Source organism: Streptacidiphilus jiangxiensis (assembly GCF_900109465.1).
Classification (GTDB): Bacteria; Actinomycetota; Actinomycetes; order Streptomycetales; family Streptomycetaceae; genus Streptacidiphilus; species Streptacidiphilus jiangxiensis.
The window spans coordinates 55,889-110,257 of the sequence record NZ_FOAZ01000009.1; the positions used below are offsets into that span (position 1 = coordinate 55,889).

59 protein-coding genes and 1 pseudogene (2 of these 60 only partly in view) are annotated in these 54,369 nt (G+C 72.6%); 22 read left to right on the forward strand and 38 right to left on the reverse strand.

Annotated elements, in window-relative coordinates:
* Both BMY61_RS18435 and BMY61_RS18440 read right to left on the reverse strand, forming a co-directional pair.
* A protein-coding gene (locus BMY61_RS18435) for an acetyl-CoA C-acyltransferase (RefSeq protein WP_042457033.1) crosses the window boundary here: on the reverse strand, window positions 1–885 show its 5' portion. The gene continues 303 nt to the left of window position 1, outside the view; only the first 885 of its 1,188 coding nucleotides appear in the window; it begins with the start codon at window positions 883–885; its stop codon lies beyond the left edge, outside the window.
* Between the two features lie 37 nt (window positions 886–922).
* Window positions 923–2,071: an acyl-CoA dehydrogenase family protein gene (locus BMY61_RS18440; RefSeq protein WP_042457036.1), complete on the reverse strand. Its 1,149-nt coding sequence runs from the start codon at window positions 2,069–2,071 to the stop codon at window positions 923–925.
* Between the two features lie 143 nt (window positions 2,072–2,214).
* Here BMY61_RS18440 and BMY61_RS18445 point away from each other — a divergent pair, with 143 nt between their 5' ends.
* The 5 genes from BMY61_RS18445 (at window position 2,215) to BMY61_RS18465 (ending at window position 6,758) form a co-directional block, all read left to right on the forward strand.
* Window positions 2,215–2,889 (forward strand): TetR/AcrR family transcriptional regulator, encoded by a 675-nt coding sequence (locus tag BMY61_RS18445; RefSeq protein ID WP_042457039.1) that lies wholly within the window; start codon window positions 2,215–2,217, stop codon window positions 2,887–2,889.
* Window positions 2,890–3,114: 225 nt separating this feature from the next.
* Window positions 3,115–4,428 carry an ABC transporter substrate-binding protein gene (locus BMY61_RS18450; protein WP_042457042.1) on the forward strand — a complete coding sequence of 438 codons (1,314 nt, stop codon included), beginning with the start codon at window positions 3,115–3,117 and terminating at the stop codon, window positions 4,426–4,428.
* On the forward strand, window positions 4,412–5,407 hold the full coding sequence (locus tag BMY61_RS18455) for a carbohydrate ABC transporter permease (protein WP_082015520.1): 996 nt from the start codon (window positions 4,412–4,414) through the stop codon (window positions 5,405–5,407). The genes BMY61_RS18450 and BMY61_RS18455 overlap by 17 nt, the downstream gene beginning before the upstream one ends.
* Window positions 5,404–6,321: a carbohydrate ABC transporter permease gene (locus BMY61_RS18460; RefSeq protein WP_042457045.1), complete on the forward strand. Its 918-nt coding sequence runs from the start codon at window positions 5,404–5,406 to the stop codon at window positions 6,319–6,321. Before BMY61_RS18455 ends, BMY61_RS18460 begins: the two co-directional genes overlap by 4 nt.
* A gap of 77 nt (window positions 6,322–6,398) precedes the next feature.
* Complete coding sequence (locus BMY61_RS18465; RefSeq protein ID WP_052439317.1) at window positions 6,399–6,758, forward strand: class I SAM-dependent methyltransferase; 360 nt, start codon at window positions 6,399–6,401, stop codon at window positions 6,756–6,758.
* 101 nt (window positions 6,759–6,859) lie between these two features.
* Here the strand turns inward: BMY61_RS18465 and BMY61_RS46285 are convergent, their stop codons facing one another.
* Window positions 6,860–7,084 carry a hypothetical protein gene (locus tag BMY61_RS46285; RefSeq protein WP_052439319.1) on the reverse strand — a complete coding sequence of 75 codons (225 nt, stop codon included), beginning with the start codon at window positions 7,082–7,084 and terminating at the stop codon, window positions 6,860–6,862.
* A 7-nt stretch (window positions 7,085–7,091) separates the two neighbouring features.
* Between BMY61_RS46285 and BMY61_RS46290 the strand changes: the two genes are divergently transcribed.
* Complete coding sequence (locus BMY61_RS46290; protein ID WP_169791888.1) at window positions 7,092–7,235, forward strand: hypothetical protein; 144 nt, start codon at window positions 7,092–7,094, stop codon at window positions 7,233–7,235.
* 22 nt (window positions 7,236–7,257) lie between these two features.
* Here BMY61_RS46290 and BMY61_RS18475 read toward each other — a convergent pair whose 3' ends face one another.
* Window positions 7,258–8,529: a nitric oxide synthase oxygenase gene (locus BMY61_RS18475; protein ID WP_082015521.1), complete on the reverse strand. Its 1,272-nt coding sequence runs from the start codon at window positions 8,527–8,529 to the stop codon at window positions 7,258–7,260.
* Between the two features lie 180 nt (window positions 8,530–8,709).
* Here BMY61_RS18475 and BMY61_RS18480 point away from each other — a divergent pair, with 180 nt between their 5' ends.
* Both BMY61_RS18480 and BMY61_RS18485 read left to right on the forward strand, forming a co-directional pair.
* Window positions 8,710–9,495 (forward strand): DeoR/GlpR family DNA-binding transcription regulator, encoded by a 786-nt coding sequence (locus BMY61_RS18480; RefSeq protein WP_042457048.1) that lies wholly within the window; start codon window positions 8,710–8,712, stop codon window positions 9,493–9,495.
* An 87-nt stretch (window positions 9,496–9,582) separates the two neighbouring features.
* Window positions 9,583–10,347: a hypothetical protein gene (locus tag BMY61_RS18485; RefSeq protein ID WP_042457051.1), complete on the forward strand. Its 765-nt coding sequence runs from the start codon at window positions 9,583–9,585 to the stop codon at window positions 10,345–10,347.
* A gap of 72 nt (window positions 10,348–10,419) precedes the next feature.
* On the opposite strand, the gene BMY61_RS18490 is transcribed toward BMY61_RS18485, so the two are convergent.
* The 4 genes from BMY61_RS18490 to BMY61_RS18505 all read right to left on the reverse strand — a co-directional run bounded on the left by BMY61_RS18490 (window position 10,420) and on the right by BMY61_RS18505 (window position 14,528).
* Complete coding sequence (locus tag BMY61_RS18490) at window positions 10,420–11,241, reverse strand: class II fructose-bisphosphate aldolase (RefSeq protein WP_042457054.1); 822 nt, start codon at window positions 11,239–11,241, stop codon at window positions 10,420–10,422.
* Between the two features lie 42 nt (window positions 11,242–11,283).
* A complete protein-coding gene (locus tag BMY61_RS18495; protein ID WP_042457057.1) occupies window positions 11,284–12,522 on the reverse strand; it encodes a 1-phosphofructokinase family hexose kinase in 1,239 nt (412 codons plus the stop codon).
* A complete protein-coding gene (locus BMY61_RS18500) occupies window positions 12,519–13,457 on the reverse strand; it encodes an SIS domain-containing protein (protein WP_042457172.1) in 939 nt (312 codons plus the stop codon). The genes BMY61_RS18495 and BMY61_RS18500 overlap by 4 nt, the downstream gene beginning before the upstream one ends.
* Before the next feature lie 102 nt (window positions 13,458–13,559).
* Window positions 13,560–14,528, reverse strand: coding sequence for a serine hydrolase (locus BMY61_RS18505; protein ID WP_052439322.1), 969 nt, complete (start codon window positions 14,526–14,528; stop codon window positions 13,560–13,562).
* Between the two features lie 273 nt (window positions 14,529–14,801).
* On the opposite strand from BMY61_RS18505, the gene BMY61_RS18510 reads away from it, so the two are divergent.
* Window positions 14,802–16,040, forward strand: coding sequence for an RNA-guided endonuclease InsQ/TnpB family protein (locus BMY61_RS18510; RefSeq protein WP_042457059.1), 1,239 nt, complete (start codon window positions 14,802–14,804; stop codon window positions 16,038–16,040).
* Here the strand turns inward: BMY61_RS18510 and BMY61_RS18515 are convergent.
* From BMY61_RS18515 to BMY61_RS18525, 3 genes are all read right to left on the reverse strand, one after another.
* Window positions 16,033–17,877 (reverse strand): ABC transporter ATP-binding protein, encoded by a 1,845-nt coding sequence (locus BMY61_RS18515; protein ID WP_042457063.1) that lies wholly within the window; start codon window positions 17,875–17,877, stop codon window positions 16,033–16,035. The two genes, BMY61_RS18510 and BMY61_RS18515, sit on opposite strands and share 8 nt — an antisense overlap.
* A gap of 68 nt (window positions 17,878–17,945) precedes the next feature.
* Window positions 17,946–18,269: a DUF1330 domain-containing protein gene (locus BMY61_RS18520; protein ID WP_042457066.1), complete on the reverse strand. Its 324-nt coding sequence runs from the start codon at window positions 18,267–18,269 to the stop codon at window positions 17,946–17,948.
* A 76-nt stretch (window positions 18,270–18,345) separates the two neighbouring features.
* Entirely contained in the window at window positions 18,346–19,239 is an 894-nt protein-coding gene (locus tag BMY61_RS18525; RefSeq protein ID WP_052439324.1) for a hypothetical protein, read from the reverse strand.
* A 186-nt stretch (window positions 19,240–19,425) separates the two neighbouring features.
* Between BMY61_RS18525 and BMY61_RS18530 the strand changes: the two are divergent.
* Both BMY61_RS18530 and BMY61_RS18535 read left to right on the forward strand, forming a co-directional pair.
* Window positions 19,426–20,055: pseudogene (locus tag BMY61_RS18530) on the forward strand (phosphoribosyltransferase); the annotation flags it as partial.
* 150 nt (window positions 20,056–20,205) lie between these two features.
* Complete coding sequence (locus tag BMY61_RS18535; protein ID WP_042457072.1) at window positions 20,206–21,225, forward strand: DUF3048 domain-containing protein; 1,020 nt, start codon at window positions 20,206–20,208, stop codon at window positions 21,223–21,225.
* Window positions 21,226–21,248: 23 nt separating this feature from the next.
* On the opposite strand, the gene BMY61_RS18540 is transcribed toward BMY61_RS18535, so the two are convergent.
* Window positions 21,249–21,509, reverse strand: a complete 261-nt coding sequence (locus tag BMY61_RS18540) for a dsRBD fold-containing protein (protein WP_042457075.1) — start codon at window positions 21,507–21,509, stop codon at window positions 21,249–21,251.
* Window positions 21,510–21,621: 112 nt separating this feature from the next.
* Between BMY61_RS18540 and BMY61_RS18545 the strand changes: the two genes are divergently transcribed.
* Complete coding sequence (locus BMY61_RS18545) at window positions 21,622–22,638, forward strand: ADP-ribosylglycohydrolase family protein (protein WP_082015527.1); 1,017 nt, start codon at window positions 21,622–21,624, stop codon at window positions 22,636–22,638.
* Between the two features lie 106 nt (window positions 22,639–22,744).
* Here the strand turns inward: BMY61_RS18545 and BMY61_RS18550 are convergent, their stop codons facing one another.
* The 7 genes from BMY61_RS18550 to BMY61_RS18580 form a co-directional block, all read right to left on the reverse strand.
* Window positions 22,745–23,281: a hypothetical protein gene (locus tag BMY61_RS18550; RefSeq protein WP_075003965.1), complete on the reverse strand. Its 537-nt coding sequence runs from the start codon at window positions 23,279–23,281 to the stop codon at window positions 22,745–22,747.
* Window positions 23,278–23,925 (reverse strand): thioredoxin family protein, encoded by a 648-nt coding sequence (locus BMY61_RS18555; RefSeq protein ID WP_161791338.1) that lies wholly within the window; start codon window positions 23,923–23,925, stop codon window positions 23,278–23,280. The genes BMY61_RS18550 and BMY61_RS18555 overlap by 4 nt, the downstream gene beginning before the upstream one ends.
* A 613-nt stretch (window positions 23,926–24,538) precedes the next feature.
* A complete protein-coding gene (locus BMY61_RS18560; protein ID WP_075003966.1) occupies window positions 24,539–25,351 on the reverse strand; it encodes a TrmB family transcriptional regulator in 813 nt (270 codons plus the stop codon).
* Between the two features lie 158 nt (window positions 25,352–25,509).
* On the reverse strand, window positions 25,510–27,657 hold the full coding sequence (gene fusA, locus BMY61_RS18565; RefSeq protein WP_082015525.1) for an elongation factor G: 2,148 nt from the start codon (window positions 27,655–27,657) through the stop codon (window positions 25,510–25,512).
* 372 nt (window positions 27,658–28,029) lie between these two features.
* Window positions 28,030–28,296, reverse strand: a complete 267-nt coding sequence (locus BMY61_RS18570; protein WP_042457085.1) for a DUF6295 family protein — start codon at window positions 28,294–28,296, stop codon at window positions 28,030–28,032.
* A gap of 2 nt (window positions 28,297–28,298) precedes the next feature.
* Window positions 28,299–29,042, reverse strand: a complete 744-nt coding sequence (locus BMY61_RS18575; RefSeq protein ID WP_042457096.1) for a dienelactone hydrolase family protein — start codon at window positions 29,040–29,042, stop codon at window positions 28,299–28,301.
* A 74-nt stretch (window positions 29,043–29,116) separates the two neighbouring features.
* Window positions 29,117–29,926: a DNA-formamidopyrimidine glycosylase family protein gene (locus BMY61_RS18580; protein ID WP_042457099.1), complete on the reverse strand. Its 810-nt coding sequence runs from the start codon at window positions 29,924–29,926 to the stop codon at window positions 29,117–29,119.
* Window positions 29,927–30,063: 137 nt separating this feature from the next.
* Between BMY61_RS18580 and BMY61_RS18585 the strand changes: the two genes are divergently transcribed.
* Both BMY61_RS18585 and BMY61_RS18590 read left to right on the forward strand, forming a co-directional pair.
* Entirely contained in the window at window positions 30,064–30,411 is a 348-nt protein-coding gene (locus tag BMY61_RS18585; protein ID WP_042457102.1) for a S24/S26 family peptidase, read from the forward strand.
* A gap of 13 nt (window positions 30,412–30,424) precedes the next feature.
* Complete coding sequence (locus BMY61_RS18590; RefSeq protein WP_042457105.1) at window positions 30,425–31,096, forward strand: HAD family hydrolase; 672 nt, start codon at window positions 30,425–30,427, stop codon at window positions 31,094–31,096.
* Here BMY61_RS18590 and BMY61_RS18595 read toward each other — a convergent pair.
* Window positions 31,074–32,030: a GNAT family N-acetyltransferase gene (locus tag BMY61_RS18595; protein WP_042457108.1), complete on the reverse strand. Its 957-nt coding sequence runs from the start codon at window positions 32,028–32,030 to the stop codon at window positions 31,074–31,076. The genes BMY61_RS18590 and BMY61_RS18595 overlap by 23 nt on opposite strands.
* Before the next feature lie 78 nt (window positions 32,031–32,108).
* Entirely contained in the window at window positions 32,109–32,519 is a 411-nt protein-coding gene (locus tag BMY61_RS18600; protein ID WP_042457110.1) for a hypothetical protein, read from the reverse strand.
* 168 nt (window positions 32,520–32,687) lie between these two features.
* On the opposite strand from BMY61_RS18600, the gene BMY61_RS18605 reads away from it, so the two are divergent.
* Entirely contained in the window at window positions 32,688–33,557 is an 870-nt protein-coding gene (locus tag BMY61_RS18605) for a YihY/virulence factor BrkB family protein (protein WP_236656598.1), read from the forward strand.
* 178 nt (window positions 33,558–33,735) lie between these two features.
* Window positions 33,736–34,047 (forward strand): hypothetical protein, encoded by a 312-nt coding sequence (locus BMY61_RS18610; RefSeq protein ID WP_042457194.1) that lies wholly within the window; start codon window positions 33,736–33,738, stop codon window positions 34,045–34,047.
* A gap of 81 nt (window positions 34,048–34,128) precedes the next feature.
* Here the strand turns inward: BMY61_RS18610 and BMY61_RS18615 are convergent, their stop codons facing one another.
* Together BMY61_RS18615 and BMY61_RS18620 are read right to left on the reverse strand one after the other, a co-directional pair.
* Window positions 34,129–34,371 carry a chaplin gene (locus BMY61_RS18615; RefSeq protein ID WP_042457113.1) on the reverse strand — a complete coding sequence of 81 codons (243 nt, stop codon included), beginning with the start codon at window positions 34,369–34,371 and terminating at the stop codon, window positions 34,129–34,131.
* A 169-nt stretch (window positions 34,372–34,540) separates the two neighbouring features.
* The gene (locus tag BMY61_RS18620) at window positions 34,541–35,605 is read right to left on the reverse strand and encodes a chitinase (protein WP_052439336.1); all 1,065 of its coding nucleotides are present in this window, start codon (window positions 35,603–35,605) and stop codon (window positions 34,541–34,543) included.
* A 262-nt stretch (window positions 35,606–35,867) separates the two neighbouring features.
* Between BMY61_RS18620 and BMY61_RS18625 the strand changes: the two genes are divergently transcribed.
* A complete protein-coding gene (locus tag BMY61_RS18625; protein WP_042457116.1) occupies window positions 35,868–36,536 on the forward strand; it encodes a hypothetical protein in 669 nt (222 codons plus the stop codon).
* 218 nt (window positions 36,537–36,754) lie between these two features.
* Here BMY61_RS18625 and BMY61_RS45045 read toward each other — a convergent pair whose 3' ends face one another.
* Both BMY61_RS45045 and BMY61_RS18635 read right to left on the reverse strand, forming a co-directional pair.
* Window positions 36,755–36,979: a hypothetical protein gene (locus BMY61_RS45045; protein WP_143094422.1), complete on the reverse strand. Its 225-nt coding sequence runs from the start codon at window positions 36,977–36,979 to the stop codon at window positions 36,755–36,757.
* Between the two features lie 314 nt (window positions 36,980–37,293).
* The gene (locus BMY61_RS18635; RefSeq protein WP_052439339.1) at window positions 37,294–37,692 is read right to left on the reverse strand and encodes a helix-turn-helix domain-containing protein; all 399 of its coding nucleotides are present in this window, start codon (window positions 37,690–37,692) and stop codon (window positions 37,294–37,296) included.
* Window positions 37,693–37,969: 277 nt separating this feature from the next.
* Here BMY61_RS18635 and BMY61_RS18640 point away from each other — a divergent pair, with 277 nt between their 5' ends.
* Together BMY61_RS18640 and BMY61_RS18645 are read left to right on the forward strand one after the other, a co-directional pair.
* On the forward strand, window positions 37,970–38,896 hold the full coding sequence (locus tag BMY61_RS18640; protein ID WP_042457209.1) for a pseudouridine-5'-phosphate glycosidase: 927 nt from the start codon (window positions 37,970–37,972) through the stop codon (window positions 38,894–38,896).
* Window positions 38,893–39,777: a carbohydrate kinase family protein gene (locus BMY61_RS18645; RefSeq protein ID WP_042457122.1), complete on the forward strand. Its 885-nt coding sequence runs from the start codon at window positions 38,893–38,895 to the stop codon at window positions 39,775–39,777. The genes BMY61_RS18640 and BMY61_RS18645 overlap by 4 nt, the downstream gene beginning before the upstream one ends.
* Before the next feature lie 71 nt (window positions 39,778–39,848).
* Here the strand turns inward: BMY61_RS18645 and BMY61_RS18650 are convergent, their stop codons facing one another.
* The gene (locus BMY61_RS18650) at window positions 39,849–41,072 is read right to left on the reverse strand and encodes a hypothetical protein (RefSeq protein WP_042457125.1); all 1,224 of its coding nucleotides are present in this window, start codon (window positions 41,070–41,072) and stop codon (window positions 39,849–39,851) included.
* 215 nt (window positions 41,073–41,287) lie between these two features.
* Between BMY61_RS18650 and BMY61_RS18655 the strand changes: the two genes are divergently transcribed.
* Window positions 41,288–41,866, forward strand: a complete 579-nt coding sequence (locus tag BMY61_RS18655) for a hypothetical protein (protein ID WP_143094423.1) — start codon at window positions 41,288–41,290, stop codon at window positions 41,864–41,866.
* Between the two features lies 1 nt (window position 41,867).
* Here BMY61_RS18655 and BMY61_RS18660 read toward each other — a convergent pair whose 3' ends face one another.
* The 3 genes from BMY61_RS18660 to BMY61_RS18670 form a co-directional block, all read right to left on the reverse strand.
* Window positions 41,868–42,794 carry an alkaline phosphatase family protein gene (locus BMY61_RS18660; protein ID WP_082015526.1) on the reverse strand — a complete coding sequence of 309 codons (927 nt, stop codon included), beginning with the start codon at window positions 42,792–42,794 and terminating at the stop codon, window positions 41,868–41,870.
* An 83-nt stretch (window positions 42,795–42,877) separates the two neighbouring features.
* Complete coding sequence (locus BMY61_RS18665; protein ID WP_042457132.1) at window positions 42,878–44,584, reverse strand: 4Fe-4S binding protein; 1,707 nt, start codon at window positions 44,582–44,584, stop codon at window positions 42,878–42,880.
* Window positions 44,585–44,672: 88 nt separating this feature from the next.
* Window positions 44,673–45,563, reverse strand: coding sequence for an AurF N-oxygenase family protein (locus BMY61_RS18670; protein WP_042457135.1), 891 nt, complete (start codon window positions 45,561–45,563; stop codon window positions 44,673–44,675).
* A 214-nt stretch (window positions 45,564–45,777) separates the two neighbouring features.
* Here BMY61_RS18670 and BMY61_RS18675 point away from each other — a divergent pair, with 214 nt between their 5' ends.
* Window positions 45,778–47,112, forward strand: coding sequence for a ricin-type beta-trefoil lectin domain protein (locus BMY61_RS18675; RefSeq protein ID WP_042457138.1), 1,335 nt, complete (start codon window positions 45,778–45,780; stop codon window positions 47,110–47,112).
* Window positions 47,113–47,225: 113 nt separating this feature from the next.
* Here the strand turns inward: BMY61_RS18675 and BMY61_RS18680 are convergent, their stop codons facing one another.
* Window positions 47,226–48,122 (reverse strand): SAM-dependent methyltransferase, encoded by an 897-nt coding sequence (locus BMY61_RS18680; RefSeq protein ID WP_161791339.1) that lies wholly within the window; start codon window positions 48,120–48,122, stop codon window positions 47,226–47,228.
* 115 nt (window positions 48,123–48,237) lie between these two features.
* Here BMY61_RS18680 and BMY61_RS18685 point away from each other — a divergent pair, with 115 nt between their 5' ends.
* Window positions 48,238–48,477, forward strand: a complete 240-nt coding sequence (locus tag BMY61_RS18685; protein ID WP_042457144.1) for a hypothetical protein — start codon at window positions 48,238–48,240, stop codon at window positions 48,475–48,477.
* A 35-nt stretch (window positions 48,478–48,512) separates the two neighbouring features.
* On the opposite strand, the gene BMY61_RS18690 is transcribed toward BMY61_RS18685, so the two are convergent.
* The 8 genes from BMY61_RS18690 to pntB form a co-directional block, all read right to left on the reverse strand.
* Window positions 48,513–49,268: a PIG-L deacetylase family protein gene (locus BMY61_RS18690; protein ID WP_042457148.1), complete on the reverse strand. Its 756-nt coding sequence runs from the start codon at window positions 49,266–49,268 to the stop codon at window positions 48,513–48,515.
* 113 nt (window positions 49,269–49,381) lie between these two features.
* Window positions 49,382–49,789 (reverse strand): VOC family protein, encoded by a 408-nt coding sequence (locus BMY61_RS18695; protein WP_042457219.1) that lies wholly within the window; start codon window positions 49,787–49,789, stop codon window positions 49,382–49,384.
* 65 nt (window positions 49,790–49,854) lie between these two features.
* Window positions 49,855–50,256 carry a helix-turn-helix transcriptional regulator gene (locus tag BMY61_RS18700; protein WP_042457150.1) on the reverse strand — a complete coding sequence of 134 codons (402 nt, stop codon included), beginning with the start codon at window positions 50,254–50,256 and terminating at the stop codon, window positions 49,855–49,857.
* 42 nt (window positions 50,257–50,298) lie between these two features.
* Window positions 50,299–51,153: a DUF4232 domain-containing protein gene (locus tag BMY61_RS18705; RefSeq protein WP_052439343.1), complete on the reverse strand. Its 855-nt coding sequence runs from the start codon at window positions 51,151–51,153 to the stop codon at window positions 50,299–50,301.
* Entirely contained in the window at window positions 51,137–51,595 is a 459-nt protein-coding gene (locus BMY61_RS18710) for an RNA polymerase sigma factor (protein WP_042457226.1), read from the reverse strand. The genes BMY61_RS18705 and BMY61_RS18710 overlap by 17 nt, the downstream gene beginning before the upstream one ends.
* Before the next feature lie 116 nt (window positions 51,596–51,711).
* Window positions 51,712–52,410, reverse strand: coding sequence for a class F sortase (locus BMY61_RS18715; protein ID WP_083555183.1), 699 nt, complete (start codon window positions 52,408–52,410; stop codon window positions 51,712–51,714).
* A 233-nt stretch (window positions 52,411–52,643) separates the two neighbouring features.
* Entirely contained in the window at window positions 52,644–53,387 is a 744-nt protein-coding gene (locus BMY61_RS48815) for a DUF4232 domain-containing protein (RefSeq protein ID WP_075003968.1), read from the reverse strand.
* Window positions 53,388–53,547: 160 nt separating this feature from the next.
* A protein-coding gene (pntB, locus tag BMY61_RS18725; protein WP_042445293.1) for a Re/Si-specific NAD(P)(+) transhydrogenase subunit beta crosses the window boundary here: on the reverse strand, window positions 53,548–54,369 show its 3' portion. 639 nt of this gene lie beyond the right edge of the window; only the last 822 of its 1,461 coding nucleotides appear in the window; the start codon falls outside the window, past its right edge; the stop codon is at window positions 53,548–53,550.

Consider the following 54,369-nt stretch of genomic DNA (forward strand, 5'->3'; position numbering starts at 1 on the left):
GGGGCCGATGCCCATCACGTCCGGGTGGACGCCCGCGCTGGCGCCGCCGACGTAGCGGCCCAGCGGCTCGACGCCGAGCGACGCCAGCGCCTCCTCGCTGCACAGGACCAGGGCCGCCGCGCCGTCGTTCATCGGCGAGGCGTTGCCCGCCGTGACCGTCCCGCCCGGGCGGAAGACCGGCTTCAACGTGGCGAGCTTCTCCACGCTGGTGTCGGGGCGGATCGACTCGTCCTGGGTGACGACGGTGCCGTCGCCCAGCGTCACCGGTACCGTCTCGGCGTCGAAGAGGCCGTTCTTGCGGGCGGCGGCGGCCGCCTGGTGGGAGGCGAACGCGAAGGCGTCCTGGTCCTCGCGGCTGACGCCGTAGCGGGTGGCGACCTCCTCGGCGGTCTCGCCCATCGAGAGCAGGCCGTGGAGTTCCTTCATCCGCGGGTTGACCAGGCGCCAGCCCAGCTTGGTGTCGAAGATCTCCTGGCCGTGCGGGAGCCGGTCCTCGGCCCGGGGCAGGACGAACGGTGCGCGGCTCATCGACTCCGAGCCGCCCGCGACGACGATGTCCGCCTCGCCGGCGGCGATGGCGCGGGCGGCCGTGGTGACGGCCTCCAGACCGGAGGCGCACAGGCGGTTGAGTGTCGCGCCGGGCACCGACTCGGGCACCCCGGCGAGCAGCACCGCCATTCGCGCGATGTTGCGGTTGTCCTCACCGGCCTGGTTCGCGGCGCCCCAGTAGACGTCGTCGATCCGGGCCGGATCCAGGGTGGGCAGGGTGTCGAGCACGCCGCGCAGGGCGGTGGCCGCGAGGTCGTCGGGGCGCACGCCGGAGAGGACGCCGCGCAGACGGCCGATAGGCGTCCGCTTGGCGGCGGCGAAGTACACAGGGCGCATCGTCGGGCTCCTGGGCAGTCGAGACGGGGAGGGTGGGTCAGAACGCGTTGACGCCGGTCAGGGCCCGGCCGATGAGCAGTTTCTGGATCTGGCTGGTGCCCTCGTAGAGGGTCATCACGCGGGCGTCGCGGACGTACTTGCCGACGGGGTACTCGTCGATGAAGCCGTAGCCGCCGAAGACCTGCAGCGCGGTGTTGGCGGCCTTGACCGCCGCCTCGGAGGCGTAGAGCTTGGCGACGGAGGACTCCGTCTGGAACGGCAGCCCGCGCTCGATCAGGTCGGCGACCCGCCAGACCAGCAGCCGGGCGGCGTCCAGCTCGACCTTGATGTCGGCGAGCATCTCCTGGACGAGCTGGTGCGCGGCGATCGGCTTGCCGAACTGCTCGCGCTGGGTGGCGTAGGCGACGGCCGCGTCGAGCGAGGCCGCGATGATGCCGACGCAGCCGGCCGCGACCGACATCCGGCCCTTGGCCAGCGCCGACATGGCGACGTTGAAGCCCTTGCCCTCGGGGCCGAGCATCGCGTCGGCCGGGACGCGCACGTCGGCGAAGGCCAGCTCGGCGGTCGGCTGGCCGCGCAGGCCCAGCTTGCCGTGGACGGTGGTGCGGGTCAGACCGGGGGTGTCGGTGGGGACCAGGAAGGCGCTGACGCCCTGGTGCCCGGCCTCTCCCGTGCGGGCGAAGACGAGTGCCACCTCGGCCCAGGTGCCGTTGGTGATGAACATCTTCGCGCCGTTGATCACCCACGAGTCCCCGTCGCGGACGGCGCGGGTGGTCAGGTTGCCGGCGTCGGAGCCGGTGCCCGGCTCGGTCAGTGCGAAGCAGCCGAGCGCCTCGCCCGCGCACAGGCGCGGCAGCCAGCGCTGCTTCTGCTCCTCCGTGCCCCAGTGGTTGATCGACTTGGCGACCAGGCCCAGGGAGACGGAGAGCAGCCCGCGCACGGAGGAGTCGCCGCGGCCCAGCTCCTCGGTCACCAGCACGTAGGCGAGGTGGTCGCCGCCGGAGCCGCCGTACTGCTCGGGGATGGTCAGGCCCAGGAAGCCCAGGGCCCCGAGCTTCTTCACGATGCCGCGGTCGACCTCCTCGGCGCGGTCCCAGGCGGTGGCGTGCGGGACGATCTCGCGATTGACGAAATCGGCGGCCAGCTCGCGGACGGCGGCCTGCTCCTCGCTGAGCTCCAGATTCACGGCTCTCCCTGGGAGTGGTCGGTGACGGCAGTTAAACTAGCACTGCAAGTTTTTAGACCGTAACCCCATACGGCAGGCTTGGGGAAGTGTGTCCCCCGACACGCGCGAGACGAGACGAACCAGGTGAGGAGGGCCGGCGCCCGATGGCCAGACCGCGCAACCCGCTGCTCAGCCACGAGCGCATCGTCGGCGCCGCTCTGGGCCTGGTCGACGGCGAGGGTCTGGACGCGCTCTCCACCCGCCGCCTGGCCGCCGAGCTCGGCGTGAGCGGGCCGTCCCTCTATCACCACTTCGCCACCAAGGACGCGCTGCTCGATGCGGTCGTCGACGCCGTGGTGGGCGAGGTGCGCCTCGACATGCTGGGTCGCGACCCGTGGCCGGACGCGCTGCGCGCCTGGGCCCGCTCCTACCGGGCCGCGCTCGCCGCGCACCCGAACCTGGTGCCCGTCCTCGCCCACGGCCCCGGCCGCCGCCCCAACGCGCTGCGCCTCGCCGACGCCGTCTTCGGCGCACTGGTCGACGCCGGCTGGCCCACCGGCGACGCCACCCGCATCGGCGCCCTCATGCGCTACCTCGTCTTCGGCTCCGCCCTCGGCTCCTTCGCCGGCGGCTTCGTCGACGACGAGGGCCTGTATGCCGAGCAGTACCCGCACCTCGGCCAGGCCCACCTGTTGGCGGACCGTCAGCGCGCAGTGGACGAGGGCGCTTTCGAGCTCGGCCTCGACAGCATCCTGCTCGGGCTGGAGGCCCGCTACGCGCGCCTGGGCGAGCAGGCCGCTGCGGCGACGAGTTCAAATCGTTACAGCGCCCGCTCCTGAATCAACATTCTCCAACAAGCTCGCAAAGGCCCGCTCATAAGCGCTTTCGCGCACCCGTGCGGTACGCCGTCCCGACTGCGCCCGGAAACCCCGTTCTGGGCTGCAACTTTGTGCTGCCCGGGCCCTTGACAGCGCGTCAAGCTGTTGGTGGTATCTGAACGCTCACGTTCGTTTGTGTGTTCATTAGCGTTCCACGCACGGCACTTGCACCCCACGGGAGGGGACATGGCAACGCCCGGATCGCACGACCGCACCACCCTCAGCAGCCCCACCAGAAGGTCGGTTCTGCGCGCCGCCGCGATCGGCGCAGGGGCGGTCACGCTTCCCTCGGTTCTCGCCGCGTGCGGCAGCGGGAGCGGCGCGGGAGGAGGCGGCAAGACCGTCACCTTCGGCTCCAACTGGTCCGACCCGGTGCCGAAGCAGGGCGTCGCGAAGGCCGTCGCCGACTTCCAGAAGAGCCAGGGCTACACGGTCAAGACCAACACCGTCGACCACAACTCGTTCCAGCAGAACATCAACCGCTACCTCCAGGGCAACCCGGACGACGTGTTCGGCTGGTTCGCCGGATACCGCATGCAGTACTTCGCGCAGAAGGGCCTGCTGAGCGACATCAGCGACGTCTGGGGCAACTTCACCGGCTTCTCCGACGCCATCAAGGCGCAGTCCACAGGCCTGGACGGCAAGCAGTACTTCGTGCCCTTCTACTACTACCCGTGGGCCGTCTTCTACCGGAAGTCGGTCTTCGCCCAGCACGGCTACCAGATCCCCACCACCTGGGACCAGTACATCGCGCTCGCGAAGCAGATGCAGAAGGACGGCCTCGTCCCCATCTCCTTCTCGGACAAGGACGGCTGGCCGGCCATGGGGACGTTCGACTACATCAACATGCGCCTCAACGGCTACGACTTCCACAAGTCGCTGATGGCCGGTCACGAGGACTGGACCAACCCCAAGGTGAAGAGCGTCTTCGACACCTGGCGCCAACTGCTCCCCTACTACCAGCAGGGGGCGCTCGGCCTCACCTGGCAGGAGTCCGCGCAGGCGCTGCAGCAGAAGAAGACCGGCATGATGACCCTCGGCATGTTCCTGGGCCAGCAGTTCGGTTCGGACGTCTCCGACCTGGACTTCTTCGCCTATCCCGCGATCGACCCGGCGAACGGGCAGGACGCGGTGGAGGCGCCGATCGACGGCTTCCTGCTCTCGCACAAGGCCAAGGACCCCGAGGCCGCCAAGAAGTTCCTGACGTTCCTCGGCACGGCCAAGGCCGAGAACGACTACCTGTCCGTCGACCCGACCCTGCTCGGCGTCAACTCCGCCGTGGACACCAGCGGTTACACGGCCCTGCAGCAGTCCGGCGCCAAGCTGGTCTCCACGGCCAAGAGCATCTCGCAGTTCATGGACCGCGACAGCCGCCCGGACTTCGTCTCCACCGTGATGATCCAGGCGCTGCAGACCTTCCTGAACAGCCCGTCCGACGTCGACGGGCTGTGCAACTCCATCCAGCGCCAGAAGACGGCCATCTATGCGACCGAAGGCTGACCTCGAACCCGCCGTGAGCACCGGTCCGACGGCCACCGCCGCGTCCGCCGCCGCCCCCACCGAGGGGCGGCGGCGCCCGCGCGCCGAGCGGCGCCGGATCCGCCGGCTGACCACGCGCGACCGCATCGTCATCACCGTGCTGCTCGGCCTGCCGCTGCTGCTCACGCTCGTGCTGGTGTGGGCGACCACGCTCGCCTCGATCGGGCTGTCCTTCACCAACTGGGACGGCATCGGCTCGGCCAAGTTCATCGGCGTCGACAACTACAAGGAACTGTTCACCAACTACCCGCCGTTCGCGACGGCGATCTGGCACAACCTGCTCTGGCTCGGCTTCCTGGCACTCGTCGCCACCCCGCTCGGCCTGCTCTTCGCCGTGCTGCTGGACCGCAAGATCCGGTTCAGCCGCTTCTACCAGAGCGCGATCTACCTGCCCGTCGTCCTCTCGCTCGCGGTGATCGGCTTCATCTCGCAGCTGCTCTTCGCCCGCGACGACGGCATCGTCAACACCGTGCTGGGCACCACTGGTCAGGGCGGCCACCCGGTCGACTGGATCGGCGACCCGCACATCAACATCTGGGTCGTCCTGGTCATGGCCGGCTGGCGCCACGCCGGTTACGTCATGGTGCTCTACCTGGCCGGGCTCAAGGGCGTCGACCCCTCGCTCAAGGAGGCCGCGGCGATCGACGGGGCCAACGCGCGGCAGACCTTCTTCCGCGTCGTCTTCCCCGTGATGCGGCCGGTCAACATCATCGTCGGCGTCATCACGGTGATCGAGGCGCTGCGCGCCTTCGACATCGTCTACGCGATCAACGGCGGCACCAACGGCCTGGAGCTGCTCAGCGTCCTGATCACCGACAACATCATCGGCGAGGCCAGCCGGATCGGCTTCGGCTCCGCCATCGCGGTCGTGCTGCTGCTGATCTCGGTGGGCTGCATCGTCGCGTACTGCATGACCGAACTGCGGGAGGAGAAGAAGTGACCGCGCTCACCGCCGGCCGGGCGCCGAAGGTCTCCGGCGCGAGGGCGTCCGACGGTACGGGCGTGGCACCGCGCCGGCTCGGCCTGCACGTCTTCCTGTCGGCCGTCTCGCTGCTGTGGCTGGCGCCGCTGCTGCTGGCCGTCTACGCCTCGTTGCGGCCCTACCAGGAGACCGCCAAGTACGGGTACTTCTCCTGGCCCCGGCACCTCAGCTTCGACTACTACCGCGAGGCGTTCACGCAGTCGGGGATGGCGCAGCACTTCCTCAACACGCTGCTGATCGCCGTCCCGGCGGTGCTGCTGACGCTGTTCTTCGCCTCGTTCGTGGCGTTCTGCATCGCCCGGGTCCGCATCCGCGGCGGGTTCCTGATCCTGATCCTCTTCACGGCCGGCAACCTGCTGCCACCGCAGGTCATGGTGACCCCGGTCTACGAGCTCTTCACCCGGGTGCCGTTGCCGTACTGGATGTCCGACTCGCTGACGATGTACGACTCCTACTGGGGAGTCATCGCCATCCACGTCGCCTTCCAGACCGGCTTCTGCGTCTTCGTGATGACCAACTTCATGAAGGCGCTGCCGGAGGAGCTGCGCGAGGCCGCGATCGTCGACGGCGCGGGGGTGTGGACGCAGTTCTGGCGGATCACCCTGCCGCTGTGCCGCCCGGCGCTGGCGGCACTGGCGACGCTGGAGTTCGCCTGGATCTACAACGACTTCCTGTGGGCGCTGGTGCTGATGTCCTCCGGCGACAAGATGCCGGTCACCAGTGCGCTCAACAACCTGAAGGGACAGTACTTCCAGGACTACAACCTGCTCGCGGCCGGCTCCGTCCTGGTCGCGCTGCCCACCGTGATCCTCTTCTTCATCCTGCAGCGCCACTTCATCGCCGGCCTCACCCTGGGTGCGACCAAGGGCTGACCGCCGGCTCGTCCCCCGGCCCACCGACCGGAAACCGGTGGACCGGGGGAGGGCGCGACCACGAGCGTCCCCGGACCATGGTGACGAGTGGCGGACCGGCCGACTGGCTCGAGGTGAACCGCGCCAACTGGGACGCGCGCGTCCCGATCCACACCGACAACAGCAGCTTCTACGACATCCCGGGCTTCGTCGCAGGCGGTGAGTCGCTCCGCCCCCACGAACCGGGCGAGGTCGGCGACGTGCGCGGGAAGACACTGCTGCACCTGATGTGCCACCTCGGCCTGGACACCCTGTCCTGGGCCCGCCGCGGCGCCACCGTCACCGGGCTGGACTTCTCGCAACCCGCGGTCGACTTCGCGACGGCCTCGCCGACCGGATCGGCGCCGGGTCCGCGCGGTTCGTCACCGCCGACGTCCACGACGCGGCCGAGGTGCTGACCGGCCGGACGTTCGACATCGTCCACACGAGCGTCGGTTCCCGGCGGGAGCCCCGCAGCTCCCGCTGCGGTACTCGCTGCGGGCCGTCCAGGACGCCTGGGTCACGACGGGGGCCCGTCGCCCTCCAACGCCTGCCGTCCGGTGAAGTAGGCGAACGCGCGCGGCGCGTCCTCGTTGGCCGCGAGCTGCTCCTCGGGCGACTCCCGCGGCAGCTCGTAGCACTCCCAGGAGCAGCGGCCCCACGGGGTCCACTGCGTCACCTCACCGCACCCGCCGCAGAGCATCACGTTCACGCCGGGCGGCCCGCCGGCCTGCCAATCGCCCATGCCACCGATGCTCCCACCAGCCGGACGGGCCCGCGACCGCGTCTTCGGCGCCGGCCGGGTCGTCCACGTCGGCTGCGTGCTCGGGGCCGTCGCGCTGATGTTCCTGCCCGCAGCCAACGCCTGGTTCCGCGCCCACCGTCGACCCCGGTGAGCGCATGGCGCCCGGCGCCCGGCTACGCCCCGTGCGGCTCCCCCCAGGCGCCGTCGCGGCGCAGGTAGGCCGGGCGCAGCTGTGGGTCCGGCGCGTCGTAGTAGCGGTGGAACACCGCCGTCGCGCCGCCCGAGAGCGGGGGCACGATCCAGGACCAGTCCGCCGGCACTCCGCGCCCGTAGCGCTTCTCGCGCTCGATGTGGGTGAGGAACCGCTGCGACTCGGTGTGGTGGTCGGCGACGGTGACCTGCTCGCGCGTGAACGAGTGCAGCACCGCGGCGTTCAGCTCCACCAGCGCCCGGTCCCGCCACAGTGTGCGCTCGCTGGAGGTGTCCAGGCCGAAGACCTCGGCAACCGCGCGCAGGCGGTCGTAGCGATCGCGGTCGGCGAGGTTGCGCGAGCCGATCTCCGTGCCCATGTACCAGCCGTTGAACGGCGCGCACGGGTACTGGATGCCGCCGATCTCCAGCGTCATGTCGCTGACCGCCGGGACGGAGTACCAGCGCAGCCCGAGCGCGGCGAAGCCGGGCTCGGTCGGGTGGGTCAGCCGCACCTCGTGCACGGCGTCGTCGGGCAGCTCGTACCAGTCCGGCGGACGCTCCGGAGAGGACTGCACCAGCAGCGGGAGCGGCTCGAACGGCCCCTCGCCGCCTTTCCAGCCCAGTTCCCGTGCCAGCGCCGCCCGCTCGGCGCTGTTCGGGTCGTCGCCGTAGCGCACCAGTTGTTCGTTCAGCAGGCGCGGCGCGGGCCGGCCGGGGCGGTCGGGGGCGAAGATGCTGACGACCGGCCGGATCCGGCCGCCGTTCGCGGCCAGTCGCAGGTGCTCGAAGCACTGCTCGGCGATGTCGTCCGGCCGCCGCAGGTGCCGCAGGTCCCGCACCACCATGCTGCGCCAGTACAGCCGGCCGATGCAGCGGGCGGCGTTGCGCCAGGCGACCCGGGCGCCGAAGGCGAGCTCGTCCGCGGTGTGCGTGTACGTCCCCTCCGCGGCGACCTCCGCGCGGATCTCGCGCAGCCGCGCCTCGGGGTCGATCCCCTGCCCCGACTCGGCGGCGAAGAGCCGCACGAACTGCTCGGCGGCCGGCAACGGCGGGCCCCCGGCCGGTCCCGTGGGCGGCACGGCTCTTGCGGGCGGCACGGCGTGGGTCGGCTCGGACGGCCGCTGGTGGACGACCGGGCACCCGCGCGGCCCCGGCACGGACGCGGACGCCGGAGCAGGCGCGGGTGCGACGGGCGCGGTCGTGACGGGCACGGCCCGCAACGGCTTGCGATGGCGTGTGAACAGCAAGGACATCCCTCCCGCACCATGGGTACCGTAGGTGCGGAACCGTGCACGTAGAGTGTCGGATTCGTGGGACAGGAGCGGATTCCTCCGGCTATGCTCACGCCCGGCCGAAACCGTTCGCACCCGCTTCGTGGTCGGTTCGTGCTCGGTTCGCGGTCCGACCGCCTCGGAAATCCGTAGACTCCCCGCATGCTCAAGGCTGATCGCTTCGCCCGCATCCTCGACCACGTGGCCCGCGCCGGCAGCGCCGACGTGCACCAGCTCGCCGAGCTGCTCGGCGTCTCCGGAGCCACCGTCCGCCGCGACCTGCAGGCCCTGGACGAGCAGGGCCTGCTGCGCCGGACCCACGGCGGCGCCGTCACCGGCACGGTCAACCTGGAACTGCCGCTGCGTCACCGCGCCGGTCGCCGCCAGGAGGAGAAGCGTCGCATCGCCGAGGCCGCGGCGGCGCTCGTCCCCGACGGCGCCGTGATCGGCCTGACCGGCGGCAGCACCGTCAGCGAGCTCGCCCACGTGCTCGCCGAGCGCTGCGGCGGCGGGCAGGGCAGCCTGACCGTGGTCACCAACGCGGTCAACATCGCCGCCGACCTGATCGTCCGCCCGGAGATCCGCCTCGTCGTGATCGGCGGTCAGGCCCGCAGCGCCAGCTACGAGCTGGTCGGCCCCGCCGCGGACCAGCACCTGTCCCGCTACCGCCTGGACTACGCCTTCATCGGCGTCGACGGCCTCAGCGCAGCGGCCGGCTGCACCACCCACGACGAGATGGAGGCCCACACGGACCGCTCCTTCCTCGGCGTCGCCGCCCACCGCGTCGTCCTCGCGGACGGCAGCAAGCTCGGCCGTGCCACCTTCGCCGCCATCTGCCCGCTCGCCGAGATCGACACCCTGGTCACCGACGTCCCCCCGGCCGAGCCGGAACACACGGCCCTGGAGACGGCGGCCGTGCGGGTGCTGACGGCGCTTCCGAAGGCGTGAGGTGACGGGTGACCTGATCCGGTACTCGCCCAGGGGATGTGCGAACATGTGCATCCCCTGAGAGATCAAGGACTGGAACCCCTCACCATGCGCATATCCACGCGCCGCGCGCTGTCCGCCCTCGCCGTCTCCGGCGCCGTCGTCCTGACCGCCGCGGCCTGCGGTGGCGGTACCAGCGGTTCGCACACCTCCGCCGACGCGAAGACGGCGCCCAGCGCCGCCGCGTCGTCCCCGGCCGCAGACCCCTTTGCCGGTCAGACGGCCCACCAGATCATCACCGCGGCGTCGGCCGCGATGTCGTCCGCCCACTCGATGAAGGTGACCGGCACCATGAAGGAGTCGGGCAGCGCCATGAGCCTCGACCTGTTCATGGTCAAGGGCGTCGGCTGCCAGGGCTCGATCGACATGGGCAGCCAGGGGGGAACGACCATCGTGGTGCTCGGCACGACCGCGTGGGAGAAGTTGGACCAGGCCACCCTGGCCAAGGCGATCGGCGGAGCGGCGGCGGCCTCGGTCAGCGGCAAGTACTTCAAGACCACCACCACCGCCAAGGACTTCGCGGACCTGCAGGCCTTCTGCGACCTGGACACCTTTGCCCAGGGCCTTGGCTCCGCGGGCGACGACCCCTTCACCAAGGGCGCGGTCACCACGGTCGACGGCCGGCCGGCACTGACCCTGATCGACACCAAGGACCAGTCGCGGGCGCTGGTGAGCCTCACGGCTCCGTACCGGATCGTCGGTGCGGTGGGCCCCGGGTCGGACGGCTCCATCACCATCAGCTACGACCTCGACACGAAGATCACGCCGCCTCCGGCGAGCGAGGTCTTCGACGCCTCCACGTACGGCCTGTGACGCGGTAGGGCCGGTAGGGCCGGTAGGCCCGGCGGCGCCCGTGACGGGCGCCGCCGGGCCTGGCCGGGTGCCTCAGGCCTGCGGGAGCAGACCCAGCAGCCGGGCCACCTCGGCCGCGACCGCGTCGCGCCCCGGCGCGAGCCACTTGCGCGGGTCGACCTGCGCCGGGTTCGCCGTCAGCGCCTCGCGCACCGCGTCGGTGAACAGGCGGTTCAGGTGCGTGGAGACGTTTATCTTGCGCATCCCCGCCGCCACCGCCGCGACCAGAGCCGCGTCCGGCACGCCCGAACTGCCGTGCAGCACCAGCGGAACGGGCACGGCCTCGCGCAGCCGCGCGACCAGGTCCAGATCGAGCGCGGCCGTGCGCGTGGTCATGGCGTGCTCGCTGCCCACGGCCACGGCCAGCGCGTCCACGCCCGTGCGCGCGACGAACTCCGCCGCCTCCGCCGGGTCCGTGCGCACGCCCGGCGCGTGGGCGCCGTCCTTGCCGCCGACCTCGCCGAGCTCGGCCTCGATCGCCAGCCCGTTCTCGTGGCACCAGGCGGCGAGCGCCGCGGTGCTCTCCAGGTTCTCGGCCCACGGCAGCGTGGAGCCGTCGTACATGACCGAACCGAAGCCGCAGTCGGCGGCCTCGTGGATCAGCCGCGCCTCGGTCGCGTGGTCCAGGTGCAGGGCGGCGCGGGCGCCGCTGCGCTCCGCGGCCAGGCGGGTGGCCGCGGCGATCGGGCCCAGCGCGCCGTGGTAGCGGACGGCGTTCTCGCTGATCTGCAGCACGACGGGAGCCTTGGCCTGCTCCGCGCCGGCGAGGATCGCCTCGGCGTGCTCGATCTGGATCACGTTGAACGCGAAGACCGGTTGGTCGGCCAGCAGGTGGGGGAGGGGGACGAGAGGCACGGCGGGTGGCTCCAGGTTCGGTGTCGGTCAGGTCGAGTCAGGTCAGGTCAGATCGCGCACGGCGACGAGGGGTGCGAGTTCGGCCAGGACGTCCGGGGCCACGTCCCCGGCCAGCGGGGCCGCGACGGCGGCGGCGGACAGGGCGACGGCGTGCGCCAGCGCCTCCGCAGGACCGGTGCCGCGGGCGAGCGCCAGCGCCAGCGCCGCTGACGCGGCGTCGCCGGCGCCGGTGGCGTTGCCCACCACGACCCTCGGCGGAACGACGGCCAGCAGCCGCCCGCCCCAGCACGCCACCAGCCCGTCCGCCCCGGCGGACACGACCGCGTGTCGGGCTCCCGCCTCGACCAACCGCCGTGCGAGCACGCCGGGTGCGGTCACGAGGGGCCGTTCGGACCGGTCGGACGCGGGCGCCGGCGCGGGTTCGGGTTCGGAGGCCCGCGCGGCGGCGCCGTCCAGGCACTCGCCGGAGACCGTGGGTGCTGGCCGCCAGGCTGGAGTCGGTCGTGGAGCGGGCGCGGGTACGGCTCCTCCGCCAGGGGCCCCCGTGGTCCGCGTGGCCGCATCAGCGGCCGCAGGCCGGGCCCCTATGGCCCCCACGTTTCGGCCCGTGTCCGTGGCGACGGGGTGCGATTCGGCGCCGAGCGCGCGCAGCGCCTCCTCGGCGTTGGGTTTCACCAGGGTCGGGCGCGCGGCGAGGGCTTCGCGCAGCGCGTCGGCGTCCGCGTCGACCAGCGTCGGCACGCCCGCGCCGGACGCGAGGCGCACCAACTGGGCATACGCGTCGCGCGGTACGCCCGGCGGCAGACTCCCCGCCAGCACGACGGCCCGCACGCCGTGGTCGAGCGCCGCGCCGAAGTCGGCGACGAAGCGCGCCCATTCCGCGGCGGTCACCTGCGGCCCGGGCTCCCAGAACCCGGTCACCTCACCAGTGGCGCCGGAGCCGGTGTCCGGACCGTCCGGACCGTCCGGACCGTCCGGCGCGGTCGGGGGCGCGGCCACCACGGCCACCGTGCGACGCGTGGCGCCCGCGACAGCGGTGAAGCGGTGCGGGACGCCCGCGGCACCCAGATCGGCGCGCAGGGCCGCGCCCGCCGTGCCGCCGGCGAGGCCGAGGGCGAGCACCGGTTCTCCCTGGGAGGCCAGGACGCGGGCGGTGTTGACGCCCTTGCCGCCCGCGCGCTCGGACACCGAGCGGACGCGGTGCGTGGCACCGGGCCGGACGCCGCCCTCGACGACGTAGGTGACGTCGAGTGCGGCGTTCAGGGTGACCGTGACGATCACGAGGAGAGCACCACCGACCGGGTCAGGTGCTGCGGGTTGTCGACGTCGCGGCCGACGCTCCCGGCCAGGGCGACACCCAGCCGCTGCACCTTGACCAGCTCGGCCAGCGGGTCGTGGCGCGGCGTCACCAGGTGGGCGCCCGTCGCCTCGACCTGCCCGGCCAGGCCGTCCGGGAGCGGGCCGAGGCTCCAGACCGCGCGGCCGGGGCGGGCGATGGCGATGGGGCCGTGCCGGTACTCCATCGCGGGGTAGGACTCGGTCCACCAGGCCGCCGTCTCACGGACCTTGAGGGCTGCCTCGCGCGCCACGCCGTAGCTCCAGCCGCGGCCGAGGAAGGAGACCTGCTCGGCGGCGAGCAGCTCGGGCGCGAGCTCCTGCTCGATCGCCTCCTGGGCCTGGGCCGGCAGGTGGGCGACGGACTCGCCCAGGTGCGCGCGGAGCAGCACCATCTGCGAGGTGGGGAACCGGGTCTGGACGACCGAGCGCTCGTCCGCCCAGTCCAGCACGACCAGGTCCTCGGCGAGTGCCGCGATGGGCGTCTCGGGGTCGGCGGTGATCGCGGTGGTGGCCACCTGGCCGCGCACGGCGTCCAGCAGGCTGAGCACCTCGGTGGTGGTGCCCGAGCGGGTGAGCGCGAGGACGCGGTCGTAGCGGCGGGAGAAGCCCTCGCCGAGCGGCGCCTCGGACGCGGCGAACGCGTCCGTCTCGCCGACGCCCGCACCCTCCCGCAGCGCGGCGTAGGCCTGCGCCATGAACCACGAGGTGCCGCAGCCGACGACGGCGACGCGCTCGCCGGGTCGCGGCAGCAGCGCGGCCACCGAGGGCAGCAGGTCCAGGGCGCGCTGCCAGCACGCGGGCTGCGAGTCGATCTCCAACGAGGTCTGCGAGGCGGCGGTCACCGGCGGTACCTTCTCTCGGTTGTCGTGCTCAGTAATGCTCACTTGAGCATCCAGATGAACAAGACCGAGCATAGCGAGCGGTGGCGCAAAACGAAACGCCCCGCCCGGCCAAAGCCGGACGGGGCGTCGGGGGTGGGGTCAGTTCTTGACGGGACCGAACGGTGCGGAGCCGTCGCCCGCCTGGTTGCGCGGCGCGTCCGCGCCGGGCTGCGGCTGGGCCTGCAGCGTGCGCGGCGCCAGTCCGGGCTTGACGTTGTACATCCCCAGGTCGCGGTGGACCTGGAGGGCGACCCGCTCGATCGTGTTGATGCCGTAGTCCATCGTGGACTGGTTGTCCGTCAGCACGACCATGCGGTAGTCACGGCCCCCGCCCGTGAAGATGCCGAGGCTGTTCACCCGCCACCCGAGGGAGGCGCGCGGCAGCCAGCCGTTCTTCACGTGCGCGGTGACCCCGGCCGGCGTGCCGTACGGGGTGCCCCACCGCTGGTCGGACTCCACGCTCGCCATCAGCCTCAGCGCGTAGGCCTTGGCGTTGGGCGTGAGCAGGTCCGTCCGGTCGGTGTAGACGTTGAGCAGCCGCATCTCGTCGCGGGCGTCGACCTGGGTGAGACCCCAGTAGCCGCCCGGGCCGAGGTAGGTGGTGGTCATGCCGGCCGCGTTCAGGAACCGCTGGATCCTGGTGCGCCCGACGTAGTCCCACAGCCAGGTGGCCGCGTTGTTGTCCGAGTTCTCGATCATCGGCCGCAGGTGCGCGACCTCGGCGGAGGTCAGGGTCTGACCCTTCCGCCAGTAGAGCAGCGCGCCCATGATCGTGGCCTTCACGATGCTCGCGGAGTCGAAGTGCCAGTACGGGTGCAGGGAACAGTAAACGCCTGTGTGCGGGTCCCACACGTTGAGCGCGTAGGTGTCCGTGCGGCCGCTGAGCGCTGACTTGATGTCACGCGACAGCTTGGCCGCCAGGGCGGGATGGCTGCTGGAGGTGCAGAGGGGGGTGGTCGCCGCGGCGGCCGGCTGAGCGAGACCCAGCGGGGCCAGGGTGGCGACGGCGACGGCGCCGAGCCCCCCGGCCAGCGCGCGCTTGGCGCGCGCCTTGAAGGATGATGCCACCGAGATGGATCCTTCCGACGTCGGAAACGGTCGCTTGTCCTACGAGTGTGCAAGTTGACACCTCGTCGACTGTGCAGACATTCCGAAAGTCGGATCGGTTGCGCTGAAAGAGTAACTATCGCGTCGATCTTGCCGCTGGGCCTGACTTGCCTGACTGGAGGTGGAGTCGGTCACCGAGGCAGTGTGGCCGAGATCCTTCGGTGACCTTACGGACTGCAGTGCGAACCGCTCGCTGTTTGCCCTCTGAGGCCAGGGCATCGGACCATCTCGCTCGTGCAGCTCCGCTACAACTACCGGGCCTACCCGGACACTGCCCAGTGCACAGCACTGGCGCAGGCGTTCGGATGTGCTCGGGTGGTATGGAACGACTGCCTCCGCGTGCGGAAGGAAGCGCTCGCTGCCGGGCTGCCCTACGTGTCGTCAGCGGTGCTCTCCAAGACGCACATCACGCAGGCCAAGAGGACACCCGAGCGATCCTGGCTGGCAGACGTATCTGCCGTTGTTCTGCAACAGTCGCTCCGCGATTTGGACGCCGCGTACAAGAACTTCTTCGACGGACAGCAGGGTAAGCGCCCACGCGTGGGTGAGCCCAGGTACAAGAGCAAAAGGGACACCCGTCAGTCGATCCGGTTGAATGCCAACTCCTTTTCGCTGAGGGACAACGGCACTGTGTACGTCGCCAAGGTCGGTGACCTCTCGGTGAGGTGGTCCAGACCACTTCCTGCCGCGCCCACGTCACTGACCGTCACCAAGGACAGCTCGGGACGGTACTTCCTCAGCTTCGTGGTGGACACCGACGCCGACGTCCTGCCGGAGTCGAGCATCGAAACCGGGGTTGACCTGGGCCTGGCGGCCTTTGCCGTCCTCGCCGATGGTCGGACGATCGACAGCCCGCGCTTCCTCCGGCGGGCGGAGAAGAAGCTCAAGAGGCTCCGCCGGGATCTGTCGCGTAAGGAGAAGGGCAGCAGGAACCGGGCTGTAGCCCGGGCCAAGGTGGCACGCCAGTGCGCAAGGGTTGCTGATCGCCGCCGGGATTGGCACCACAAGCACTCCACGCAGATCATCCGCGAAAACCAAGCGGTGTATGTGGAGGACCTTGCGGTGTCCACTCTTGGCCGCACCCGCCTGGGTGGGTCGGTGTACGACGCGGGATGGGCCCAGTTCGTGCGGATGCTGGAGTACAAGGCCGTGAAGCACGGCCGGTACTTTGCCCGGATCGGGCGATTCGAGCCCACCTCTCAGAGGTGCTCGACCTGTGGAGTGAAGGACGGCCCCAAGCCACTGTCGGTTCGTACCTGGACTTGCGGGGCATGTGGGACCGCCCACGACCGTGATGTGAACGCCGCACGCAACATCCTGGCCGCCGGACGGGCGGACAGACTAAACGCCTTGTGGAGCACTGGTAGGACCGGGAAGATCCCGGCACGGTGTGATGAAGCAGGAAGCCACCGGGACGGTCGGAAGGCCGTGGCAGGAGTTCCCGGCCCTGAGGCCGGGGAGCACGTCAAGTGATCAATTCGCGGGCGATCCGACGATCCGTAACGGACGGGTCCGCTCCGCTGTCGCGGGCGATCAGGGCCGCGTAGTGGCCGCCGCGCGCGAGGAGTTCGTCGTGGGTGCCGCGCTCGGTGATGCGCCCCGCGTCCAGGACCACGATCTCGTCGGCGTCGCGGACGGTGGAGAGGCGGTGGGCGATGGTGATCGTGGTGCGTCCGGCGGAGAGGGTGTCCAGGGCCTGTTGGACCGCCTGCTCGGTCTGGGTGTCCAGGGCGCTGGTCGCCTCGTCCAGGACGAGGACCGGCGGGTCGCGCAGGATGGTGCGGGCGATGGCGAGGCGCTGCTTCTCGCCGCCGGAGAAGCGGTAGCCGCGTTCGCCGACGAGGGTGGCGTAGCCGTCCGGCAGCGAGCTGATGTGGTCGTGGATCTGCGCGGCGCGGGCCGCGGCCTCCAGCTCCGCGTCGGTCGCGTCGGGCTTGGCGAAGCGCAGGTTGTCGGCGACCGAGGCGTGGAAGAGGTAGGTCTCCTGGGAGACCACGCCGACCGCGTCGGCGAGCGCGGTGAAGCTGAGGTCGCGCACGTCCGTGCCGTCGATGGTGACCCGGCCCTGCGTCACGTCGTACAGGCGCGGGACGAGGTAGCTGAGCGTCGTCTTGCCCGAGCCCGTCTCGCCGACCACGGCCAGGCTGCCGCCGGGCGGGACGGTCAGGTCCACGTCCTGGAGCGTGGGGCGTTCCTGGCGGTTGTCGTAGCGGAAGCCGACGCCCTCGAACCGCACCTCGCCGCGGGCGCGGCCGGGCGGGGTGACCGCGTCCGGGCGCTCGGTGATGTCCGGCACCAGGTCCAGGTACTCGAAGATGCGCTGGAACAGCGCGAGCGAGACCTGCACGGAGACGCCGACCTGGAGCAGGGAGACCGTGGGGCGGAACAGGCTCTGCTGGAGCGAGGTGAAGGCCACCAGCGTGCCGAGCGAGATGGTCGCCCCGTGCGCGCCGGCCAGGCCCGCCGCCCAGTAGATGACGGCCGGCATCGCGGCCATGACGATCTGGATCGTCGACTGCCGCCAGCGCCCGGCCATGTCCGCGCGGACCTCCAGGTCCGCGAGTGCGGCCGACTCGCCGGCGAACTCCTTGCTGAGCGCGCGGGAGCGGCCCATGGTGCGGCCGAGCAGGATGCCGGAGACGGAGAGTGACTCCTGCATGATCGAGGAGATCGCCGCGAGCTGCCGCTGCCGTTCTCCGGCTATCCGCCGCCGCTCGTTGCCGACGCGGCGGCTGATCCAGACGAACAGGGGCAGTAGGAGCAGCGAGACGATCGTCAGCTGCCAGTCCAGCGCGGCCATGGCGATCACGGTCGCGACGACCGTGGTCGAGTTGGAGACGAGCGAGGTGGCCGTGGAGGTCACCGTCGCCTGCATGCCGCCGATGTCGTTGGCGATCCGCGACTGCACCTCGCCGGTGCGGGTGCGGGTGAAGAACGCCAGCGGCATCCGCTGCAGGTGGGCGTAGACGGCGGTGCGCAGGTCGTGCATGACGTGCTGGCCGACGCTGGTGGACAGGTAGGTCTGCCAGACGTTGAAGACCGAGTTGGCCACCGCGACCGCGACCATGCCCACGGCCAGCAGTGTCAGCAGCCCCGTGCGGCGCTCGGGGATGGCGATGTCCAGGATCGCCCGCAGCAGGAACGGCGAGGCGACCGAGACCAGGGAGGAGAGCCCGACCAGCACCGCGACCACCGTGAGCCGCCCCCGGTAGGGGCGGAACAGCCGCAGGATGCGCCGCAGCTGCCGAGGCGGCCGCGGCGCATCGGGATCGCGCGGCGGGGGTGTCCAGTTCGGACCGGGAGGCTTCATAGCTCGAGCATAACTCACTATTGCTCTGGCTAATAGTGAGTTTTGCTCACTACCTGGTCCCGGTGGTCTCAGTGGTGGAGGCTGTCCACCCCGCGGTAGCCGTCCGGCACACCCGGCACCAGCACGATGTCCGCCACCATGTGCCGGGTCCGCAGCGGCGCGAGCTCCCGGTAGGCGGGGGAGTCCCACCAGGCGCGGGCCCGCTCGAAGTCCGGGAACTCGATCAGGATCAGGTCGCCCTTCCAGCTCCCCTCGACCTCGTCGACCGGGTTGCCGTGCACCAGGAACCGGCCCCCGAACGGGTCGAGGGTGGCGTCGATCCCCTCCAGGTACGCGACGATCTCCGGGCCGAACTCGACGGTGTGGACGTGGGCCAGGGCGTAGGCGGTCATCTCGGCGCTCCTCGGTTCGGGCTTCCTGCGATGCCTTCACTCTGTCCGAGCCGGACCGGGAGCGAATCCGTCACGCTTAGGTAGCGCGCTCAGGTGAGCGCGGCGCACCGAGGATGTTGTGCTGCGCGACGATGCGCTGCACCGCGGGCAGCCCCGACAGGGCCTGGTCGTCCCGCTGCACCCCCCAGCTGTAGGCGTAGTCGAAGACCGGCCGCGCCACGAGCGTGGCCCACACGGCCAGCATCTGCTGCATCTCGGCCGCCGACGGCACCGCGTAGCGACCGCCCCCGTCGTCGGCCCAGCCGCCGAGGCCGAACGTCTGGTAGACCGGCACCATGTCCGCCACCGGCACGCCCGAGCCCTGCGCGCTGGTGACGTAGCGGCGGATCATGTCCAGGTCGCAGCCGTGCAGTTCGGTCCGGCACGGGTACGGGTCGACGCCGAACAGGTCCACGTGGGAGTTGGCCGGCGTGTAGCCCCCGGCGAAGGAAGGGGAGGTGGACGCGGACAGGTTCATCAGCAGGACGAACGTCCGCGCGCCGGGGAGCGTGGTGTGCACGTAGTCGGACTCGGCCGCGAGGTTCGCCGCCGTGCACAGCGGGCCGAACCGGCCGGTGGGGTCGGCGTCGTCCATCAGGTAGAACCCGAACAGGTTCGGCAGACCCCGGTAGGCGTCGACCGTGGCCCTGAAGGTGGCGTCCGCACCGTTGCAGGTGCCGACGTAGGCGAGCGCCTGCACGTGCGCGGGCAGGTCGGCGAGCAGCGCCGGACTCGACACGTCTGCGATGTTGAAGCCCAGACCGCCCGGTGTGTAGGCGCCGGACGGGTCGAAGTTGCCGTTGGCGGTGTAGTGCAGCGCCGTGGACGGGCCGAGCGGGGAGCCGTGCGCCGGCGCGCCGCCCGGTCCCAGCGGCAGCGCGAAAGCGCAGGCGACCACCAGCAGTCCCAGCAGCTTCGTTCGGAGCCGCACGTTCTCTCCCCGCAGTCTCGAGGCGTTGTCAGGCTGTCACGCAGGCTGTCACGCAGCCCTGCGGAGCGCGCGGCGGACTGCGCCGGGTGGGGGCCACGACCACCGGGACAGCGGGACGAGGGCGCCGGTCCACGGTGCGGGCCTATGCTCGAAGGGAGGGGAGCGAGTCGACCCCGGACGGGCGCCATGGTCTTCACCGATCGCCGACAGGCGGGCAGGAGCCTCGCCGCGCGCCTCGGGCACCTGCGTGGCCAGGATCTGGTCGTCCTCGGCCTCCCGCGTGGCGGGGTGCCGGTCGCCGCCGAGGTGGCCGCGGAGCTGGGCGCGCCGCTGGACGTCGTGGTGGTCCGCAAGCTGGGTGTGCCCTATCAGCCGGAGCTCGGCATGGGCGCGATCGGCGAGGGCGGCGTGCGGGTGCTCAACGACGAGGTGATCCGCATGGCCGGCGTCGGCGAGGAGTCGATCGGCCGCGTCGAGCGCGCGGAGCGGGCCGAGCTGGAGCGGCGGGTGCGCCGCTACCGGGGCGACCGGCCACCGGTCGAGGCCGCGGGCCGCACGGCCGTCGTCGTCGACGACGGCATCGCGACCGGTTCCACGGCCCGCGCCGCGTGCCGCATCGTCCGTGCCCAGGGTGCCGCCCGCGTCGTCCTGGCCGTGCCCGTCGCCCCGCGCGGCATCGCCTCGGAGTTCGCCGGGCTGGCCGACGAGGTCGTCGTCGCCGACCAGCCGGCCTGGTTCGGCGCGATCGGACAGTTCTACGGCGACTTCACCCAGACCACCGACGACGAGGTCCTGGCCTGCCTCGAGCAGGCAGCCCGCCACTGAGCGGGTCCCGGACCGGCGCCTCGGAACCACGGGCCGGTGCCTGCGCGCGCCGACCGGCGCCGTCCCACCGCTTTCCGTCACGGTCCGGCGGGCGCATGGTGGTAGGGAGCGCCTGTTCGTGAGCCGAGGCGGTGAGCGCAGATGGCGGACGAATCCGGCCCCGGACCGGGGGCGAGCCCTGCGGGCAGACGCCGTGGGCCGAGCAGGGGCGCGCGGATCGCCGCCATCGTCGCGGGACTGGCCGTCGTCGGCGCAGGCCTCTGGTTCGGTGTGGCGGGGGGTGGGAACCCGGCGTCCACGCCGTCCACGTCACCCTCCTCGCCGGCAGTGAACCCGCTGACCGGCGAGGGGCCCGGTGGTCACGTGCTCGCGGTGAAGATCGACAACGTCGGTGACGCACAGCGGATCCAGTCGGGCCTGAACTCCGCGGACCTCGTCTACGTGATCCAGGTCGAGGGCGGCCTCAGCCGCTACCTCGTCGTCTTCGACAGCTCCCACGCCCCGGCCCGCGTCGGGCCCGTCCGCAGCGCACGGCAGACCGACATCCCCTTGCTCGCGCCGTTCGGCCGCGTCGGCCTCGCCTACTCCGGCGCGATATCGGGCCTGCTGCCCGACCTTGCCGCCGCCAACCTCCAGACCATCACGCCCATCACCCGCAACGACCTGTTCAGCAACGGCGGCAGCTCTCCCACCTACATCCAGCCCGCGCAGATCTTCGCGGCCTTCCCCGACCTGGCGCAGACGCAGGACGTCGGCCTGCGTTTCGGTCCCGAGCCGGCCGGTGGCACGGCCGCCTCCTCGGCGAGCGCCCGGATGCCGTCCGCGCGCTTCGCCTTCACCGCCTCGGGCGGGAAGTGGCTGGTCTCCGTCGACGGTCACGCGGTCGTCACCATCGACGCCGGCCAGGCGAACGCGGACAACGTCATCATCCAGCACGTACAGGTCGTGCCCGGCAAGTACACCGACCACAACGCGGGCCATGCCGACAACGAGGTCTTCTCGCAGACCACCGGCCAGGGCAGCGCGGATTTCTACCGCGACGGCAAGGTCTGGCACGGCCAGTGGTCCAAGCCGAGCGACGGCTCGCCCACCAGCTACACCGTGGGCGGCACGCCGATGAACCTGGCGCCCGGCCGCACCTGGATCGTCCTGGAGGGTTGAGCGCGGCGTCCCCGGGGTCGGGGTCAGGAGGCGACGGCGGGTCCGGCGAGGTAGGCGAAGTCGTGCGACGCCATGTCGTGCAGTCGCTGGGCCAGATCCTCCAGCGCCCGGCCGGCCGCGAGCTCGTCCCCGATGTCCGGCACGGACCGGTCCGCGGGGTTGCGCCGCGCGACGCCACGCCCCGTCGCCATCGGCGCCCCGGCGTCCGTCATCACGGCCCGCGCCTCGGTGCGGGTGTCGTCCTCGTCGATGGTGACTGTGACGGTCCACTGCTTGGTCTTCATGGGATCACCTGCTCCTGCCTCTTCCTCCAGTGCGCCACGTTCCGCCGCCCCCGTCCACTCCGGCGCGGAAACCTCGGTGCGGGTGTCGGAGCGGGCTGACAGCATGGCCCGCATGACCCGACCACTGACCACGCCGTCCGTCGCCCAGCAGGAGCAGGAGCGGGAGCGGGAGCGGGAGCGGGAGCGGGAGCGGGAGCGGGAGCAGGTTCCGTTCCCCCTGCCGGGCGCCGCGCGCGACGCGCTGGAGGGGCTGGCGCTGGGTGACGCGTTCGGCGAGCGGTGGTTCCGGCGATTCCGCGCGCCGGAGGAGGCGGCAGCGCAGATCGCCGCGAGGATCACACCGCAGGAGTCGCCCTGGCACTGGACCGACGACACCGCGATGGCGCTCGCGCTGGTGCGGGTGCTCACCTTCCAGGACGCCGTGCACCAGGAGGACCTGGCGCTGTCCTTTGCCGCGACGTTCCTCGCCGACTCCGCGCGCGGCTACGGCTACGGCATGCACCGGCTGCTCCCCGTCCTGGCGGAGCGGCCCGAGGGGTGGCGGGAGCAGAGCCGGACCCTCTTCGAGGGTCAGGGCAGTCTCGGCAACGGCGCGGCGATGCGGGTGGCACCACTGGGTGCCTGGTTCTGCGAGGACCTGGACGAGGCCGTGGCGCAGGCCGCTTTCTCGGCCGAGGTCACCCACGCGCACCCCGAGGGTGTCGCCGGTGCGGTGGCCGTCGCCGCGGCCGCGGCGATCGCCGCGGCGGGCCGGGGGAGTGACGCACCGTCGGGCGCGGAGCTGCTGGAGCAGGTCCTGGCGGTCACCCCGGAGGGTGCTGTCCGCGAGGGCCTGCGCCGCGCCGCCGCCCTCCCGCCCGAGACCCCGCCCACGCGCGCGGCGGACCTGCTCGGGAGTGGACGACGGATCCGCGCGAGCGACACCGTCCCCTTCGCCCTGTGGTCGGCCGCCGGGCATCTCGACGATCTCGCCGACGCCTTGTGGTCCACGGCCGCGGGCCTGGGGGACGTCGACACGACCTGCGCCATCACCGGCGGCGTGGTCGCCGCCCGCACCGGCGTCTCCGGCGTCCCCGCGACCTGGCTCACCCGCCGCGAGCCCCTCCCGGACTGGGTGGGCGCCCGCTGATCCCCCGCGGGTCGCCTCCGGCGGTCCGAAGATGGTTGCCCGTCATCTCGATCACCCGGCGACGGAAGGCGAGGAGGGCGGTGCGGGTTGCGGCGGCGCGGTCCAGTCAGGAGAGGACCCCGGAGGGACCGACGCGCAGCTCCACCGGATGGTCGGTCACCGGCGGGAGGCAGTTGTCCCGGCTGCACGCGGCGTAGCTGACCAGAACGGTTGCCGTTCCCGAGCCCGTCGCACCGACCTGGAGGCTCGCGGTGACCGGCCCGTCCGGATAGACCGGCAGCACGAGAGAGGTCCCGGCGAGAGGGAGCCGCACTGGCCGCTCGGCGGTGACGACCGGGCCGGCACTGAGCACGGCACTGCGCACCGTGACCCTGAGCGGCCGGCCCACTCCGTCGATGCCGGTCTGTGGGAGATCGATGCTGTAGAGGTGGTAGCCGGGGCGTTGCGGGGCGAACGTCGCCTCCAGCGTGGCATGCGGGCCCGACCGGTCCCTGACCGTCAGTGTGACGGTCACGCCGTTCTGGGTGAACCGGCCCACCACGAAGGGCGCGGTCCCGCCCGGCCGGAGCGCCAGGAAGGCGCCGGCGGCCAGGAGTCCGGTGACGGCGGCCGCGCCGATGCCGAGCAGCAGAAACCGCCTCATGCGGCCCACTTCTTCAGGAAGGCCAGGAACCCGGCCTGGTCGAAGGCAGGGTTCCCGGTCTTGTTGGTGTCGACGCGTATGGTGCCCGACGGACTGAGGATGATGATGACGGGCAGGGCGAAGTTGCTCGCGGCGTCGTAGCGCCCCAGGATGCGCATGTTCGCGTCGACGTTGTCGCCGATGTCGATCTGGACGAGGTGGTAGGAGGCGCCGAGCACGGCCCGGACCTGCGAGGTCCGGAAATCCTCGTCCATCGCCACGCAGTTGCCGCACCAGGTCGCGCCGAAGTCCAGAAGGACCTCCTTGCCGTCCGCCCGGGCCGCGGCCCGGGCGGCGTCGATCTGTGCCTGGGCGTTCGCGGACGGCGAGTAGCCGAAGGACGTGGGGACGGACGAGGCCGGCTGGGTCGTGCGGTGCGAGGCCGCGGGGCGTGCCGTCGGACGCTTCGTCGCCCGGGGGGAGGTCGGGTGCTGCGTCGTCGCATTCGACACGGCGGGAGCGGTGGTCGGGGCCCCGGCCACGCTCGCCGTGACACTCACCGACGGCTGCGCGGCGCCGACGGTCGATGCGGTGACAGGTGAGGCGCAGCCCGCGGCCAGTACGAAGGTGGCTGCGGCGGTGAACACGGATATCGCTTGGCGCACAGTGGCTCCCGAGGATGCGTGGCCGCCGCTCCGATGGGGCGGCCCTCGTAGGGGAGATCCGTGAGCGGGTTCGGGGTCACAGAAATCCGCTGGCGGATCACGGTGGAATTCCCGGGTCCCGGCGATGCCGGCAGCCTTGCGACCCGATCTCAACCATCGGAGGGGAACGACGACCGACGCCGGGGCTTTGGTGGCCTACCTGTTCCTGTACCTGGCACGCCAGGCCGTGACTCCCGGCGATCCGAGGGATTGGGCCGGGGAGCGGTTGTATGAGCACGGGTGGCGCCGAGGCTCGGGGACGACCGGGCATGACGCTCCCTCACCGACGAGGCCGCCGGGGGCCGTGGCGTGATCTCGGCGGACACGCTGCGGCGGATGGCGCTCGCGTCGGTGGCCGCAGCGGAACGCGATCCGCAGTACCCGAGGGCGCGGTCGGCGTCGCAAGTGACCGTGTCGTCCGGGCCGAGTGCCCGCAGGCAGTCGCCCGGACCGCGCGCAGCCACTTGGCTTGCTTCCTGGGGGGTTCGGCCCGGCCCATGGCACAACCCTCACCCTGAGGCGCAGGGTGAGGGTTACCCGCGTAGCTCGCGGGCGTGCGGCAGAGGGCGGTGGGTCAGGCGGCGGAGGTGAACGGTGTCGCTCGGGCCCACAGGTGGTCGAAGGTCTCCTGGAGCCTCGCCACCGTGTGGGCGTCGTCGACCAGGAGCACGGGGCCCGGTGCGCTGTCGGGGGCCGGATCCGCGGAGGGGAGGGTGAGCAGGGCGCGCTCGCTGTCGGTGAGGATCATGCGGGTCTCCACCGCCGAGGTGACCCGGGCCTGCTCGCCCGCGGCCGCGAAGCTCTCCGCCCGCGCCACCAGGCGCGGGTCGCTGAGCAGGTCTGCGTGGTAGACGCAGCGCACCGAGCCGCCGGAGGCGGTGATGGCGCGGACTCGGCGGACCCAGTCCTCGTCGGCCAGGCCGTCGAAGGGTGGACGGGCGGTGGCCCGGACGGAGTGGTGGGCGTACTCGCGCCAGTGGTCCATGCGCGCGACGACGCCGAGTTCGTCGCGCGAGCGCGCGGCCGCCGGCCGCAGCCCGCTGCGCGCGGTCAGCCAGTCGGTCCGCAGCTCCGCGACCAGGTCCGAGGCGACGACCTCCAGCCGGGCCAGACTGTCGCGGTGGCCGCGGATCAGGGCCTCCGCGGCGCTGGCCGGGTCGACGGCCCGGTACGCGGCGGGCTTGCCGGGCGTCTTCGCGACCAGCCCCTGGTCGATGAGCGAGCCGAGGACGTCGTAGATGCGCTGGCGTGGGACGCGGGTGGCGTCGGCCAGATCGGGGGCGGTGGCCTGGGGGAGTCGGGCCAGAGTGGCGTAGGCGCGCGAAGAGTACGAGGTCAACCCCAGGGTTTCGAGCGCCCGTTCGCAAAACGATGCTGCCGGTGTCATGTACCACTCATATCAGAGAGTGGCGTCCGGTTGCGAACAGTGATCCTTCAACTACTGATCGCGCAGTGGCCCGTTCCCCTTGCGGGGAACGGGCCACTGTCGTCCCGATGGCCGTCACATGGCCATCACATGGCTGTCACATGGCGAACGCGGGACCGTCACCCGGCCGCCGGGGCGAACCCCGTGGGGCGCGCGGTGAACGTGCCGCGTCCCTGCGTCCGGCTGCGCAGACGTGTCGCGTAGCCGAACAGCTCCGCGAGCGGGACCGTCGCCGTGACCACGCCCGCGCTGCCGCGCACGACCTGGCCGGAGACCCGGCCGCGTCGCGCGGCCAGATCGCCGAGCACCGACCCGACGCTCTCCTCCGGTACCGTCACCGTCACCTCGACGACCGGCTCCAGCAGCACCATCGCGCAGCCGCCCAGCGCCTGACGCAGCGCCAGCCGACCCGCCGTGCGGAACGCCAGATCCGAGGAGTCCTTCGGATGCGTCGCCCCGTCGGTGAGGGTCACCTTGACGCCGGTCACCCGGTGCCCGCCGAGAGGGCCCTCGGCGAGCGCGTCGCGGCAGCCCGCCTCGACCGCGCGGATCCACTCCTGCGGCACCCGCCCGCCCGTCACCGTGGAGGCGAAGACGAACTCCTCGCCGCCCTCGGTCCGTTCGAGCGGCTCGACGTCCAGCACGACCTGCGCGAACTGGCCCGCGCCACCGTCCTGCTTGACGTGACGGAACAGCACCCCGCGCACCCCGCGACCCACCGTCTCCCGGTAGCCGACCTGAGGACGCCCGACGCGCAGCTCCAGCCCGCCCGCGCGGCGCAGCTTCTCCACAGCGACCTCCAAGTGCAGCTCACCCATGCCCGACAGCACGGTCTGGCCCGTCTCCGGGTCGGTCCGCACCGCGATCGACGGATCCTCCTCGGCAAGCCGCGCCAGCAGGCCCACCAGCCGTTCGGAGTCCGTCGAACGCACCGCCTCCACCGCCACCGACACCACCGGCTCCGCCGTCCCCGGCGGCTCCAGCAGCAGCGGCGCGTGCGGCGCGCACAGCGTCGCCCCCGCCCGGGCCGCCTTCGGGCCGATCACGGCCACGATGTCGCCCGCCAAGGCCTCCGTCACATCCGCATGCCGGTCCGCCTGGACCCGCAGGATGCGGCCCACCCGCTCGGTACGCCCCGTGCCGGCGTCCAGCACCGAGTCGCCTTTGCGCAGGGTGCCGGAGTACAGACGCAGGAAGGTCAGCCGCCCCGTGGGCGCCTGTGCGACCTTGAAGACCAGCGCCGCGAGCGGCTGCGTGGGATCGGCGGCACGTTCCGCCGTCCCCGCAGCCACCCCGGCTCCGGACGTACCGTCAGCGGAGTGGACAGCAGCGGTGTCACGAGACGTCGGGGCCGACGTCCCCTTCGCCGGAGCGACATCCAACGGCGAAGGAAGGTACGAGACCACCGCGTCCAGCAGCGGTTCGACCCCACGATTGCGATACGCCGATCCACACAGCACCACCACCCCCTCTCCGGTACAGGTCACATCTCTCAGGGCCGCGGCCAGCGAGCTGTCGCTCAACCGGCCCTCGGCGCAGAACTCCTCCAGCGCCCGCGGATGCAGCTCCGCGACCGCCTCCTCCAGCAGGTGGCGCCGGCGCAGCGCCTCCTCCCGCAGTTCGTCGGGCACCTCGCCCGCATGCAGGCCGGACTTCTCGTCCGGCCAGGTCAGCGCGCGCAGCGCGACCAGGTCCACGACGCCGGTGAAGTGCTCCTCCACCCCGATCGGCCACTGCACCACCAGCGGCACGGTGTGCAGTCGGTCCCGGATCGACGCCACGGCCGCGTCCAGGTCCGCCCCGGCACGGTCGAGCTTGTTGACGAAGGCGATCCGCGGCACGCCGTGCCGGTCCGCCTGCCGCCACACCGCCTCGCTCTGCGGCTCCACGCCCGCCACGGCGTCGAAGACCGCGACCGCGCCGTCGAGCACGCGCAGGGCGCGCTCGACCTCGTCGGCGAAGTCGACGTGGCCGGGGGTGTCGATCAGGTTGATCCGGTGCCCCTCCCAGTCGCAGCTCACGGCCGCGGCGAAGATCGTGATGCCGCGGTCGCGCTCCTGCGGGTCGAAGTCGGTGACGGCGGTGCCGTCGTGGACCTCGCCGCGCTTATGGGTGGTGCCGGTGGCGAAGAGGATCCGCTCGGTGACGGTCGTCTTGCCGGCGTCCACGTGCGCGAGGATGCCGAGATTGCGCACCCGGGACAGGGCGGAGCCCGGACGGGGAACGGGGTGGACAGGGTGGACTGGGTTGACGGTGGTGGTACGCACGGCCGAAGGCCTCTCAGGGTGATCCTGGACAGGACGGCGCGATTACCCCGCGGCGGCGCGACCGGGCGTCGGGCAGCGTGCTGCTGCCGCGCGTCGAACGGTCAGGCGAGCGCCGCGGTCCTCCGGTTCCGGCCGCGCAGCCGGCACCGGAGAACCCGGGACACCAGGATCACCTCGTACCGCGTCAGGGGAGCCGGAACGGCGTGACGGTTGCTCATGGCCGGGCTCCCCTCGTGGTCGAAGTCAGTACAACGTCAGTGTGTTACGCGTGTGCCGCCGCGCCCGCTTCTTCCGCGGTGCGCTCGGCACGGGACGAGTCTGTCAGTGGCACGCCACCCGACGCATCCCATTTTCCCGTGCCAACTGCCTTGCTCAGGCCTTCAGTTCCTCCGGAACGGCGGCCAGCGCCTGCTGGATCGCGTCGACCAGCTGCCGCGCGGACTCCGCGGTCAGCTCCAGCGCCACCCGGCGGGCCGGATCGCCGTCCGGGTCGGCCAGGTCGATGTTGAGCGTGTGCTCCGCCATCGCGTGCACCGGGTGGTCGAAGTAGACCGTCGCCTGGCCCACGTGGAAGAAGCCGACCCCCGGCCCCTTGGCGCTGCCGTCGATCCGGGCCTGCACCGTCGTGTAGGTGCACATGCTCAGGCCCCCAGGTGCTTGCCGAAGAACGTCGCGATGCGCTCCCAGCCGTCGTTGGCCGCCGCCACGTTGTAGCTCGGGCGGTCGGTGGCGAAGAAGGCGTGACCGGCCCCCTCGTAGCTACGGGACTCGAACTCCTTGCCGTGCTCGGCGAGGATCCGCTCCAGCTCCGCCACCTGCTCCGGGCTCGGGTACTTGTCCTCCGCGCCGAACAGGCCCAGCAGCGGGGCACGCAGGCCCGGCAGCTGGTCCACCAGGTTGGTGACCTTCAACGGGAACTCCGTCGGCACCTCGCCGGTGACGAACGCGCCGTAGCAGTCCACCGCGGCGTCCACGTCGAGGTGGCAGGCGGCCAGGACGGACTGGCGTCCGCCCGAGCAGTAACCGATCGTGCCGACCTTGCCGTTCGACGTCTCCAGCCCGCGCAGGTACGCCGCCGCGCCCGCGACGTCGCCGACCAGCCGCTCGTCCGGGATCCCGCCCTGCGCCCGCGCCACCGCGGCCGCGTCCTCGGGCGACGCACCCGGCGCCTCACGCGTGTACAGGTTCGGGCACACGACGTCGTAGCCCAGCTCGGCGAACCGGCGGGCGATCTCCTTCGACCCGCGGTCCCAGCCCGGCAGGTGGTGGATGACGACGACGCCGCCCCGGCTGAAGGCGGCCTCCGGGCGGGCCACGTAGGCCTCGATCTCGTCACCGTTGTGGCCCGGGATGCGGACCAGCGTTGCGATCATGGATTCGTACATGGGCCCAGCTATATCACGCGTTCTTGAGAGGTCCCGTTCCGCCTGTGGGGGCGCAACGGCAGGGTGAGCCGGCGTCACCGACCCCGTCCCGCCGGAGCGGGACCGGGCTGGCAGCGCGGGCACCAGAACACCACGCGGTCCTGCGGCGGCAGGCCCAGTCGCGCCGTCCGCACCGCCGCCCCGCAGCGCCGGCAGGGGCGGTGCGCCCGCCCGTACACCCAGTGCTGTCGATCGGGCCCCGGATCGCCCGTCGTCACGTGGCCGTGCCTCAGCTTGTTCACGAGCAGCAACTGCCGCGCCGCGTGCACCACCCGCGGCAGCTCCCCGACCTGCGCCACCGGCGTCCACGGCGACACCTGCGCGAGGAAGCAGAGCTCGTTCGCGTACACGTTCCCGATCCCGGCCAGATTGCGCTGGTCGAGCAGGGCCTCGCAGAGCGTGCGCCCCGGGGTGGCCGAGACCCGCCGCACGGCCTCCGCCTCGTCCCAGTCGGGACCCAGCAGATCCGGCCCGAGATGGCCGACCGCCCGCGCCTCCTGCGCGGTCGGCAGCAGCTCCACCACCCCCAGCCGGTATCCGACCGCGGTCCGCTCGACGTTCCCCAGCACCGCCCGGATCTGGAACGGCTGCCCACCACTCCACGGCTCGCCGGCCGCGAAGACGCGCCACCGGCCCTCCATCCGCAGATGCGTGTGCAGCGTCAGCCCGCCCTCGATCCGCGTCAGCAGATGCTTGCCGCGCGGCACCACGTCCAGCACCTCACGCCCCACCAGATCCGCGGTGGCGTGCGCCGGCACCCGCAACTCGGCGACCGTCAACACCTGCCCGGCCAGCGCCCGCCGCAGCTCCCACGCCGTCCGATACACCGAATCACCCTCGGGCACCGGGCTCCTCTCCCTCTCGTCCCTGCTGCGCCCATCCTCGCACCCGGGTCCGACAACGCGAGCGCGCCAACCGGAGCGCGCCAACCCGAGCCCGAAAACCGGTGGGGCCGCGCGGCTCGATCTGTCACGCTCGCCCGATGGGTGCACTGGACGCGGTCGCCGCGCGGGTCGCGGGTGGAGCCACCGTCGAGTTCCGTCCGAGCGGGACGTCGATGGTCCCGCTCATCCGCGGCCGGCAGCTGGTGGCCGTGGCCCCGGTCGACCCGTCGAAGCTGACGCCGGGCGACATCGTCCTGGCGCGCGTGGCCGGAACGGTCTACCTGCATCTGGTCTCGGCGGTCGACCCGCAACGGAAGCGGGTGCAGATCAGCAACAACCGCGGCCGCGTCAACGGCTGGACCGGCCACGACCGCGTCTTCGGCATCTGCGTCTCGGTCGAGGGAACACCGCGCCCCGGTGCCGCGGGCAAGACGTCGGGCCTGTGACAACCTGGGGACCGTGAAGAAGTACATACTCTTCGATCATGACGGCGTACTGGTGGACACCGAGTTCTGGTACCACCGGGCCGGCGAACGCGCGCTGGCGGACATCGGCCTGGCCCTGGACAAGGACCAGTACCTGCGGGACATGAACCTGGGCCTGGGCACCTGGGCCCAGGCCAGGGCAGCGGGCGTCGACGAGCGGATCATCGACGGGCTGCGGGAGGCGCGAGACGCCTACTACCAGGAGTACCTGCGCACGGAAGCCATCGAGATCGACGGCGTCGTCGAGGCACTCGCCGAACTGTCCGAGCACGTCCGGATGGCCGTCGTGACGACGGCCAAGCGGCGGGACTTCGAGCTCATCCACCAGAAGCGCCGGATCACGCGGTTCATGGACTTCGTCCTGGTGCGCGAGGACTACGAGCTCGCCAAGCCGCACCCGGAGCCGTACCTGACGGGCCTGCGACGCTTCGGGGCGACCCGGGAGGAGACGCTGGTCGTGGAGGACTCGCCCAGGGGGCTGAACTCGGCCCTGGCCGCCGGGATCGACTGCGTCGTCGTCCACAACGAGTTCATGAAGGCACACGACTTCTCGCAGGCGAGCCATCGCATCGACACCCTGGCCGAGCTGAGGGACATCGTCCTGGCGACCGCCCGAGAGCCGCTCAGCCCGCCGTCGCGGGCTTGAGCAGGGGGACGTCCCGGGAGAGCTCGCGGAAGCCGAGGCCGTGGTAGAGCGCGCGGGGGCCCGGGTCGCTCGGGGCGCCGACGCAGACGACGGTGGCGTGGGTGGCGCCGGCCGCGCGGGCCCGGTGCATGCCGTGCAGCATCATCGAGCGGGCCAGGCCAAGGCGGCGGAAGCCCGGGTGCGTGCCGACGGGCTCGAACTCGACGGTCCGGTTCGCCTCGTCGAACCACATGATCGTCGACGCGGCCATCGTCCCGTCCGGCGCCTCGACCAGGAGGTGCAGGTCGCCGCGGTAGGCCGCGGTCGCGCGGACGTCCGCGTAGGCCCGCAGGGAGTAGGTGGAGGGCGCCCAGGCGTCCACGTGGGCCTGCACCACGGCCTCCGCGCCGACCTCGTCGGCGGTGCGGAAGCGGAAGCCCTCCGGCAGCGTCGGCGGCTGATCGATCCCGGCCAGGTCGCGCTGGTTGAGCTGCGTCCAGTCGCCGTCGTCGGCGAGCGCCGCCGCGTCGGACACGTAGCCGTGCTCCGCCCAGCGCTTCAGGGCGAACTCCTCGCCGTCCGACGCGACCACCGACCGCTCGAGACCCGCCGCGACGTGGTCGTACCAGTCGATCACCTCGTCGACGAGTTCCAGGTGGTCGGGGTGCACCTGATAGCTCAGCGACGCGCCCTTGACCTGCGTGACCGACCCGTCAGCGCGCCGCACCTCGCGCGGCAGGAAGATCCACGCCCACGCCACCAGCTCGTCACCCGAGAACCACAGCCGACGCGGCCAGGTCGACGCGTAGCGGGCGGTGCCCTGGCCCCAGACCCAGGCCAGCTCCCCGTAGGAGGCTCCGCCGTTGATGTGGTCCGGTCGGACGGCGGTCACCCGCTGTGCCAGACCCTGCATGAGCGTGATGTCCGAGGCTGTCAGGAGCTCGAAGTCCGTCATGAGGCGTCACTGTGCCAGTGCCGGGCTCCTGCCGTCGAACGGTTTTCCGGCGTGCCGAGGCAGGCCGGTCAGGGCCCGCTACCGCACCGGCGAGACCCGCAGCTCCTGCCACGGCGCGCCCGCCCGAGCCGCCGCGGCCACCCGGTCCGCGGAGGCGTCGCCGAGCGCCACCCAGAAGCGGCCCGCCACGATCCGGGCCAGGACCGGCTGCGCCGTCCCACGGCCGAAGCGCACCAGGGGAGTCGGACCGTCCGACGGCAGCAGCCCCCAGGCGAGGACCGCCCCGCCCGGTGGCGCCGCGCGCCGCGCGCCGCGCAGGAGCTCCGCCGTCAGCGCGCCCTCGACCATGACGTCGAGCAGCGTCTCCCCGGCGTACACCTCCAGCGCCACCCGGCCGCGCGAGCCCTGGCCGAGACGGAGCGCCCAGCCGTCCCCGAGGTCCACGCCGCCGTCGATCCCCTGGACGCTCTCGTGTTCCAGCACCGTCATGGCCTCTCCCGTTCACGTTCGGCCCCCGTCCCGCGCACGCTAGGCAGCGACCTTGTGGTTTCCCTGGGAAGCCGCTGCGGACTCACCCGCACGGCGGTCGAGTCCTGGCGGGGCGGCCGGGGGAGGGCGAAGGTGGAGGCGGACGGGAGCGGAGGTGAGCAGGGGGTCGTGCGCAGCGACGGCGAGCAGGGAGACGGCGAGCAGGGCCACGGCGGGCAGGACCACGGCGGTCGGCAGGATCGCGGAGGTCGGCACGAACGGGAGTGGACCACGCGCGCCTACTGGCTGGACTACGCCCGGCGCCTGTGGGAGCACGGCCGCCATGTGGAGATCATGCAGCGCTCGCTCGCCTTCGCCGCCCTGTTCTTCGTCACCCTCATCCCGCTGCTCGTCGTCATCGCCGCCGCGGAGGGCACCCGCGGCAACGGGATCGCCCAGTGGGTCACCGACGCGCTGGGCCTCTCGGGTGCGGGCGCGCAGGCCGTCAAGAGCCTGTTCGTCGCGCGCGGGCAGACGCTCAGCACCACGACCGGCGTCAGCCTTGCCGCGCTCGCGGTGTTCGGCATCTCCCTGATGGCCTCCGTCCAGGCCGCGTATGAACGGATCTGGAGCCTGCCGCGCGGCCCCTGGCACACCACCTGGCGCCAGACCGTCGGCCTGGCCGGCCTGATCGGCTACATCCTGCTCGCCGCCTCGAGCGGCATCCCGGGCCAGCACACCGCGCTGCAACCCGCGCTGCGCGTCGTCGCGACGGTGGTGGGCGGGGTGGCCCTGTTCTGGTGGTTGCAGTGGCTGCTGCTCGGTTCCCGGATCCCGTGGTCCCGGCTCCTTCCGGGGGCGGTGGCGACGGTGGTCGCACTCAGCGGCCTGCGGCTGTTCTCCCGCTTCGTGCTGGCACCGCTGCTGGTCATGAACGCCGTCTCCTACGGGACCGTCGGCACCGTCCTCATCGTCCAGTCCTTCCTCATCGGCGTCGGCTACACCCTCTACGCCGGCTGCCTCGCCGGCCAGGCCCTCGTGCCGCCCGGCGAGAGCTGACGCGCAAACCGCTGGGCGGTCGCCAAGGGGTGCGGCAGCGGTCCAGTGGGTCCGGGGGCTGTGGGCGGAGCTGGCGCGAGGCAGTGCGACGAGTGCCGCCGACGGCCCGGTGCGGGCCGTCGCGCTGGTGGGAGCCGTCTTCGATGCGGTCTCAGCGCTGCTCCCGGCGCCTGACGGGATGACGGAAGACGGTCACGACCTGGCCCGGCTGTGGGCGGAGCATCGTGCGGCGCCGTATCCCGCGAGCTTTCGGGGTGTGGAGGTCGACGGGGTCGATCTGGTCCTGCTGGACGCGGAGGCGGCCGGACTCGTCGGACGCGAGCTGGAAGGAGTGCTCGACGACCTCGGCGTCGCCCTGCTCCGGGCGTGCGTCGAGGATCTCGACAAGGTCGTGCCATTGATCGGCGAGGCGTCCTGCGCCGCTTACTTCGACCGGCTGCGGACGATCACGAGGATGGCCGCGGTGCGTGGCACACCGGCCGCGACCTGAGGGATGGGCATGGCCCACGGGCCGGGGCCGCGCGAGGAAGATCGCGCGGGCCCGGCCCGTGGTGACGGACGGAGGCCGGAATCAGCCCTCGTTCTCGCAGCTGTTGCCGAAGGCCGGGTTCAGGGCACCGATGACGTTGACGGTGTTGCCGCAGACGTTCACCGGGATGTGGACCGGAACCTGGATCAGGTTGCCGGAGAGGAAGCCCGGGGAGTTGGTGGCCGAGCCGGTCGCGGTGCTGCTCGCAGTCGCCATACCGGCGGCCGCCGCGACAAGACCGGCCGCCGCCGCCGTCACCGCAAGGCCGCGCTGGGTGCTGCTCATGTGAGGTAGTCCCTTCGGGAACCGAGAATGGGTCAGGTTCGGCCGACGCGGCTGGGGGCCGCGTCGGCTTTCCCTGCCAACGCGCGGTCCTGCCCGGAGGACATGCAGGTGGGCCGGGTTTCACCCGGTCGGCGGACGTGGCGCCGACCCCTCTCCCGCCCGTGTCGGGTCAGTTGGTGTAGGGCTCCCAGGTGTGGCTGAAGTACCAGGTCGACTGGCTGATGCCGGAGCAGGAGTCGGAGCCCGCCGTTCCGGGGCAGCCGCCGTTGTCGCGTTCGGAGGCCCACATCGAGATCTCGTCGATGCCCTTGCCGAGCGCCCAGCTGTAGACCGTCCTGGCGTCGGCCGTGGTGAGGGTCTCCGGCTTGCCGTAGTCGTCGATCCCGGGCATCTCGGTGACCCCGACCATGGCCCAGCGCTGCGCGGACGTCTTGGTCGGGTAGAGCATGCCGAGCTGGTTGACCAGGCCCTGGGCGGCGGTCTCGGTGGCGGTGGCCATCTCGTGGGAGCTGCCCGTGTAGTAGTCGAAGGTCATGATGTTGACCACGTCGACGCGGGTGTGGTTGGCGACGGCGTTCTTGAGCACCGCGGTGCCGCCCGAGTCCAGGCCGTCGGTGTTGGTCGGCAGGGTGTAGGAGAACTGCACGTGCCGGCCGGTGCTCGCGGCCCAGGACTCGACCTGGGTGATGGCCTTGTTGCGGCGGTCGATGCCCGCGCTGTTGGTCAGCGAGTTCTGCTCGACGTCGAAGTCGACCCGGGACAGGCCGTAGGTCGATATCAGCTTCTCGAGCTGTCCGGTGATGGAGCTGACGCTCGTACAGCTGTCGGCCAGCTCGGTGTTCGTGGTGTCGGCGGTGTAGCCGCCGAGTGAGGGGATCCCGTCCCCGCCCGCGGCCCGGAGCTTGGTGAAGGACGAGCCGTAGACGGAGGAGGAGATGGGCTGCGAGGTGCTGCCGTTCCAGTCGAGCGTGCAGGAACCCGCCTTGGCGGTCTGCAGGAACGCCAGCGAGACCCACTTGACGCCCGACTGGGCGGCGACGGTGGCCGGGTCGTCGCCGTTGTACGTCTCCACGTAGGGGGCGAAGACGTGGCTGGGGACGGTCGCCGCGGTGGCGGATCCGGTCGCGGTACCGGCGGTACCGGCAGCGCTGGCGGGGCCGCTGGTCAGGGCGAGGGCGGCGAGGAGGGCGAGCGAGGTGGCAGCGGTGGCACGCAGGGGAGCGGTGGGGCGCACGTGGGGCCTCCGAGATCGGGACGGTGAATGGTTAGGAAACTTTCCTTCCTGACATGTGCCCGTAGATATATCGGCCGATCCGACGAGGCGTCAACAGATCTGGCGGAAAGGACATACGGGCGCGCGGTCCGGTGGGGGGCGTGTGCGGCTCGGTCGCGCTCCGGCGATTCCGTGAAAGCGTGGAATGCATCTACATCTACGCGTAGGTTGACGCCCGCCGGGGAGCTCGCCCGGCCTCGCGGACCGATCTAAGGACCGTCAGATGTCCCAACCCGCAGCGCAACCCACAGTCCAGCCCCCAGCCCAAGCCCCAGCCCAACCCGCATCGCAACCCCTCTACAGTCCCCCGCTCGTCTTTCCGCTGTCCCGCTCGCCGCAGGCCGTCCCGGACGCCTGCCTGACGGATCCGTTCGCCGCGGTCGAGGCGCCCGCCGGCGAGCCGTTCCCGGCCCAGGCCCTGCACGCCTGCCGTGTCCTCGCCCACCTGCTGCAGCGCGTGCCGCGCCCCGAGAGCGTGCAGTTGTTCACCGCCGACCACTGGTCGGCGCCGTGGCTCCAGGTGCACCTCTACCCCGACCCCGACGACGCGCAGCTGGCGGCCTACCAGCACGCCCTAGGCGGGCGGCTCACCCGCAGCCGCAGCGACGGTGAGTCCCGCACCGTCGTCTACAGCGAGCTGGCGACGGTGGTCGACCGGGTCCGGGTCCAGGTCTGGAACGTCAACGAGTCCCCGTTGCAGCCGCCTCTGCGCCCGTCCTTCGTCGTCCCCGGCCAACCGTCGAACGAGGCGGACCATGCGGAGAAGACGGACGAGGCGGCGGCCGAGCCCGCCGAGCCCCTGCCGCCCGCCGAGCCCGCGCTGCCTGCCGCGGGCTCCACAGGCGCCACGGACCCGGCCGACGCCACCGACCCCGCCCAGGACCTGTCGTGAACGACCTGCTCGCGCGCCTGCTCGTCGTCCTCACCGCCCTCTCCGGGCTCGGCTGGCTCGCCTGGGCCTGCTCCGCCTGGCACCTGTGCCGCGTCCGCGCCCGCCGGTTCGCGCAGGAGGTGGAGCTGCTCCGGCCCGTCTCGGCGAGCCGCGATCGGGAGTGGTTCGCCGAGTGCCTCCAGGAGCTGCACGTCTCCATGGAACGCGACCTCTCCGGCTCAACCGACCTGCTGGTGGTCGGTCAGTTCGGCGGGCAGGAGGATCGGTTCGCCGCAGAAGCAGTGGAACCCGGACCAGACGCGCCGTGCGCCGAGATCCTGGAGGACCGCGACGACCTCCTCAAGCACGCGGTCCCTGCTCGCCGGCACCGCCCCCGCGCCGGGCACCAGCACGCAGACCTCCAGCGGATCCCAGACGACGGCGTGGGCCTCGGCTACTGCCACGCGAATCCGGATGCACATGGAAGAGCCCCTCACGCGGAGCAGGATGCGCGGGCGGGACGCGGTGGCGCCGGGTGCCGCGCCCCGGGGGACGGAACCGGAGGACAGACGCTACTCCCACAGGAGTGACCTGTGAGAGCCCCGTGAAGGACGAACCGGGACATCCGGAAGCGAACACCTATCCCGCGCGCCCCGCCGGACGGGGTACGGCAGCGACGGCCCGTGCATCCCGCCCGCCGACCCCGTCCATCCCGCCCATCCGGTCCATCCCGTCCGTTCCGGCCACCGCACCGTTCCGGCGGGCCCCGCCACCAGGGCTATCCGGCACGCCTGGGCCGGGGCAGCTTGGCGAGGGCTCTCGCCATCTCCACCAGCGCGCGCTGCTGGTCGGCGTCGAGGCCCCGGTAGATCTCCAGCAGTCGTATCTCCCGCTCGGCGTCGAGATCCGCCGGAGTGCGCCGGCCGGCGGCCGCGAACACCCGGGCCGCGGGATACGCCTCGGGCAGGGCGTCGGCGAGCGCGCGCAGATCGTCCGAGGCGATCCGGCCCCCGGCACCCCGACGGCCCGTCACCCACGCGTTCAGCGTGGCGTAGGGTATGCCCGCCCGTTCGGCGATCCGCTTCTGCGTCAACCCCGGATTCTCGGACAGGACGCAGCGCAACAGCGCCCCCAGGTCCTCGCCCGCCTGCCCGGTCGGGGTCTCGATCGGTTCCACGCGGTCATTATCGAGGCTGGACCAGCGCGATTCCTATGGTCGGTACACGTCGGGCACCTCCGTGTGGAGCGCGTGGCGGCGCGCGCCCCCGCCGTCACGCCCTGAGCTGGCATGTCGCGGACGACCACGGGCGGCACGACCGCGGCTTCGCGGATAAGGCCGCGCCGGAAAGCGGTCCCCTGCTATGGTGCGCCGCCGTTCTGCGCCCCGACCCGGCACGCGATCTCGGGGCCCGTCGACGGTTTCGCGCCCCTGCCGCCGGGCGATGATCACCCACATGTCGAACACCGTGCCGCAGTTGTCCGTCCCGGTGCGCGAGGCGCTGGCGCAGGGAAGGCCCGTCGTCGCGCTGGAGTCCACGATCATCAGCCACGGGCTGCCGCGGCCGGACAACCTCCGCCTCGCCTTCGAGCTGGAGGAGATCGTCCGCGACGGTGGGGCCGTGCCCGCGACCGTCGCGGTGCTCGACGGCGTCGCACGCGTGGGCCTCGGCAAGGAGGAGCTCGAACGGCTCGGCATGGAGGACGGGCTGCGCAAGCTCGGCGTGCGCGACCTCGCCCCGGCCGTCGCGCTCGGTGCGAGCGGGGCGACGACCGTCTCCGCCACCGCTCACCTCGCCGCCCGTGCCGGCGTCCGGGTCTTCGCCACCGGGGGCCTCGGCGGCGTGCACCGCGACTGGGTCAGCGAGCAGGACGAGTCGGCGGACCTCGGGCTGCTCGCCCGCACCCGGATCACCGTGGTCTGCGCGGGCGTCAAGTCCATCCTCGACGTGCCCGCGACGCTGCAGCGGCTGGAGACCCTCAGCGTCACCGTCGCGGGTTACCGCACCGGGAGCTTCCCCGGCTTCTACCTCACCAGCTCCGGCCTGCCCGTCGACTGGACCGTGCAGAGCCCGGACGAGGCCGCTGCCCTGATGCGCGCTCAGGACGTACTGGGCACCGACCACTCGGCGCTGATCGTCGGCAACCCGGTGCCGCCGGAGCAGCAGCTCGACCCGGCCCTGCACGACCGCGTGCTCGCCGACGCCCTCGCCGCCGCCCGCCGCGAGGGCGTGACCGGTCAGGCCGTCACCCCGTTCCTCCTCGCCCACCTCGTCGAGCACACCGACGGCGCCTCGCTGCGCGCCAACCTCGCCGCCGTGCGCGGCAACGTGGCGCTCGCGGCACGGATCGCCTCGGCGTACGCGGCCGGAACGAGCGCATGAGCGGAGCCCTGCTGGTCGTCGGGGACCTGGCGACGGACGTCGTCGCCGTCCACCGGCGACCGCTCGCGCCCGCCACCGACACCCCGGCCCGGATCGTGCTGCGTCCCGGCGGCGCGGCCGCCAACGTCGCTGCATGGGCGGCCGCCGCCGGAGCCGAGGTGACGCTGCTCGCCCGCGTCGGCGCCGACTCGGCCGACCGGCACCGGGCGGAGCTGCGCGGTGCCGGGGTCCGTCCGGTCCTGCGCGAGGACCGAGAGCGCCCGACGGCCGCCATCGTCTGCCTGGTCGACGCGACCGGCGAGCGAACCATGCTCAACGACCGGGGCGCGAGCTCTGCACTCGGCCCCGCCGACTGGGACGAGGGCTTGCTCGACGGCGTCGCGCGCGTCCACCTCTCCGGCTACCTGTTCTTCTCCGCGCCCGGCCGCGACCTCGCCGCGCTCGTCCTGCGCACCTGCCGCCCGCGCGGTGTCCCCGTCAGCGTCGACCCGGCCTCGACGGGCCCGCTGGCCGAGCTCGGCACGGACGCCTTCCTCGACCTGGCCGCGGGCGCCGACCTGTTGCTGCCCAACGCTGACGAGGCCCGCCTGCTCGCGGGCCGGGCGGACGCGGCGCAGGCCGGTGCCGCGCTGTCGCGACGCACGGGCGCGCTGGTCGCGGTCAAACTGGGCGCGGCGGGCGTCGTGCTGTGCGCCGACGGCGAGGCCCTGGGCCGCGTCCCCGCCGCCGACGCGCTCGTCGTCGACACCGTCGGCGCGGGCGACGCGTTCGCCGGCGGCTTCCTCGCCGCGCGCTTGCGCGGCGCCGAGCCACTCGATGCGGCGGTGTCCGGCTGTGCCGCCGCCGCCCGCTGTGTGACACGCCTGGGCGCCCGCCCGTAGGACTCGCCCTGCGGGCTCGGAGGCTCGTGCAGCTCCGGGATGTGGTGGTCGAGCGCCCCGGGCGCGTCGGATCAGCCTCGGCGGGTGAGCACCATGGGCATCGGCTGACTCTGGGCGGGCTTGTCGACGACGCCGAGGACGGTGACCGTTCCCTGGTAGTAGCCGACCGCCCAGGGGCTGTACTGGGTAGCCGCCGTGTTTCCGGGCAGGCCCAGCGAGGCTGCCCGGCCGTTTCGGACGCGCAGCGCGTAGCCGTCACCCGCGGCGTCGTCGGAGTCGCCCACGGCGACCACGCCGCCCGGCGCCGCTGCGACACCGGTCAGCGTGCCTGCGGCCGCCGGGGCCGCGACCCGGTTCCAGCGACGGCCGTTCCAGTGCTCGATCAGCGCGGTGTTGTGCCGGGAGCCCGGCGCCCGGAAGCTGCCGACCGCCCAGACGTCGTCGCGGTCGTGGGCGGTGACGCTCAGCAGGCCGCCGTCGGCGCCGCCGCTGAAACCGCCGAACGCCGCGTCGCGCTGCACCGTCCAGCTGTGGCCGTCGTAGTGAAGGGCCACCGGCACCTCGCGGTCGCCCTGGGCGGTGACGCCCACGGCCCAGACGTCCTTGGCGGAGACGGCGGTGACCGAGTTCAGCAGCCAGTCCGGGCCGACCGTGGGCAGTGGCACGCGCTGCCAGGCCGTGCCGTTCCAGTGCGCGAGAAGACCGTCGTCGTGCGAGGTTGCGGGCTTCCCGCCGGTGGCCGGGTCGGCGATCTGGACCCAGCCCGCCGCCCACGCGTCGGTCCGGTCGACGGCGGAGACACTGAGCAGTCCCGCGCCCTGCGAGCGGGCCGGTACTGCCATCTGCTGGACCGACCAGCTGCGGCCGTTCCAGTGCTCGGTGTAGACGCCGCCCGACGCGACGCCCTTCGCTCCGGTGCCCTGGTCGCCGACCAGCCAGCCGTCCCGATCCGACACGGCCGCCACGGCGTTCATCCGGACCGGCACGCCCTTCGCGGTCGGCACGATCGTCCAGCCGCCACCGGTGCGGGTGTCGTGGGCGTACAGCACCGGCGCGAAGCCGGGCAGGCGCTGTGGCCCACGGTCCGTGATCGCGGCGCCCGCCACCCACACCGTGTGCGCGTCCGGTGCGGCGGAACCGAGCAACGTCGCGTAGCCGCCGGGCAGCTTCGCGGTCGTCCACGCCGTCGCGCCCGCGGCTGCCCGCTCGACCCCGGCGGAGGTCCCGGCCAGCCCGAGGACGAGCAGTGCGGCGGTTCCGGTGGCGGCGGCGCCCCGGAGAGTCGGCTTCATCATCGTCACTCCCTGTCGGGGCCCGCGCCCCGTCATTCCTACGACTCACCGACCGCCGATCTTGTTACAGGCGACCTCAGCGTTCGAGGTCGGCACACCCCTCGCCCGGTCACCAGGCCGAGGGGGACCACCGAGACCTGGTCGTCGACGATCGGCCGGCTCCGCACCCGCGTGCCTGACGCGCTGCGGGTCCGGCCGGTCCGGCCTAGCCTGGAGAGGTGAAGGGCATGGTCGTCGCCGTGGCGACGGCGGGCACCCTGGCCGCCGTCGCGGCGTGTTCGTCCGGCGCCACCTCCCAGTCGGTGAACGCTCCGACGCGGACGGTCACGGCGACCGTCACGCACCAGACCACCACGGCCCCCGGTTCCACCGCTCCCACGCCGACCCGCACCGCTCCGGCGAGTACCCGACCGGCCCCCGGACCCACCGTCACGGTGACGAGCACCCCGACTCCGGCCGCTCCGCCCGCGCCCCCGGCCCCGCCCGCGCCGACCACCCCGATGACCAACGCCAGCGCCGTGGTCGCGCAGTACTACCAGGACATCACCGACCACAACTACGCGGCCGCCTGGGCCCTGGGGGGCGCCAACATCGCCGGCGAGAGCTACGACCAGTACGTCGCCGGCTTCTCCACCACAGCCTCCATCGGCCTCGGCACCGTCAGCGACTTCGGCGCCTCCCAGGTCCAGGCCGTCCTCTACGCGACGCAGACCGACGGCACGGTCAAGGTCTTCGAGGGCACCTACACCGTCAGCAACGGCGTCCTGGTCGGCGCGTCGATCCGTCAGATCCAGTAGGTCACGGGGTCCACACGTCCGTGACCGGCGCGCGCTTGGCGCTCTCGCCGACCGGTGGGAGGTGGTACGCGGCCTCCAGGGTGCGCAGCAGGCGGTAGTGGTCCAGCAGTTCGCCGTAGTGGCCCGGCTTCACCTTCGCGCCGACGAAGAGCGTCGGGATGTGGTTGTCCGGGCCGTTGTCGTCCTCGTCCCAGGTGACGACGAGGAGGCTGTCGTGCGTGCGCGCCCACGTGGCGTACCCGGCCAGGTGGGCGCGGAGCCAGTCGTCGCCCTGCCGGACGGTGCCGTCGTGCATGTCGTGCTGGAGGTTCGGGACGACGAAGGAGAGCGTCGGCAGCGCGGCGTATCCGGCGGCGTCGGTCGGGAACGCGGCGAAGGTGCGGTTGTCGGCGGCGGGGATGTCCGCGAAGTTCACCCACGGGTTGTGCTTGCGCGCGTAGTCCCCGGCCGTGCAGCCGGTGAAGCCGGTGCCCGGCATCGACTCCGACCAGCCGGCGAAGCCGAGCCCGGCGCCGAGCAGCTCCGAGCCGAGCGTGGGGCCGGAGAAGGCGTGCGGGCAGGAGTCGTCCGTCAGGCCCTGCGTCGATCCGGAGAAGAGGGCCAGATAGTTGGGTTCGCTCGGGTGCGCCACGGCGTACGAGGCGGTGAACGACGCGCCCTCGGCGGCCAGGGAGTTGAGGTACGGCGCGTCGCTGCTGCCGATGACGGCCTGGTAGGGGTGGTTCTCCTCGACCACGACCACGACATGCTGCGGCCGTGGTACCGCGGCGACGGCGGAGCCGCCCGCGCTTGCTGCGCTGCTCTGCGCGCTCAGGGTCGCGGTCACCCCGGCAGGCTCGGCCGGGCCGCCCGAGGAGCAGGAGGCGAGGCCCGCGAGCAGCGCGGCGGCGGCGAGCGGGAGGGCGGCACGGCGTGGGCGGATACGCATGCCGCCAGTCTCCCGCACGCCAGCGGGGAAGGCCTGTCCCGACGCCGGAACCATCGTCTGGACGCCGACCCCGACGGCAGGCCTCAGCGCCGGAAGCGTCGCGCGGACGCCAGCAGTTCGGGGACCGTCGCGAGCTTCACCCGTGGGCGGCCCGTCTCCTCCCCGCGGGCGCGCTCCGTGCGGTCGACGGCGCGCCACTGGCGCAGGCCGAGTGCCTCCGGCTGTCGACGGCGGACCAGGTGGGCGAAGTCCTGGATCGGGTGCGCGGGCGTGGGCAGCTGCCAGGCCGCCGCGTCGTCCAGGAGCGCGTCGACGGTCTCCTGCGCGCAGTCGCGGTTCGCGCCGATGCCGCCCGAGGGCCCGCGCTTGGCCCAGCCCACCACATAGGTGGCCGACAGGGGCAGGCCCGTGGCGGGGTCGACGACGCGGCCGCCGTCATGCGGGATGGTGCCCGAGGTCTCGTCGAAGGGCAGGCCCGGCACGGGGACGCCCCGGTAGCCGATGGAGCGGACCACCAGGCCGGTCGCGATCACCGACCCGCCGCCTTCCCCGTCGGCGTTGCCGTCGGCACCCTCCGGCCCGGTCACGCGCAGCCCCTCGACCCGCGCGTGACCGAGCAGCTCGGTGGGCACCGCGCCGAAGCGCAGCACGATCCGCCGCCCCCCGGGCGGCGGCGCCGCGGCCCAGTCGACCGCCTCGACGGGCAACCCGACCAGCAGCGCCGCCTTGGAGCCGGAGGAACCGGAAGAGCCGGAGGAGCCCGTGGATCCCGGCGAGGCAGCCGCGGCGATCGCCTCGCGGACGCCCGGTTCGTCGGCCACCACCAGCTCCGCGCCCGCGAGGTGCGCGAGGGCCAGGAACTCCGGCTCGCTCCAGGCCGCGTGCTCCGGACCGCGGCGGGCCAGCAGGACGACCTCGCGGACCCGGCTGTCGCGCAGCGCCGCGAGTGCGTGGTCGGCGATGTCGGTGCGGGCGAGGTCGTCGGGGTCGGACAGCAGGATGCGGGCGATGTCCACGGCGACGTTGCCGTTGCCGATCACGACGACCCGCTCCGCGTGCGCGCCCAGGTCCACCGCGTCGGCGGGCACGCCCGGGTGGGCGTTGTACCAGCCGACGAGCGTCGTGGCGGGCAGGCTGCCGGGGAGGTCCTCGCCGGGCAGGCCGAGCCGGCGGTCGCCCGCCGCGCCCACCGCGTAGACGACGGCGTGGTGGTGGGCGGTCAGGTCCTCGTGGGTGACGTCCTCGCCGACGGCCACGCCGAGGTGCATGCGCAGCGCGGGGTGGTGGTAGGTCGTGGCGAAGGACTCGCCGATGCGCTTGGTCGACTGGTGGTCCGGCGCCACGCCGTGGCGCAGCAGTCCCCCCGCGACCGGCAGACGGTCGATCATCGTCACCCGCGCGCCGGTGGTGCGCAGCAGCAGCTGCGCGGTGTAGCCGGCGGACGGGCCGGTGCCGACGACGGCGACGGTCAGCTCGCCGAAGCCGTCGGGCAGGCTCCGCGGGAAGTCCGGCGCACCCCAGGCGTGGTCGGTCGGGTTCTGCTCGTACCAGCGGCGGTTCAGTTCGGCGTAGGGCGCGTCGGGTCCGGCCAGCCGGTCGACCGGGAAGATCGCGTCGACGGGGCAGGCGTCCGCGCACGCGCCGCAGTCGATGCAGGCGGCGGGGTCGATGTAGAGCATGTCGGTCGTGCCGAAGCCGGGCTCGCCGGGCGTCGGATGGATGCAGTTGACCGGGCAGACCGACACGCAGGAGGCGTCGTTGCAGCAGGTCCGGGTGATCGCGTAGGCCATGGCGGGTGGTGGGGTCCTCGCGGTGCGGCGGGCGGGGGAGTGGGGGCCGGGCCCTGTCCAGGGCCTACGAGCTGCTGCGGACGGACCGTCAGAGCATGTCCAGCTGCCGGTAGATGCCGGCGGCCGGGCGGGTCAGCAGGCCGGCCTCGGCCAGGAACGCCATCAGGTGGCGCGAGCTGGTGCGCATCATGGACTTGCGGTGCTGGTTGGCCTTGGCCTCCGCCAGCGCCCGGTCGGTGTCGAGGCCGGCGGCGGCGTAGACGCCCTTGTTGACCATGCTGGAGACGATGACGAACGCGGCCGCCGCGACCCCGAAGCCGTTGACCCGGCGCCGAGCCGTCCCGGCGCCGCGCAGCCGCTCGCGGATCTCCTGCCGGGCGAACTTCATGTGCCGCGACTCCTCGACGACGTGGATCCGCGAGGTGCCGCGCACGATGTCGAGGACGTTCTCGCCGCGCATCCAGTCGCGCTGCATCACGTCGAGGACCTCCTCGGCGACGAGGATGCCGCCGTAGGCGAGCTCGGCGCGGGCCAGCGCCTTGAAGGCGCGTCCGGCCTCGGCCCAGCCGCGCAGCGGCTTGTACTGCGGCACGCCCATCTTCTCGCAGGCCCGCGCGAACATGATCGAGTGGCGGCACTCGTCGGCGATCTCGGTGAGCGCGAACTGGAACTCGGCGTTGGACGGGTTCTTGAGGTACTGATCGCGCAGCACCATCTGCTGCAGGATCATCTCGAACCAGATGCCCGTCATCATGATCGAGCCGACCTCGTGGCGGGTCAGCGTCACGCGCTGCTGCTCGGTCATCTCCTCCCACAGGCGGGTGCCGTAGAGGGTGCTCCACTCGGGGTTGAGCCCGTAGTGGTGCTCCGGCAGCGGGGCGTCCCAGTCGATCTCGACAGCGGGGTCGTAGGAGAGTGCCGCGGCCGAGTCGAGCAGCCGCTTCGAGACGTCCTCATCCGCAATGGTGTGCGTTGCCATCGATCCCTCCCGGTGAGCTCTTATTGACAGAAATTACAACAAGGGCGGGGCTGGAGGAAGACCCTGCGCACAGGGTTCGGAAGTTGAAGACATCTCAGCTGCCAGAAGCTCGCCTGCGCACAAGTCTTGACGCCGTATATCGGCGGGCGGGAACATGCCAAAGCTGTTCGGAGAACGCTCTCTCCCGTCCCGGCCCCCCACCCGGAGGAACCGCATGCAGCCTCGCCCCGCCCGCTCCCGTCCACCCCTCGCCCGCCGCGTCCTGGCCACGCTCGCCACGGCCGCCGCGGTCTTCGCCCTGCTGCTGACCGCGCCGGTCGGCAGCGCCCACGCCGTCACCGTCCCCGGCCCGCCGTCGGGGTGGCAGACCGTCTTCAGCGACGACTTCTCCGGCGGGTCCGGCTCCGCACCCAACGGCGCCAACTGGATGTACGACACCGGCCCGGGCTCGAACTTCGGCACCGGCGAGATCGAGACGATGACCAACTCCGCCGCCAACGTGCACCTGGACGGCAGCGGTCACCTCGACATCACCGCCCTGAACGACGGCAACGGCAACTGGACCTCCGGCCGGATCCAGACCACCAGCGCCAACGTCGGCGCCCCGGCCGGCGGCAAGCTGGAGGTCACCGCGTCGATCGAGCAGCCCAACCCCGGCTCCGGCCTCGGCTACTGGCCCGCCTTCTGGATGCTCGGCCCCGGCCAGTGGCCCGAGAACGGCGAGATCGACATCATGGAGGACGTCAACGCCCGCTCCCAGGTGGCCGGCACCATCCACTGCGGCACCTACCCCGGCGGCCCCTGCAACGAGGGCAACGGCATCGGCAGCGGGCTGACCGCCTGCAACGGGTGCCAGACCGGCTACCACACCTACTCGATGATCCTCGACCGGACGAACACCGCCGCCGAGAGCATCACCTTCTACCTCGACGGCACCCAGTACTTCCAGGTCAGCGAGGCCCAGGTCGGCACCTCCACCTGGCAGCAGGCCTTCGACCACAACCTGTCGATCATCTTCGACCTCGCCATGGGCGGCGGCTTCCCCAACGGCGTCTGCGGCTGCACCACGCCGACCTCCGCCACCACTTCCGGCGCGACGATGAGCGTCGGCTACGTCGCGGCGTACACCACGACGGGCAGCGGGGGCGGCGGCGGAGGCGGCGGTGGCACCACCGGTCAGGTGACCGGGTACCAGGGCCTCTGCCTGGACGACCGCGCCGCGAGCACCGCGAACCTCAACCCGGTCCAGGTCTACACCTGCAACGGCACACCCGCCCAGCAGTGGACCTTCGTCCAGGCCGGCACCACCCTGCACGTGCTCGGCAAGTGCCTGGACATCAACGGCGGCGGCACGGCGAACGGCACCACCGTCGACCTCTACGACTGCAACAACACCGGAGCCCAGGTGTGGATCCCGCAGTCCAACGGTGAGCTCTACAACCCCCAGTCCAACAGGTGCCTGGACGACACGGGCTACGGCGGCTCGGGCACCCAGGCCCAGATCTGGGACTGCGCCGACACCGCCAACCAGCAGTGGGCCATCCCGTGACCTGAGCCGGTCACGCCGAAGCGCCGACGCGCCGCCGGGTCCGTCCTCGTCAGGACCCGGCGGCGCGTCGGTGCGTGTCGGTGCGCGGAGGCAGCAGCCCGCGCCGGTTCCGGTCAGGGCTTGCGGGCCACCAGGACGTAGCCGTCGCGGGTGGTCGCGCTGACGGGCGCGCCCGGTCGGGGGCGCCATTCACCCGGCGGGACGATGCCCGGCTCGACGGGCTCCAGACCCTCCGCGAAGCGGGCGAACTCCTCCCGGCTGCGCGGACGGATCCCGACGCCGCCGCCCCGGTACGCCGAGCCGGCGCGGTCGACCTGGTCCGGGCTCGCGTCGGCGGTGGCGTGGCTGAGCACCAGCCAACTGCCGGACGGCAGCGCGTCCAGCAGGGTGCGCACGATGCCGTACGGGTCGTCCTCGTCGGCGACGAAGTGGACCACGGCGCTCAGGACCAGACCGACCGGCCGGGTCAGGTCCAGCGCCGGGTCGGGACCGCTCAGGCACGGGTGGTCGAGGATGGCCTTGGGCGCCCGCAGGTCCGCCGCGAGGAAGTCGATGCGGCCCTCGGGCGTGCTGTTCAGCAGGGCCCGGGTGTGGGCGAGCACGATCGGGTCGTTGTCGACGTAGACGATCCGCGCCGCCGGGTTCACCTCCTGCACGATCTCGTGCAGGTTCGGGCTGGTCGGGATGCCGGAGCCGATGTCCAGGAACTGGTCGACGCCCTGCTCCGCCAGGAATCCCGCCGCCCGGCCGAGGAACGCGCGCCCGGCGCGGATCACGTCGCGCAGACCCGGGAACGCCTCCAGCGCCTTCGCGGCGATCTCACGGTCGGGGGCGAAGTTGGTCTTGCCGCCCAGGAGGTAGTCGTACATCCGTGCCGACTGCGGCCGGTCGGTGTGCAGCTCGATCCGCTCGACGGGCTCCTGCTGCACCGCGGTGCTCATCCACCCGCTCGGACCCCACGCGTCCTCGGCCATCGCCGCGGCCCCTCCCGGCTTGTCGTCCCAGGTCAACGCTCCGTACTCACACGGAACTTGGGCCATGCTAGCCGAGCGAGTGGATCACGTCGACGGGGCTTCACCGCAGGCGGGGTGGTGTCCCCGCAGGGGCGGACTCGTTGCACCGGGCATGAAGACCATCGCGCCTCTCGCCCTGCTCGCTCTCGCCGCCACGGCCGGTGCCGTCGGCCTCGCCGGATCGGCGCAGGCGGACACCCCGCCCGGCACCCCGTCCGGCCCGGCCCCGACCGACGTCTGCGCCCAACAGCTCGCCGCGGCACCGGTGGTGGGCCAGTGGACGGGCACCCTGCACAGCGCCTGCGGCGACGCGGCAGGCGTCAACAACCTGGCCCACCACCCGCTCGGCTGAGGCCGCCTGGACTGCCGCTTGGACCACCGCTTGGACTATCCGGGCATCCGCAGGGGGACGACCTCGAAGGCGGACGCGTAGCGCACGCCCAGGCGCGAGCCGGCCATGCGCAGCATCGCGTCGAGGAACTCCTCCGGGTCGGCCATGCCGTGCTCGCCCAGCCCGGCCAGGTACGCCTTGTGCTCCGCCAGGGACGCGACGCCGAGCGCGAACGTGTCGGTGACGTCGACGCCGTGGCGGCCCTCGGGGGAGCCGGCGGCCAGCAGCATCCGCACGCCGTCCCAGGGCTCCAGACCCTCCGCGTCCAGCAGCTCGCGGAAGACCCATCGGTTCCCCGCGTCGCGCACCGCGTCGAGCGTGGCGCGGCCGGCCGCGATGTGGTCGGCCTGGTTGGGGAAGACCCCGCCGTAGGTGTCCCGGAAGTTGGTGGTGATCACCACGTCCGGGCGGTGGCGGCGGACCAGCCGGGCGATGTCGCGGCGCAGCGGCAGGCCGTACTCCAGGACGCCGTCGGGGTGGTGCAGGAACTCCACCGTGTCCACGCCCACCGCGGCCGCGGAGGCGATCTGCTCGGCCTCGCGCAGCGGCCCGCAGCGGTCCGGGGCCAGTCCGTCGATGCCGGCCTCGCCGCTGGTCACCATGGCGTAGACGACCCGCTTGCCCTGGGCGGTCCAGCGGGCGACGGCCGCGGCGGCGCCGTACTCCATGTCGTCGGGGTGTGCGACGACCGCGAGCGCGGAGCTCCAGTCCTCGTCGAGGGGTTCCAGCGGCGGGGGTGCCTGCTCGTTCACGACTGCCTCCCGGCGGGTCGGCGCGGTCCGATGATCTCCACCTCGACGCTACCCACCTGGAGCGGGGCTGTCGCGCCGTACGCGCACCGCGACAGCCCCGCGCCCGCCGCAGGTCAGGCCTTGGTGGCCTGGATCCGCACCATGTTGCCCGAGGGGTCACGGAAGGCGCAGTCGCGCGGCCCCCAGGGCTGGTCGATCGGTTCCTGCAGCACCTCGGCGCCTGCGGCGCGCACCTTCTCGAAGGTCGCGTCGACGTCGTCGGTGCTGAACACGGTGTTCGGCAGAACGCCCTTGACGAGCAGCTCCTGCATCGCGTCGCCGTCGGCCTGCGAGCGGCCGGCGTGCGGCTCGGACAGCACGATCTCCAGGCCCGGCTGGTCGGAGCTGCCGAGGGTGACCCAGCGGTATCCGCCCGCGGCGACGTCGTTCTTGAGCTGCAGGCCGAGGGCGTCGCGGTAGAAGGCGATCGCCTCGTCCACGTCGTTGACGGTGATGTGGCAGTACTGCAATGCGATGGTCATGTCGTTCACGTTAGGGCGCGGCCGCACCCGGTGCTTCTCGAATCCTGCTCACTGCTGCGCCTTGTTCACTGCGGCTTCGTCGGCCGGGTGCGCACCATTGCCACACAGACCGGCATCAGGGCCACCGCGCTGTGGTCCCGCTCGCGGTAGACGCTCGGCGGCTCGCCGACGATCTCGGTGAACTTGGAGCTGAACGACCCCAGCGAGGTACAGCCGACCGTCATGCAGGCGTCCGTCACGCTCATCCCTCCCCGCAGCAGCGTCATCGCCCGCTCGATCCGGCGGGTCATGAGGTAGCTGTAGGGCGTCTCTCCGTAGGCGGCCCGGAACTGCCGCGAGAAGTGCGCGGGCGACATCAGGGCCTGCTGCGCCATCGTCGGCACGTCCAACGGACGGGCGTACTCCCGGTCCATCAGATCCCGCGCCCGGCGCAGCAGCGCGAGGTTGGCCAACTCCTCCGGGGTCATACGACGGACGCTACCACCCGCCACGGACAACCGGGGCGCAGCTCAGTTCGCCGGGTTGCCGGTGGTCCCGGGCCCGAACGGGGTGAGCTCGAAGGTGCCCAGGCAGACCGTGATCCGGCCCGGGAAGGTCAGCGAGGTGAAGCTGCCCGGCGGGTAGATGCGCAGCAAGGTCGACGTCGGCAGGCACTCGGACGGGTTGTTCGTCTGCCGGTTCACGGTGTGGATGGTGTCGCTCGCGGACGCGCCCGGGGCGAGCACGACCGGGGTGGACGGGAACTGGTGCTCGTAGGTGGCGGGAACGCCGATCTGGTGGCCGGAGGCGTCGAGGAGGGAGAGCCCCGGGTAGCCGGCGACGTGGCAGGGGGTGCTGCTGTGGTTGGTGACCACCAGGTAGGTGTAGATCTGGCCCGCGCCCGCGTTCCCGCTGCCCAGTCGCGGGGTGAGCTGGGCGGCCGTGCACAGCGGGGTGCCGCTCGTCGTGGGTGACGCGCTGGCACTGGCGCTGGCGCTCGGCGCCGTGGCGGACGGGCTCGGCGCGGCCGCGGAGGGGAACGCGCTGACCGAAGGTACGGCGGTCGGGGCCGCAGTGGACGGCAGCGGCCGCGGGGTGCCGAAGCTGTGGCCCGCGCTCGCCGGTGGGGTGACCACCTGGCTCGGCCCGCGCGGCACGAACGCCCCGGTGAGGTAGACCGCCACCGCCAGCGCGCCGACGCCCGCCGTCGCACCGAACGCGGCGCGCCGCCGTCTGCGTCGGGCCGCCCGCTGCCGCGCCTGCGCGAACGCCCCCTCGGGGATCGGCAGCGGTGTGACGGGCGTGTGCCGGAGCTCCTCGAACGGATCGCCCGGCTCGCCCGCCGGACCCCCGGTGGGGTCGAAGGGGTCAGCCGATCCGGTCATGGGATTCTCCCAGGGTCGCGCGGAGCAGTTCGCGGGCGGTGTGCAGGTCGGACTTGACGGTGCCTTCGCTGCGCCCGAGGCGGGCAGCGACCTCGCGCACCGGCAGGTCCGCGAAGTAGTACAGCAGGACCGGGTCGCGCAGTCGCTCCGGGAGGGAGGTGACCAGCAGGCGCACCGACGGGTCGTCCCCGTCGACGGTCTGCCGTTCGGACTCCCGCCGCCCGGCGAAGCGTAGCGCCCGCCGTTCGCGCTCCATCTTGCGCCAGTGGTCGCGGACCAGGTTGGCCGCGGTGACGTAGAGGAATCCGGTGGGCTCGTCGACCTTGGTCCAGCGCGCCCACAGTCGGGTGAACGCCTCCGCGGCGATCTCGTGGGCGGTGCCGTCGTCGTCGACGAGACGACGGCACCAGCCCGCCAGTCGCGGGTAGAGGCTGCGGAACAGCTCCGCCGCGTCCTCCTCGCGTTCGTGCGTGCGATCCCTGCGGTTCGCGGTGACCGCCCCCCTCGTGGTCTCGGGCCGGAGTGTCGGCGGCCGGCCCGTGCGCTCCAGTCCGACGTTCAGGACCGGGCTCCGGTGAGGGAGGCGTAGACGATGACGTTGTCCGGGTATCCGCCGCCGCTCTCGTGCGGGCCGCCGCACGTGATGAGACGCAGCGCGGGCCGGTCGACGTTCCCGTAGACGGCCTGCGTCGGGAAGGCGGACTTGTCGACGGTCTGCACCCGGTCGACGGTGAAGACCGCCGTCGAGCCGTCGCGCCGCCGCACCTCGATCCGGTCGCCGGGGTGCAGTTGGGCGAGGTGCAGGAAGACGCCGTCGCCGAAGCGGCCCACGGTGACGTGACCGAGGATCACCGACGGGCCGGTCTGCCCGGGGGTGGGGGTGCCGTCGTACCAGGCGGCGGGCGCGTTCGCGGCGATCGGCGGGACGCCGACGGTGCCGTCGGGGTTGAGGCCGACGGACATGACGGAGGCGTTGACGCCGATCGCGGGGATGGTCAGGCCCACCGGGACCGACCGGCCCAGCGGTGCGGCGGCTGTCCCGGCCTGCGCGGGCGCGCTCGCGGCTGCGCCGCCGGTCGCCCCGGACACGGCCGAGCCGCCCGACTGCCCGGCGCACCCGGACACCAGCAGCCCCGCGACGAGCGCGGCAGCAGCCAGTCCGAACCGCGCCGGGACGGCCCGTGCCGGCGGCCGGACCCGCGCCAGCCCCACCCGCGCGGGGGCGGCGGGCGTCAGCGCGGTCTGCACAGGGACCATCTGCGCGCGCACCGCTCGCTTCGGCTCGGCCTGCGCGGGGACCGCCCGCGGGGGGACCGCTCGCTTCGGCTCGGCCTGCGCGGGGAGCGCCCGCTCCGGGACCACTCGCGCCGGGACCGCCCGCGCCGGGGCGGCGGGCGTCGGCCCGGCGTGTGCACCGGCGGCGCTGTTCCCGGCCGCACCGCGGCCAGGAACAGCGCTCGCCGGGTGCCCCGCCGGCTCGTGAGAGGGCATCAGCCCCGGGCCCGCGAGCGGCGGGCGCGGGTCAGCGCGACGCCCGCGCCGCCGAGGACCAGGACCGCCCCGGCAGCCGCGGCCACCATGCCGGTGGAGTCGCCGCCGGAGGAGCCCGGCGCCTGGCCGGTGTCGGGCGCGCCGCTCGGGACCGCGCTGACCTGCGAGGTCGGCGCCGCCGACGGCGAGGCGGAGGGACCGCCGGCGGAGGCCGACGCGGAGGCGCTGGGCTGACCGGAGGCGCCGACCAGCGGGGTGACGGTGAAGGTGTTGTTGCAGATCGTCAGCTTGGCCGGGAAGACCAGCGAGGCGCGGTTGCCCGGCGGGTAGACCCGCAGTGAGGTGGACTCCGGCCGGCACTCCTTCGGGTCGTTGGTCATCCGGTTGGTGGTGTGGATCGTGGTGGTCGCGGTGCCGCCGGGCGCGAGCACGACCGGGGCGTAGGACCGGGGGTCGTGGGTCGCGGCCGCGCCGATCGTCGCGCCGTGCGCGTCGAGCACCGAGACCCCGGGGTAGCCGGTGAGGTGGCAGCTGGTGGAGCTGTGGTTGGTGAGCACCACGTCGCGGTAGATCTGGCCGGCGCCGACGTCCCCGGCGCCGAGCGTGCCGGTCAGCTGGGAGGTGGCGCACATCGGGGTGGTCGCCTGCGGCGCCGCGTCGGCCACCGGCGCGAAGGCGAGGGCGGCGGCGCCGAGCGCCACCGACGCGGCACCGGCGGTGAGGGCTTTCCTGCTGCTGAGCATGGTCGTACGTCTCCCTGGTTCGAGCTGGTTCGAGCTGGTTGGAGCGAACGTGTAGAGCGGCAGGAGAGACGACGCACCCCGGATCGGGGTTGTAAAGGAATGTCAAAATCGAAAACGGGTGCCCCGGCCGCAGCCGGGACACCCGTCCTGAACGGAGGAACTAGCCCGCGACGGCCTGGCGCGGGGCCGGTGCGGCCGCCTGGCGGCCGTCCGAGGCGAGCGCCTGCAGGATCGCGTCGACGCTGGCCTTCGCGTCACCGAAGAGCATGCTGCTGTTCTCCCGGAAGAACAGCGGGTTCTGCACGCCCGCGTAGCCCGAGGCCATCGACCGCTTGAAGACGATCACCTGGTCCGCCTCCCAGACCCGCAGCACCGGCATGCCGGCGATGGGGCTGCCCGGGTCCTCGGCCGCGGCCGGGTTGACGGTGTCGTTGGCGCCGATGACCAGCACCACCGAGGTGCCGGCGAAGTCGTCGTTGATCTCGTCCATCTCCAGGACGATGTCGTACGGCACCTTCGCCTCGGCCAGCAGCACGTTCATGTGCCCGGGCAGACGCCCGGCGACGGGGTGGACGCCGAAGCGCACCTCGACGCCGCGCTCGCGCAGCTGCCGCGTCAACTCCGCGACGGGGTGCTGCGCCTGGGCGACGGCCATGCCGTAGCCGGGGGTGATGATCACCGAGCCGGCGTTGGCGAGCAGCTCGGCCGCCTCGGCGGCGCGCACCTCGCGGTGTTCGCCCTCCTCCTCCTGGCTGCTGGAGGGGGCCTCGATGCCGAAGCCGCCCGCGATGACGGAGATGAAGGAGCGGTTCATCGCCTTGCACATGATGTACGACAGGTAGGCGCCGGAGGAGCCGACCAGCGCGCCGGTGACGATGAGCAGGTTGTTGTTGAGCAGGAAGCCGGCCGCGGCCGCCGCCCAGCCCGAGTAGCTGTTCAGCATCGACACGACGACGGGCATGTCGCCGCCGCCGATCGAGGC

Bases quoted from the DNA above. Each gene is read 5' to 3' on its own strand.
- BMY61_RS18545 (WP_082015527.1), top strand. From the start codon at position 21,622: ATGACCCGACCACTGACCACGCCGTCCGTCGCCCAGCAGGAGCAGGAG.
- BMY61_RS18705 (WP_052439343.1), bottom strand. From the start codon at position 51,153: ATGACCGGATCGGCTGACCCCTTCGACCCCACCGGGGGTCCGGCGGGC.
- BMY61_RS18670 (WP_042457135.1), bottom strand. From the start codon at position 45,563: ATGGCAACGCACACCATTGCGGATGAGGACGTCTCGAAGCGGCTGCTC.
- BMY61_RS18450 (WP_042457042.1), top strand. From the start codon at position 3,115: ATGGCAACGCCCGGATCGCACGACCGCACCACCCTCAGCAGCCCCACC.
- BMY61_RS18650 (WP_042457125.1), bottom strand. From the start codon at position 41,072: ATGATGAAGCCGACTCTCCGGGGCGCCGCCGCCACCGGAACCGCCGCA.
- BMY61_RS18600 (WP_042457110.1), bottom strand. From the start codon at position 32,519: ATGACGGTGCTGGAACACGAGAGCGTCCAGGGGATCGACGGCGGCGTG.
- BMY61_RS18585 (WP_042457102.1), top strand. From the start codon at position 30,064: ATGGGTGCACTGGACGCGGTCGCCGCGCGGGTCGCGGGTGGAGCCACC.
- BMY61_RS18595 (WP_042457108.1), bottom strand. From the start codon at position 32,030: ATGACGGACTTCGAGCTCCTGACAGCCTCGGACATCACGCTCATGCAG.
- BMY61_RS18660 (WP_082015526.1), bottom strand. From the start codon at position 42,794: ATGCGTATCCGCCCACGCCGTGCCGCCCTCCCGCTCGCCGCCGCCGCG.
- BMY61_RS18535 (WP_042457072.1), top strand. From the start codon at position 20,206: ATGGCGGACGAATCCGGCCCCGGACCGGGGGCGAGCCCTGCGGGCAGA.
- BMY61_RS48815 (WP_075003968.1), bottom strand. From the start codon at position 53,387: ATGCTCAGCAGCAGGAAAGCCCTCACCGCCGGTGCCGCGTCGGTGGCG.
- BMY61_RS18640 (WP_042457209.1), top strand. From the start codon at position 37,970: ATGTCGAACACCGTGCCGCAGTTGTCCGTCCCGGTGCGCGAGGCGCTG.
- BMY61_RS18540 (WP_042457075.1), bottom strand. From the start codon at position 21,509: ATGAAGACCAAGCAGTGGACCGTCACAGTCACCATCGACGAGGACGAC.
- BMY61_RS18475 (WP_082015521.1), bottom strand. From the start codon at position 8,529: ATGTCCTTGCTGTTCACACGCCATCGCAAGCCGTTGCGGGCCGTGCCC.
- BMY61_RS18685 (WP_042457144.1), top strand. From the start codon at position 48,238: ATGAAGACCATCGCGCCTCTCGCCCTGCTCGCTCTCGCCGCCACGGCC.
- BMY61_RS18515 (WP_042457063.1), bottom strand. From the start codon at position 17,877: ATGAAGCCTCCCGGTCCGAACTGGACACCCCCGCCGCGCGATCCCGAT.
- BMY61_RS18665 (WP_042457132.1), bottom strand. From the start codon at position 44,584: ATGGCCTACGCGATCACCCGGACCTGCTGCAACGACGCCTCCTGCGTG.
- BMY61_RS18610 (WP_042457194.1), top strand. From the start codon at position 33,736: ATGACGGAAGACGGTCACGACCTGGCCCGGCTGTGGGCGGAGCATCGT.
- BMY61_RS18695 (WP_042457219.1), bottom strand. From the start codon at position 49,789: ATGACCATCGCATTGCAGTACTGCCACATCACCGTCAACGACGTGGAC.
- BMY61_RS46290 (WP_169791888.1), top strand. From the start codon at position 7,092: ATGCTCCCACCAGCCGGACGGGCCCGCGACCGCGTCTTCGGCGCCGGC.
- BMY61_RS18645 (WP_042457122.1), top strand. From the start codon at position 38,893: ATGAGCGGAGCCCTGCTGGTCGTCGGGGACCTGGCGACGGACGTCGTC.
- BMY61_RS18675 (WP_042457138.1), top strand. From the start codon at position 45,778: ATGCAGCCTCGCCCCGCCCGCTCCCGTCCACCCCTCGCCCGCCGCGTC.
- BMY61_RS18445 (WP_042457039.1), top strand. From the start codon at position 2,215: ATGGCCAGACCGCGCAACCCGCTGCTCAGCCACGAGCGCATCGTCGGC.
- BMY61_RS18485 (WP_042457051.1), top strand. From the start codon at position 9,583: ATGCGCATATCCACGCGCCGCGCGCTGTCCGCCCTCGCCGTCTCCGGC.
- BMY61_RS18615 (WP_042457113.1), bottom strand. From the start codon at position 34,371: ATGAGCAGCACCCAGCGCGGCCTTGCGGTGACGGCGGCGGCGGCCGGT.
- BMY61_RS18550 (WP_075003965.1), bottom strand. From the start codon at position 23,281: ATGAGGCGGTTTCTGCTGCTCGGCATCGGCGCGGCCGCCGTCACCGGA.
- BMY61_RS18455 (WP_082015520.1), top strand. From the start codon at position 4,412: ATGCGACCGAAGGCTGACCTCGAACCCGCCGTGAGCACCGGTCCGACG.
- BMY61_RS18700 (WP_042457150.1), bottom strand. From the start codon at position 50,256: ATGACCCCGGAGGAGTTGGCCAACCTCGCGCTGCTGCGCCGGGCGCGG.
- BMY61_RS18570 (WP_042457085.1), bottom strand. From the start codon at position 28,296: ATGTGCACCTACACGACGGTGCAGGCCCGGATCGACGGCAGCGCCAAG.
- BMY61_RS18560 (WP_075003966.1), bottom strand. From the start codon at position 25,351: ATGACACCGGCAGCATCGTTTTGCGAACGGGCGCTCGAAACCCTGGGG.
- BMY61_RS18575 (WP_042457096.1), bottom strand. From the start codon at position 29,042: ATGTACGAATCCATGATCGCAACGCTGGTCCGCATCCCGGGCCACAAC.
- BMY61_RS18465 (WP_052439317.1), top strand. From the start codon at position 6,399: ATGGTGACGAGTGGCGGACCGGCCGACTGGCTCGAGGTGAACCGCGCC.
- BMY61_RS18715 (WP_083555183.1), bottom strand. From the start codon at position 52,410: ATGGTCCCTGTGCAGACCGCGCTGACGCCCGCCGCCCCCGCGCGGGTG.
- BMY61_RS18625 (WP_042457116.1), top strand. From the start codon at position 35,868: ATGTCCCAACCCGCAGCGCAACCCACAGTCCAGCCCCCAGCCCAAGCC.
- BMY61_RS46285 (WP_052439319.1), bottom strand. From the start codon at position 7,084: ATGGGCGATTGGCAGGCCGGCGGGCCGCCCGGCGTGAACGTGATGCTC.
- BMY61_RS18520 (WP_042457066.1), bottom strand. From the start codon at position 18,269: ATGACCGCCTACGCCCTGGCCCACGTCCACACCGTCGAGTTCGGCCCG.
- BMY61_RS18480 (WP_042457048.1), top strand. From the start codon at position 8,710: ATGCTCAAGGCTGATCGCTTCGCCCGCATCCTCGACCACGTGGCCCGC.